This window comes from Streptococcus sp. 2022WUSS037, from assembly GCF_044427225.1.
Taxonomy (GTDB): domain Bacteria; phylum Bacillota; class Bacilli; order Lactobacillales; family Streptococcaceae; genus Streptococcus.
Map to the genome: position 1 here is coordinate 1 of NZ_JAOTGJ010000005.1, position 57,671 is coordinate 57,671.

At 41.4% G+C, this 57,671-nt stretch carries 46 protein-coding genes, 1 tRNA gene and 7 pseudogenes (1 of these 54 running past the window's edge); 38 read left to right on the top strand and 16 right to left on the bottom strand.

Translation table 11 applies throughout. The features are described 5' to 3' along the window. The 3 genes and pseudogenes from ODU55_RS03395 to glf form a co-directional block, all read left to right on the top strand. A pseudogene (locus ODU55_RS03395) lies at positions 1-449 on the top strand (hypothetical protein); the annotation flags it as partial. Between the two features lie 12 nt (positions 450-461). Next, entirely contained in the window at positions 462-719 is a 258-nt protein-coding gene (locus ODU55_RS03400) for a hypothetical protein (RefSeq protein ID WP_099832466.1), read from the top strand. Between the two features lie 18 nt (positions 720-737). Next, the gene (gene glf, locus ODU55_RS03405; RefSeq protein ID WP_398581878.1) at positions 738-1,850 is read left to right on the top strand and encodes a UDP-galactopyranose mutase; all 1,113 of its coding nucleotides are present in this window, start codon (positions 738-740) and stop codon (positions 1,848-1,850) included. 98 nt (positions 1,851-1,948) lie between these two features. On the opposite strand, the gene ODU55_RS03410 is transcribed toward glf, so the two are convergent. Further along, positions 1,949-2,494 carry an NADPH-dependent FMN reductase gene (locus ODU55_RS03410; RefSeq protein ID WP_398581879.1) on the bottom strand — a complete coding sequence of 182 codons (546 nt, stop codon included), beginning with the start codon at positions 2,492-2,494 and terminating at the stop codon, positions 1,949-1,951. Between the two features lie 62 nt (positions 2,495-2,556). Continuing rightward, the gene (locus ODU55_RS03415; protein WP_009909619.1) at positions 2,557-3,006 is read right to left on the bottom strand and encodes a MarR family winged helix-turn-helix transcriptional regulator; all 450 of its coding nucleotides are present in this window, start codon (positions 3,004-3,006) and stop codon (positions 2,557-2,559) included. 213 nt (positions 3,007-3,219) lie between these two features. Here ODU55_RS03415 and ODU55_RS03420 point away from each other — a divergent pair, with 213 nt between their 5' ends. From ODU55_RS03420 to ODU55_RS03500, 17 genes and pseudogenes are all read left to right on the top strand, one after another. Continuing rightward, positions 3,220-3,717 carry a DUF5590 domain-containing protein gene (locus tag ODU55_RS03420; protein WP_174854454.1) on the top strand — a complete coding sequence of 166 codons (498 nt, stop codon included), beginning with the start codon at positions 3,220-3,222 and terminating at the stop codon, positions 3,715-3,717. Further along, positions 3,714-4,895 carry a pyridoxal phosphate-dependent aminotransferase gene (locus ODU55_RS03425; protein ID WP_398581880.1) on the top strand — a complete coding sequence of 394 codons (1,182 nt, stop codon included), beginning with the start codon at positions 3,714-3,716 and terminating at the stop codon, positions 4,893-4,895. Before ODU55_RS03420 ends, ODU55_RS03425 begins: the two co-directional genes overlap by 4 nt. A gap of 14 nt (positions 4,896-4,909) precedes the next feature. Next, positions 4,910-6,256 (top strand): asparagine--tRNA ligase, encoded by a 1,347-nt coding sequence (gene asnS / locus ODU55_RS03430; protein ID WP_398581881.1) that lies wholly within the window; start codon positions 4,910-4,912, stop codon positions 6,254-6,256. 113 nt (positions 6,257-6,369) lie between these two features. Beyond that, the gene (gene relB, locus ODU55_RS03435) at positions 6,370-6,597 is read left to right on the top strand and encodes a type II toxin-antitoxin system RelB family antitoxin (protein ID WP_002938604.1); all 228 of its coding nucleotides are present in this window, start codon (positions 6,370-6,372) and stop codon (positions 6,595-6,597) included. After that, entirely contained in the window at positions 6,587-6,856 is a 270-nt protein-coding gene (locus ODU55_RS03440) for a type II toxin-antitoxin system RelE/ParE family toxin (RefSeq protein WP_105147927.1), read from the top strand. The genes relB and ODU55_RS03440 overlap by 11 nt, the downstream gene beginning before the upstream one ends. A gap of 405 nt (positions 6,857-7,261) precedes the next feature. Further along, positions 7,262-8,580 (top strand): annotated as a pseudogene (locus tag ODU55_RS03445) (MATE family efflux transporter). Positions 8,581-8,763: 183 nt separating this feature from the next. Further along, positions 8,764-9,141 carry a RidA family protein gene (locus tag ODU55_RS03450; protein ID WP_398581882.1) on the top strand — a complete coding sequence of 126 codons (378 nt, stop codon included), beginning with the start codon at positions 8,764-8,766 and terminating at the stop codon, positions 9,139-9,141. Between the two features lie 21 nt (positions 9,142-9,162). Beyond that, a complete protein-coding gene (gene rapZ / locus ODU55_RS03455; RefSeq protein ID WP_398581883.1) occupies positions 9,163-10,050 on the top strand; it encodes an RNase adapter RapZ in 888 nt (295 codons plus the stop codon). Then, positions 10,047-11,021 (top strand): YvcK family protein, encoded by a 975-nt coding sequence (locus ODU55_RS03460; RefSeq protein WP_398581884.1) that lies wholly within the window; start codon positions 10,047-10,049, stop codon positions 11,019-11,021. The genes rapZ and ODU55_RS03460 overlap by 4 nt, the downstream gene beginning before the upstream one ends. Next, the gene (gene whiA / locus ODU55_RS03465) at positions 11,018-11,929 is read left to right on the top strand and encodes a DNA-binding protein WhiA (RefSeq protein ID WP_398581885.1); all 912 of its coding nucleotides are present in this window, start codon (positions 11,018-11,020) and stop codon (positions 11,927-11,929) included. Before ODU55_RS03460 ends, whiA begins: the two co-directional genes overlap by 4 nt. Positions 11,930-12,058: 129 nt before the next feature. Then, entirely contained in the window at positions 12,059-12,754 is a 696-nt protein-coding gene (locus tag ODU55_RS03470; RefSeq protein ID WP_398581886.1) for a Crp/Fnr family transcriptional regulator, read from the top strand. A gap of 358 nt (positions 12,755-13,112) precedes the next feature. Beyond that, entirely contained in the window at positions 13,113-14,345 is a 1,233-nt protein-coding gene (arcA, locus tag ODU55_RS03475) for an arginine deiminase (RefSeq protein ID WP_398581946.1), read from the top strand. Continuing rightward, the gene (locus ODU55_RS03480) at positions 14,345-14,785 is read left to right on the top strand and encodes a GNAT family N-acetyltransferase (protein ID WP_398581887.1); all 441 of its coding nucleotides are present in this window, start codon (positions 14,345-14,347) and stop codon (positions 14,783-14,785) included. Before arcA ends, ODU55_RS03480 begins: the two co-directional genes overlap by 1 nt. An 18-nt stretch (positions 14,786-14,803) precedes the next feature. Beyond that, on the top strand, positions 14,804-15,817 hold the full coding sequence (gene argF, locus ODU55_RS03485) for an ornithine carbamoyltransferase (protein WP_002941720.1): 1,014 nt from the start codon (positions 14,804-14,806) through the stop codon (positions 15,815-15,817). 313 nt (positions 15,818-16,130) lie between these two features. Further along, the gene (gene arcC / locus ODU55_RS03490; RefSeq protein WP_002941719.1) at positions 16,131-17,078 is read left to right on the top strand and encodes a carbamate kinase; all 948 of its coding nucleotides are present in this window, start codon (positions 16,131-16,133) and stop codon (positions 17,076-17,078) included. Positions 17,079-17,524: 446 nt separating this feature from the next. Continuing rightward, on the top strand, positions 17,525-19,027 hold the full coding sequence (locus ODU55_RS03495; protein WP_398581888.1) for a YfcC family protein: 1,503 nt from the start codon (positions 17,525-17,527) through the stop codon (positions 19,025-19,027). A 118-nt stretch (positions 19,028-19,145) separates the two neighbouring features. Then, a pseudogene (locus ODU55_RS03500) lies at positions 19,146-20,472 on the top strand (dipeptidase). Positions 20,473-20,797: 325 nt separating this feature from the next. On the opposite strand, the gene ODU55_RS03505 reads toward ODU55_RS03500, so the two are convergent. Next, entirely contained in the window at positions 20,798-21,271 is a 474-nt protein-coding gene (locus ODU55_RS03505) for an arginine repressor (RefSeq protein WP_002941715.1), read from the bottom strand. Between the two features lie 63 nt (positions 21,272-21,334). Beyond that, positions 21,335-22,363, bottom strand: coding sequence for a tRNA preQ1(34) S-adenosylmethionine ribosyltransferase-isomerase QueA (gene queA / locus ODU55_RS03510; RefSeq protein WP_024377163.1), 1,029 nt, complete (start codon positions 22,361-22,363; stop codon positions 21,335-21,337). A 347-nt stretch (positions 22,364-22,710) separates the two neighbouring features. Here queA and ODU55_RS03515 point away from each other — a divergent pair, with 347 nt between their 5' ends. Continuing rightward, positions 22,711-23,418 (top strand): glucosamine-6-phosphate deaminase, encoded by a 708-nt coding sequence (locus tag ODU55_RS03515; protein ID WP_398581889.1) that lies wholly within the window; start codon positions 22,711-22,713, stop codon positions 23,416-23,418. A gap of 40 nt (positions 23,419-23,458) precedes the next feature. Here ODU55_RS03515 and ODU55_RS03520 read toward each other — a convergent pair whose 3' ends face one another. Then, positions 23,459-24,016, bottom strand: coding sequence for a low temperature requirement protein A (locus ODU55_RS03520; protein WP_398581890.1), 558 nt, complete (start codon positions 24,014-24,016; stop codon positions 23,459-23,461). 127 nt (positions 24,017-24,143) lie between these two features. On the opposite strand from ODU55_RS03520, the pseudogene ODU55_RS03525 reads away from it, so the two are divergent. The 6 genes and pseudogenes from ODU55_RS03525 to dltD all read left to right on the top strand — a co-directional run bounded on the left by ODU55_RS03525 (position 24,144) and on the right by dltD (position 29,663). Then, positions 24,144-24,962, top strand: a pseudogene (locus ODU55_RS03525) (IS982 family transposase). A gap of 245 nt (positions 24,963-25,207) precedes the next feature. After that, complete coding sequence (gene dltX / locus ODU55_RS03530; RefSeq protein WP_002937209.1) at positions 25,208-25,333, top strand: teichoic acid D-Ala incorporation-associated protein DltX; 126 nt, start codon at positions 25,208-25,210, stop codon at positions 25,331-25,333. Continuing rightward, complete coding sequence (dltA, locus tag ODU55_RS03535) at positions 25,323-26,885, top strand: D-alanine--poly(phosphoribitol) ligase subunit DltA (RefSeq protein ID WP_398581891.1); 1,563 nt, start codon at positions 25,323-25,325, stop codon at positions 26,883-26,885. Before dltX ends, dltA begins: the two co-directional genes overlap by 11 nt. Continuing rightward, complete coding sequence (gene dltB, locus ODU55_RS03540; protein ID WP_398581892.1) at positions 26,882-28,123, top strand: D-alanyl-lipoteichoic acid biosynthesis protein DltB; 1,242 nt, start codon at positions 26,882-26,884, stop codon at positions 28,121-28,123. Before dltA ends, dltB begins: the two co-directional genes overlap by 4 nt. A gap of 42 nt (positions 28,124-28,165) precedes the next feature. Beyond that, entirely contained in the window at positions 28,166-28,405 is a 240-nt protein-coding gene (dltC, locus tag ODU55_RS03545) for a D-alanine--poly(phosphoribitol) ligase subunit DltC (RefSeq protein ID WP_398581947.1), read from the top strand. Next, entirely contained in the window at positions 28,398-29,663 is a 1,266-nt protein-coding gene (gene dltD, locus ODU55_RS03550) for a D-alanyl-lipoteichoic acid biosynthesis protein DltD (RefSeq protein WP_398581893.1), read from the top strand. Before dltC ends, dltD begins: the two co-directional genes overlap by 8 nt. A gap of 88 nt (positions 29,664-29,751) precedes the next feature. Here dltD and ODU55_RS03555 read toward each other — a convergent pair. After that, a pseudogene (locus tag ODU55_RS03555) lies at positions 29,752-30,866 on the bottom strand (low temperature requirement protein A). Between the two features lie 674 nt (positions 30,867-31,540). After that, the gene (locus tag ODU55_RS03560) at positions 31,541-32,503 is read right to left on the bottom strand and encodes a glutathione S-transferase family protein (RefSeq protein ID WP_398581894.1); all 963 of its coding nucleotides are present in this window, start codon (positions 32,501-32,503) and stop codon (positions 31,541-31,543) included. A gap of 136 nt (positions 32,504-32,639) precedes the next feature. Between ODU55_RS03560 and ODU55_RS03565 the strand changes: the two genes are divergently transcribed. Genes ODU55_RS03565 through ODU55_RS03575 form a run of 3 tightly spaced genes read left to right on the top strand, consistent with a single transcriptional unit; the run spans position 32,640 to position 34,004 of the window. Continuing rightward, positions 32,640-33,356: a pseudouridine synthase gene (locus ODU55_RS03565; RefSeq protein ID WP_398581895.1), complete on the top strand. Its 717-nt coding sequence runs from the start codon at positions 32,640-32,642 to the stop codon at positions 33,354-33,356. Positions 33,357-33,369: 13 nt separating this feature from the next. Further along, entirely contained in the window at positions 33,370-33,567 is a 198-nt protein-coding gene (locus ODU55_RS03570) for a glutathione peroxidase (RefSeq protein WP_398581896.1), read from the top strand. Continuing rightward, positions 33,564-34,004, top strand: coding sequence for a glutathione peroxidase (locus tag ODU55_RS03575; protein WP_398581897.1), 441 nt, complete (start codon positions 33,564-33,566; stop codon positions 34,002-34,004). Before ODU55_RS03570 ends, ODU55_RS03575 begins: the two co-directional genes overlap by 4 nt. 18 nt (positions 34,005-34,022) lie before the next feature. Here the strand turns inward: ODU55_RS03575 and ODU55_RS03580 are convergent, their stop codons facing one another. The 5 genes from ODU55_RS03580 to ODU55_RS03600 all read right to left on the bottom strand — a co-directional run bounded on the left by ODU55_RS03580 (position 34,023) and on the right by ODU55_RS03600 (position 39,384). Then, positions 34,023-35,024, bottom strand: a complete 1,002-nt coding sequence (locus ODU55_RS03580) for a FecCD family ABC transporter permease (RefSeq protein ID WP_398581898.1) — start codon at positions 35,022-35,024, stop codon at positions 34,023-34,025. Then, positions 35,021-36,046, bottom strand: a complete 1,026-nt coding sequence (locus tag ODU55_RS03585; RefSeq protein WP_398581899.1) for a FecCD family ABC transporter permease — start codon at positions 36,044-36,046, stop codon at positions 35,021-35,023. The genes ODU55_RS03580 and ODU55_RS03585 overlap by 4 nt, the downstream gene beginning before the upstream one ends. Positions 36,047-36,059: 13 nt before the next feature. Next, positions 36,060-36,989, bottom strand: coding sequence for an ABC transporter substrate-binding protein (locus ODU55_RS03590; RefSeq protein ID WP_074391490.1), 930 nt, complete (start codon positions 36,987-36,989; stop codon positions 36,060-36,062). 12 nt (positions 36,990-37,001) lie between these two features. Then, positions 37,002-37,787 (bottom strand): ABC transporter ATP-binding protein, encoded by a 786-nt coding sequence (locus tag ODU55_RS03595; protein WP_398581900.1) that lies wholly within the window; start codon positions 37,785-37,787, stop codon positions 37,002-37,004. 151 nt (positions 37,788-37,938) lie between these two features. Next, positions 37,939-39,384, bottom strand: coding sequence for a UDP-N-acetylmuramoyl-L-alanyl-D-glutamate--L-lysine ligase (locus tag ODU55_RS03600; RefSeq protein WP_398581901.1), 1,446 nt, complete (start codon positions 39,382-39,384; stop codon positions 37,939-37,941). Between the two features lie 622 nt (positions 39,385-40,006). On the opposite strand from ODU55_RS03600, the gene ODU55_RS03605 reads away from it, so the two are divergent. From ODU55_RS03605 to ODU55_RS03615, 3 genes are all read left to right on the top strand, one after another. Beyond that, entirely contained in the window at positions 40,007-40,753 is a 747-nt protein-coding gene (locus ODU55_RS03605; RefSeq protein WP_398581902.1) for a lysophospholipid acyltransferase family protein, read from the top strand. 63 nt (positions 40,754-40,816) lie between these two features. Then, complete coding sequence (locus ODU55_RS03610) at positions 40,817-41,479, top strand: helix-hairpin-helix domain-containing protein (protein ID WP_398581903.1); 663 nt, start codon at positions 40,817-40,819, stop codon at positions 41,477-41,479. Further along, a complete protein-coding gene (locus ODU55_RS03615; protein WP_398581904.1) occupies positions 41,463-43,700 on the top strand; it encodes a DNA internalization-related competence protein ComEC/Rec2 in 2,238 nt (745 codons plus the stop codon). Before ODU55_RS03610 ends, ODU55_RS03615 begins: the two co-directional genes overlap by 17 nt. Positions 43,701-44,020: 320 nt before the next feature. On the opposite strand, the gene ODU55_RS03620 is transcribed toward ODU55_RS03615, so the two are convergent. Then, complete coding sequence (locus ODU55_RS03620) at positions 44,021-49,654, bottom strand: G5 domain-containing protein (protein ID WP_398581905.1); 5,634 nt, start codon at positions 49,652-49,654, stop codon at positions 44,021-44,023. Between the two features lie 333 nt (positions 49,655-49,987). On the opposite strand from ODU55_RS03620, the pseudogene ODU55_RS03625 reads away from it, so the two are divergent. The 5 genes and pseudogenes from ODU55_RS03625 to ODU55_RS03645 all read left to right on the top strand — a co-directional run. Continuing rightward, a pseudogene (locus ODU55_RS03625) lies at positions 49,988-50,539 on the top strand (MBL fold metallo-hydrolase); the annotation flags it as partial. 118 nt (positions 50,540-50,657) lie between these two features. Continuing rightward, on the top strand, positions 50,658-51,689 hold the full coding sequence (gene holA, locus ODU55_RS03630; protein ID WP_398581906.1) for a DNA polymerase III subunit delta: 1,032 nt from the start codon (positions 50,658-50,660) through the stop codon (positions 51,687-51,689). Between the two features lie 77 nt (positions 51,690-51,766). After that, positions 51,767-52,372: a superoxide dismutase SodA gene (gene sodA, locus ODU55_RS03635; protein WP_099870896.1), complete on the top strand. Its 606-nt coding sequence runs from the start codon at positions 51,767-51,769 to the stop codon at positions 52,370-52,372. Positions 52,373-52,634: 262 nt separating this feature from the next. Further along, the gene (locus ODU55_RS03640; RefSeq protein WP_398581907.1) at positions 52,635-54,659 is read left to right on the top strand and encodes a bifunctional metallophosphatase/5'-nucleotidase; all 2,025 of its coding nucleotides are present in this window, start codon (positions 52,635-52,637) and stop codon (positions 54,657-54,659) included. Positions 54,660-54,854: 195 nt separating this feature from the next. After that, positions 54,855-54,926, top strand: a tRNA-Arg gene (locus tag ODU55_RS03645). Between the two features lie 37 nt (positions 54,927-54,963). On the opposite strand, the gene ODU55_RS03650 is transcribed toward ODU55_RS03645, so the two are convergent. The 3 genes and pseudogenes from ODU55_RS03650 to ODU55_RS03660 all read right to left on the bottom strand — a co-directional run. Further along, complete coding sequence (locus ODU55_RS03650) at positions 54,964-56,058, bottom strand: tyrosine-type recombinase/integrase (RefSeq protein WP_398581908.1); 1,095 nt, start codon at positions 56,056-56,058, stop codon at positions 54,964-54,966. Positions 56,059-56,329: 271 nt separating this feature from the next. After that, positions 56,330-56,977, bottom strand: coding sequence for a type II toxin-antitoxin system PemK/MazF family toxin (locus ODU55_RS03655; protein WP_398581909.1), 648 nt, complete (start codon positions 56,975-56,977; stop codon positions 56,330-56,332). A 13-nt stretch (positions 56,978-56,990) separates the two neighbouring features. Next, positions 56,991-57,671: pseudogene (locus ODU55_RS03660) on the bottom strand (XRE family transcriptional regulator) (it continues 103 nt past the right edge of the window).

The following is a 57,671-nucleotide window of genomic DNA, read 5'->3' on the forward strand; positions in this document are numbered from 1 at the left end:
TGGAATTGCCATTTGGCGAACATGAAGAATTGAGAAAACCATTTGAAATGGTCATTATTGAACTGAAAAAATTCCGCAAGGGTCAGCTAGAGAAAAATCAGCGCCAATGGATAGAATTTTTCGCCAATCGAGCATTTAGTCAATCTACATCAGATGTTATTGAAAAAGCAGAACATCTGCTGGATAGAAACACATGGACAGAGGAGGAAATCGAAATGGTAGATCAATGGTTACGCAATGCTTCCAACCACTTTGGCGAATTGGAAAGCTCCTACATACGTGGCAGACGGCGAGGTAAGGAGGAAGGCAGAGCAGAAGGTTTGGAGAAAGGTCGTATAGAGGTCGCCTATCAGATGTTGCGTGAAGGTTTTTCGTATGAACTGATTGAAAAATTGACCGGTCTATCTTCAGATCAAATCAATCAACTGTCACAAAAACATCAGGTTTAAGAGGAAATCGAAATGGTAGATCAATGGTTACGTAATGCTTCCAACCACTTTGGAGAATTGGCAAGTTCCTACATACGTGGCAGACGGCGAGGTAAGGAAGAAGGAAGAGCCGAAGGTCTAGGGAAAGGTCTAGAAGAAGGAAGCCTACAAAAAAGTTTAGATGTTGCACAAAAATTATTAGCTAGAGGTCTTGACATAGAGGATGTGTTAGAAATAACAGGACTAACTTTGGAACAGTTGACTCGATCCTCGCAAGAACATCAGTTCTAGGAGGAAAATACAAAATATATGAAAAAATACGATTATCTAGTTGTCGGAGCGGGTCTGTTCGGAGCAGTCTTTGCTCATGAGGCAGCTAAAAAGGGTAAAAAAATAAAGGTTATCGAAAAACGAGACCACATTGCAGGTAACATCTATACAAAAGAAGTAGAAGGTATTCAAGTCCATGAATATGGCGCACATATTTTCCATACTTCTGAAAAAGAAATTTGGGATTATGTGAATCGGTTTGCGGAGTTCAACCGCTATACAAACACACCAGTCGCCAATTACAAAGGTGAAATCTACAATCTTCCATTCAACATGAATACTTTCAATAAACTGTGGGGCGTGGTGACTCCTGCTGAAGCAGAAGCGAAGATTGCAGAGCAACGAGCAGTTTTGGGAGGAAAAACGCCTGAGAACTTGGAAGAACAAGCCATCTCACTAGTTGGTACAGACATCTATGAAAAATTGATCAAGTCATACACCGAGAAACAATGGGAAAAACCATGTACGGAGTTACCTGCCTTTATCATCCGTCGTTTACCCGTGCGTTTGACTTATGATAATAACTATTTCAACGATAGCTACCAAGGTATTCCAATCGGCGGTTACACGCAGATTGTTGAAAAAATGTTGGAACATGAGAATATTGATGTTGAGACAAATGTTGATTTCTTTGCCAATAAGGAAGACTATTTAGCTACCTATCCAAAGATTGTCTTTACAGGAATGATTGATGAGTTCTTTGATTACCAACTTGGTGAATTGGAATATCGTAGCCTTCGATTTGAGACAGAAGTCTTGGATATGGAAAACTATCAAGGGAATGCAGTTGTGAACTACACAGATAGTGAAACGCCATTTACTCGTATTATCGAACACAAACATTTCGAATTTGGTACACAACCGAAAACCATTATTACACGTGAGTATTCGAAGACCTGGAAACGAGGCGATGAGCCGTATTATCCAGTGAACAATGATCGTAACAACAAACTCTATACTGCTTATAAGCGCCTCGCAGAACAACAAGAGAACGTTATATTCGGTGGGCGTCTTGGTCATTATCGTTACTACGATATGCACCAAGTCATCGGAGCAGCCTTGCAGTGTGTGAGAAGTGAAGTTTGGGAATGATTTTGAGAAGTCATCAAAGTAGTAATTGATTCTTGTCAGAAATCGGAATGCTCTTAAAATGTTAATCAAAAAAAACCAGAATTTCTGGTTTTTTTTGATTATTGAATTGCTGCCAACAGGTCAGCTGCTTGTTGCTCGAGTTTTGTTAGAGTTTCGTCAGATAACTCCAATACACCTGTTCCCCATGCTTCTGGATTGATGGTTGAACCTGTAAATTCACCAGCAATCTGAGTGCGGATAAATGGAAGAAGGTGTTGGAAGTCTTTGAATAGGTGGTCGTGACCACTGTTTGCGACTGCAGAGACAGTTGTGATTTTATCTTGTAGGATAGATGGTCCTTTTGGATTGGATAAATCGAGCGAACGACTGAGCCAATCGAGAGCATTTTTTACGATGCCTGGGATTGCATAGTTATATACTGGTGAGAAAATCCAGATAGCATCCGCAGCGTCTACTTGTGCACGTAGATCTGCAATTTCAGGAAGGATAGGTGTCTCGATGTCTTGGTTGAATAGGGGAATTTTTGCAAGATCAATGTAAGATACTTGAGCCTTATCAGCCAAGAACGCTTCGGCTTTTTTTGCCATTTGATGGTTAAAAGAACCGTCACGTAGTGAACCAACTAAAAACAATACGTTCGCCATGATGGCCTCCTTTTCATAAAAACATAAATTTAGTATATCGTATTTGTCTTTTGTTGGTAATCCTAGGTCTGCTGATTCTTGAATTTTTTAAGTATCTCGGCTAATTGGTCTTGTTCTTCTGAACTAAGGACAGAAAAAATCTCTCCAACGTGATCATAATGCTCTGGAAGGATTTTTTCAATGGTTTCGCGTCCAAGTGGAGTGAGAGCAATCAAGGAAGCACGACGGTCATTTGTATCGATCGTCTTGTAGATATAGCCATCTCGAATCATGTTTTTTATAACGACAGTCATGTTGCCAGATGTGCTTAATAATTTATCAATTAAGTCTTGAATCCGCAGATTTCCTTTGTTGTAGAGTGCCTCCATCACTCCAAACTGACAAACTGTCAGTCCGTATTTTTTGATTGTTTCTAATTCTGATTTTGCGATAGTATTAGCTGCTCTGCGAAAGACGACTAGACTGTGAAGTGCATGCTTGTTCTCATTTAAAGATTGTTCAACAGTTCTCATGAGAATATTTTAGCAATAAATAGTTCGGTTATCAAGCAAAAAAAGTTAGATCCTATATTCATAGGTAAAGTACTTTCTATAGCATGGAAGAGCTGAACTGTGGGTCCCAGTTCTTATATTCGTTCTCTGTCTGAAGGAGAATGAAAGTTTATTCACAATTCAATTACGGAAAAAATGGAAATATGCTTTAACTTGTAGTATAATAGGACTACTATGGAAAAAAAGATTTTTCAACTTTTGGAAGTATTGGCAACGAAGAAGGGACAGCTGATAGCTGGTTCCTTTATACTCCTAAGTGTTATGACTTTTTCGATATTCGTTATTTGGGACCTTGCAGCTAAGCCTTTTTCTGATGTACAGAATCACGCTATTTCTGTAGCTCAAGACTATGCGGATATAGAGGTTGTTGATGATGTCTCTATCTATAATGGGGCAGAAACATACTTTAGCGTACAAGGAAAGACGAGTCAGGGAGAAATGATTGCAGTTATCATTCCTGAAGAGACAAATACTGTGTACGTTTATCCAATGGCGAATGGTATTTCTAAGGAAGAAGCGCAGGCAGTCGCTACAGAGAATGGTGCTGGAGAGATAGAAAAATCGGTTCTTGGCTATAGAGATGCGAAGCCGATTTGGGAAGTCAAATCAGGTACTGCCTACTATTTAGTTGAATTTGAAACAGGGAACTTTATCAAACGGGAGGGCTTATGAGTAAGTTATCAAGACGAGTCTTAGAGATGGAAGAAAGTGTCACTCTGGCAGCAGGTGCGCGTGCAAAAGCCTTGAAGGCAGAAGGACGTGATATTTTAGAGCTGACCTTGGGTGAGCCAGACTTTGTCACACCGAAAAATATCCAAGAAGCTGCTATTAAGTCTATCGAAAATGGTAAGGCGAGTTTTTATACGGTAGCTTCAGGACTTCCAGAATTGAAGGACGCTGTCAATACCTACTTTGAAAATTTCTACGGCTACTCTATCGAACGCAATCAAGTCGTTCTTGCGACAGGTGCCAAGTTTGTTCTTTATGCCTTCTTTGCGGCGGTTATCAATCCTGGTGATGAAGTGATTATTCCAACACCTTACTGGGTATCCTATGCTGACCAGATTAAGATGAACGAAGGAGTGCCTGTTTTTGTCACTGCGACGGAAGAACACAATTTCAAGGTAACAGTTGATCAGCTGGAAGCAGCTCGAACAGACAAGACCAAGGTCCTTTTGCTCAATAGTCCTTCTAATCCGACGGGCATGATTTACAGTCGTGAGGAATTGGAAGCTATTGGAAACTGGGCTGTGGAGCACGATATTCTCATCTTGGCAGACGATATTTACGGTCGTTTGGTCTATAATGGAAATACCTTCACACCGATTTCAAGCATTTCAGAAAGCATTCGCCAGCAGACTATTGTTGTCAATGGGGTGGCTAAGGCCTATGCCATGACAGGTTGGCGGGTTGGATTTGCCGTTGGTAATCCTGAAATCATTGCGGCTATGAGCAAGATTGTCGGACAAACGACTTCAAACCTGACAGCAGTTGCTCAGTATGCGGCTATTGAAGCCTTTACAGGTCCGCAAGATACGGTAGAAACCATGCGTCAGGCCTTTGAAGAGCGGCTCAATACCATTTATCCCTTGCTGGCAGAAGTACCTGGTTTTGAAGTGATTAAGCCAGAAGGTGCCTTCTATCTCTTCCCAAATGTCAAAAAGGCTATGGAAATGAAGGGCTACACAGATGTGACTGAATTTACCACAGCCATTTTGGAAGAAGTGGGAGTTGCAATGGTGACAGGTGCTGGTTTTGGAGCTCCTGAAAATATCCGCCTCAGCTATGCGACAGATATGGACACGCTCAAAGAAGCAGTGGCCCGACTACACACATTTATGAAAAAATAAAAAGAGGAAAAATAATGTCTAGAAAATTGATTACCATTAACCAAGTAAAAGATTATGTCGGTCAAGAAGTGACCATTGGTGCCTGGGTTGCCAACAAATCAGGCAAGGGCAAGTTAGCCTTCCTGCAGTTGCGTGACGGAACAGCCTTCTTCCAAGCAGTTGCTTTCAAGCCAAACTTTATTGAAAAATTTGGCGAAGAAGTAGGTGCGGAGAAGTTCGATGTAGCAAAACGTCTCAGCCAAGAAACGTCTGTCTATGTGACAGGGATTGTCAAGGAAGATGAGCGTTCTAAATTTGGTTATGAGTTGGATGTGACAGACCTTGAAGTCATCGGTGAGTCACAAGATTATCCAATTACACCAAAGGAACACGGTACGGACTTCCTTATGGACAACCGTCACCTCTGGTTGCGTTCGCGTAAGCAGGTCGCTATCCAGCAAATCCGTAACGCGATTATCTATGCGACTTATGAATTCTTTGAAAAGAATGGTTTTATCAAGTTTGATAGCCCAATCTTGTCTGGAAATGCGGCAGAAGATTCAACAGAATTGTTCGAAACAGACTACTTTGGTCAACCAGCTTATCTCAGTCAATCAGGTCAGCTGTACCTGGAAGCTGGTGCCATGGCCCTTGGTCGTGTTTTCGACTTCGGTCCTGTTTTCCGTGCGGAAAAATCAAAAACTCGCCGTCACTTGACGGAGTTCTGGATGATGGATGCCGAGTATTCATTCCTCAGTCATGAAGAGTCACTTGACTTGCAAGAAGCTTATGTTAAAGCCTTGATTCAAGGTGTTATCGACCGTGCTCCACAAGCCTTGGAAACTCTTGAGCGTGATGTAGATGCTCTCAAACGCTACATTGCGGAACCATTTAAACGTGTGGCTTATGACGATGCAATTACCCTTCTGCAAGAACATGAAGCTGATGAAGATACAGACTACGAACACATCGAGCATGGGGATGACTTTGGCTCACCACATGAAACTTGGATTTCAAACTACTTTGGTGTACCGACTTTCGTTGTTAACTATCCAGCAAGCTTCAAGGCTTTCTACATGAAACCAGTTCCTGGCAATCCAGAGCGCGTGCTCTGTGCAGACCTTTTGGCGCCAGAAGGCTACGGTGAAATCATCGGTGGTTCTATGCGTGAGGACAATTACGATGCCTTGGTGGCCAAGATGGACGAGCTTGGCATGGACAAGTCAGAATACGAATTTTACCTTGACCTTCGTAAGTACGGTTCCGTGCCACACGGTGGCTTCGGTATCGGTATTGAACGTATGGTGACGTTTGTGGCTGGTACAAAACACATCCGTGAAGCCATTCCGTTCCCGAGAATGTTGCACCGCTTGCATCCGTAAGCAAATCAATAGATATACAAACAGACTACAAATGTGGTCTGTTTTTCTGGTGTCAATTGACATTTTGAACGAATTGTTTTACAATGTATTACAAGAAGAAAGTAGGTGGAATGATGGGAATTGTATCCTTGCGGTTAAACGATGCAGAAGAAGAAATCTTCAGAAGCTATGCCATTCATACAGGAAAAAGCCTGTCTGAGTTATTTAAAACTGCACTTGCTGAACAGATAGAAGACCAGTTGGACTATGAAATTGGTATCAAGGCTTTGAAGAAATTCCAAGAAAATCCTGTTACACACTCGATTGATGATGTTCTTGCGGAGTTAGAAGATGGCCTATAAACTTGTTCTCAGCGATGATGCTTTGAAGCAGTTGAAAAAAATGGACAGGCATGTGGGGATGATGCTTGCTAAGGATTTGAAAAAACGTTTGGACGGTTTGGAGAATCCAAGACAGTTTGGCAAGGCCTTGGTAGGAGACTATAAGGGGCTGTGGCGGTATAGAGTGGGGAATTACCGTGTGATTTGCGATATTATTGATAACAAAATGGTCGTCCTAGCTCTTGAAATCGGGCACCGGAAAGAAATCTATAAAAAGTGAAGCCTTAGGAAACTAGGCTCGGTATCGGTGCACTTCTCAGAGCTCGTGTCAACATCTCAGCGCAGTGGTTGATTGGCTTTAACAGTCCAGTGGAGTGAAACAGTTCTGGGAACTGTTTCAGCCCGAGCCTTGAAACAGAAAAGCGAGGTAAAAAAGTTGGAGACAAGATTTGCGAAGCAAATCTCAGCAATTCGTGTTTTCCACTCCAAATCTTCCTTATACGACTGAAGCGAACGGAGTTCGCCTTATCTCCAACCTCCAAAGGTTCCCCAAACCTTTGGAGCTGTGCGGGGGTGGGCAGACGAACTCCTTTTTGACTTATCGAGTTCTTCCCCACTCCCTGTTTTCTTGATTTTTTACTAGATTTTATTTATAATTATTCTAAATAAAACTGTGGAGAGGAAAATGAAGCAAGAAAGTTTAGGAAAAGAGATTATTCGTTTGGCCTTGCCTGCGACGGTGGAAAATATCTTTCAGACCTTAGTTGGTTTTGTGGATACCCTCTTGATTGCACAGCTGGGGCTGGTAGCGGTGACGGCAGTTGGTCTTGCCAATACGATTTTGAATGTCTATTTGGCGGTCTATATGGCTTTGGGAGTTGGGGCAACAGCTTTGATTGCTCGGTCTATTGGCGCGGGAGATAGGGAATCTCTTACCTTTCATGTCCGTCAAGCCTTAGTGCTTTCAGTAGGTGTAGGTCTGCTATTGGGTTTACTATCCCTTGTTTTCGGGCGGCAGATGCTGGTCTTAATGGGAGCAGATGCGGAGAGTTTAGCTGGCGCCCAGGCATTTTTTACTGGGTTGGTGGCTTGACGATTTTCCAAGCTCTGATGACCATTTTGGGAACAATCCTGCGGGCATCTGGCGACACAGTTTCCCCTATGAAAATGAGCTTACTGACCAATGGTTTTAATGTGGTCTTGGACTATTTCTTGATTTTTGGTATTTGCTCTTGGTCAGGTTTTGGTATTGTAGGGACGGCCTTGGGAACCGTCTTAGCTCGCTTGCTTGGTACTGTCTTGCTGTATCGTAAGGTACAGCAGACTGACTTGGCAGTTGATCTCAAACAATTGTTCCATTTCGGAAGTCCTAAGGAAATGGTGGATTTGACCCTACCTGCAGTAGCCGAACGCTTGGTTATGCGGTTGGGACAGGTGGTCTATTTCAGTTTGATTGTTGGGCTGGGGATGACTGTCTATGCTTCTCACATGATTGCAGGCAATATCGAGAGTTTTACCTATATGCCAGCCTATAGTCTTGCGACAGCGGCAGCGGTTTTGATTGGTCAAGCCTTGGGAAAGGGGGACATCCTCACAGTTAGACGAGTCGCATTTCTCAGCTCTGCCTATGGAGTAGCCATCATGTCCCTGCTCGGTACCATCTTATTTTTCGGAGCTCCAAGTTTTGCTCTGCTATTTACCAAAGACCTAGAAGCCGTCCGTCAAGTCGTCACAGCCTTACGGATCGATGCTTTCAACCAGCCAGGTCTTGCGGCTTCTTTGATCATGGCTGGCGCTCTGCAGGGCTTGGGGGATACCAAGTCGCCACTCTACTCCACAATGATAGGAATGTGGGGGCTACGCGTCGTAGGTGTTATCGTCTTAGGTCAGATGTTCGGTTTAGGAATTGCCGGCGTCTGGCTGTCGATTTTGATTGACCTGCTCTTGCGAGCAATCTTCCTAAGCTGGAGATTTACTATTACAACGCGAAAACTGGCTGATTAGGCTAGTTTTTTGGTATATGCAGGTAGTTTTAGAAGTAGACTATGGATTGCCTTATTTCATGTTGATGATACTATCTCAATTCCTTTTTTATAAAAGAAAATAGGTGCAGGATAGTAGTAGGTGAGCTGTTTTATACAGAACTTGTGCTATAATAGATATAAAAAATTAAAAGGAGATAGAGATATGAAAACCATTCACACAGATAAGGCACCTGCAGCAATTGGCCCATACGTTCAAGGGAAGGTTGTTGGAAATTTCCTCTTTGCCTCTGGTCAAGTTCCTTTGTCACCTGAAACTGGTGAAGTGGTTGGTGAAACCATTCAGGAGCAGACTGAGCAAGTCTTGAAAAATATCGCAGCGATTTTAGAAGCTGCTGGTACAGACTTTGACCATGTGGTTAAAACAACTTGCTTCCTCAAGGATATGAATGACTTTGTGGCTTTCAACGAAGTCTATCAAACAGCCTTTTCAGCAGATTTTCCCGCTCGCTCAGCGGTGGAAGTGGCGCGTTTGCCTCGTGATGTCAAGGTTGAAATTGAAGTGATTGCAGTAATTGATTAGGAGAGAAAAGGAGGGAATGTCATGTCAGACAAACTCCATTTAGTGATTGTAACAGGGATGTCGGGAGCAGGTAAAACGGTAGCTATCCAGTCTTTTGAAGACTTGGGGTATTTTACCATTGACAATATGCCACCGACACTACTTCCAAAATTTTTAGAATTGATTCGCCATAGCAAAGACAATAATAAGATTGCCTTGGTGGTGGATATGCGGAGTCGGTCTTTCTTTGCGGAAATCCGAGAAGTTTTGGATGAGATTGAATCGGCAGAAGATTTGGATTTTAAGGTCTTGTTTTTGGATGCAACGGATGGCGAACTGGTTGCACGGTATAAAGAGACACGACGCTCTCATCCTTTGGCTGCGGATGGTCGGGTCTTGGACGGGATTCAGCTGGAACGTGAGCTCTTAGCACCTTTGAAAAACATGAGCCAGAATGTCATCGATACGACAGAATTGACACCGCGTAATCTTCGGATGGCTATTTCAGAGCAGTTTGCTAGTCAAGACAATCAACCATCCTTCCGTGTGGAAGTTATGTCCTTTGGTTTCAAATACGGTTTGCCCTTGGATGCGGACTTGGTTTTTGATGTTCGTTTCTTGCCTAACCCATATTATCAAAAGGAATTGAGGAATTTGACTGGTTTGGATGCTCCTGTTTTTGACTATGTCATGGACCATCAGGAATCAGAAGAATTTTACAGCCATCTTATCGGCTTGATTGAGCCAATTCTGCCTGGTTACCAGAAGGAAGGAAAATCTGTCCTGACTATAGCTGTTGGTTGTACGGGTGGTCAACATAGAAGCGTAGCTTTTGCCAAACGCTTGGCTGACGATCTTGAGAAGAACTGGCTAGTTAACCGCAGCCATCGTGATAAGGACAGACGGAAGGAAACGGTTAACCGCTCATGAGAAAGCCAAAGATTACAGTGATTGGTGGGGGAACGGGAATTCCGGTTATCCTAAAGAGCCTGCGGGACAAGGATGTGGACATTACGGCCATCGTGACCGTAGCAGATGACGGTGGCTCCTCGGGGGAGATTCGTCAGGCCTTGCAGGTTACACCTCCGGGGGATTTGCGGAATGTCCTCTTGGCTATGTCCGATATGCCTAAGTTGTATGAGCAGATTTTCCAGTACCGCTTCGCGGATTCGGATGGTCCGCTAGCAGGGCATCCCTTGGGCAATCTCATCATCGCTGGGATTTCCGAGATGCAGGGTTCGACCTATAATGCCATGCGGCTCTTGACCCGCTTTTTCCATACCACGGGTCGGATTTATCCTTCCAGTGAACAGGCCCTGACCCTTCATGCGGTCTTTACAGATGGGACCAAGGTTTCTGGCGAGAGTAAGATTGCCAAACACGAGGGTATGATTGGCCATGTTTATGTGACAAATACCTATAATGATGATGAGCCTAAGGCCAGTCGTCAGGTGGTAGAAGCTATCATGGAGAGCGATATGGTGGTCTTGGGACCGGGATCGCTCTTTACATCCATCCTTCCCAATCTCATGATTTCCGACATTGGCAAGGCGTTGAAAGAAACCAAGGCAGAAGTGACCTATGTCTGCAATATCATGACCCAGCGTGGCGAGACGGAGTTCTTCACGGATGCTGACCACGTGACCGTCTTGAATGGCCATCTGGGTGAGAAGTTCATTGACACTGTGTTAGTTAATAGCGAGCCTGTACCACACGAATACATGAATACCCACAAGTTTGATGAATACTTGGTGCAGGTCAAGCATGACTTTGCTGGCCTACAGGAGCAGACCAGTCGTGTGATTTCTTCTAATTTTCTTCGCTTGGAAAATGGCGGAGCTTTTCATGATGGTGATTTGGTGGTAGAAGAGTTGCTCAAGATCTTGCAGGTGCGGTCATGAGTTTTACTATAAAAGTCAAAGAAGAGCTGTTGATCCAGTCCAGTCAAAATAAGAGTGAGCTAGCAGCCATTATCAAACTGTCTGGCAGTCTAGGGCTGGCTTCAACAGGCTTGACCCTGTCCATCTCGACTGAGAATGCCAAAATTGCCAGACATATCTACGAATTACTGCTGCATTTCTACCAAGTAAAAGCAGAAATTCGTCACCACCAAAAGCCCAATCTCAAGAAGAATCGTGTCTATGCGGTTGTCATTGAAGATGGAGTCAATGACATCTTACATGATTTGCATCTGGCAGATAGTTTTTTTGGACTGGAAACGGGCATTTCGCCTCTTGTCCTTGAAAATGATTCTTGGAGCCAGGCCTATTTGCGAGGGGCATTCTTGGCAGCTGGCTCTGTCAAGGATCCTGAAAAAGGACGGTATCAGCTGGAAATCGCATCCGTTTACAGCGACCATGCCCAGGACCTGGCCAATTTGTTGCAGAAGTTTCTCTTGGATGCCAAGGTTATTGAGCGAAGTAAGGGAACTATTACCTATCTGCAACGGGCAGAAGATATTATGGACTTTCTGTTGGTGATTGGAGCAGAAGAGGCCAAGACAGAGTTTGAAAATATCAAGCTCTTGCGTGAGGCTCGAAATGACCTCAACCGAGCCAATAATGCTGAAACGGCTAATATTGCAAAGACGGTCAATGCTAGTATGAAAACAATTAATAATATTATCAAAATTATGGATACTATCGGTCTAGATCAGTTGTCAGGTGACTTGCAGGAGATTGCCCAGTTGCGAATTCAGCATCCAGACTATTCCATTCAGCAATTGGCGGATAGTCTAACGGTACCGATTACTAAAAGTGGTGTCAACCATCGTTTGCGGAAAATCAATAAGATTGCGGATGAATTATAATACTTAGAACCAGTTCCTTGTGGGCTGGTTTTTTAGATTATTATAGGAAATTACGGAATATTATTAGAATTATATCTTAATATATGTTAGAATGTGTAGAGAAATACTTTGATTAGAATGGAGAGAGTGATGATTACGAACGAACAATACAACTTTCTTCGAAACCATCCTGCGTTTGAAAACTTCTCAAGGGAAAGTTTCGATCAATTAGCTAAGCATATTCGTTTTCGAAAGATTCCAAAGGGTCAAATCTTTTTTTACGCAGAGGATCCTAGAGATTATCTATTTGTATTGTATAAGGGCTATGCTCGGATTGAGCAATATGATGAGACGGATAGTTTTACGTATTTGGACTATATTCGGCAGGGTGGTGCCTTTCCATTTGGAGATATGTTTCAGGACAAACCTTATCATTATACTGCCATTGCCATAACGGACCTAGAGTATTTTATTGTGCCGATGGTCTTGTTTGAAACCTTGTCGAAGATAAATCCTAGTCAAATGGTCTATATCTGTCAAAAATTATCCAAAGTGCTTCGTTTTCAAGAGTTGCGCTTGCGAAATGCGATGCGTTCTAAGGCATCAGATCGAGTCGTTCAAGCCCTGGCTCTTCTTTATTGGGATATGTGCCAGCGCGATCAGTTTGTTACCTTACCGTTTGAAATTCATATTCAGGAGATTTCGCGTTTAGCAGCTACGACACGAGAAACCGTTAGCCATGTTTTAAAACAATTGAAGCAGGATCAAAAGATTGCCTATAGCCACAAACAACTGACCTATCTCGATATTGATTTCTTTCTCGAAAATCTAACAGAAACACATTAGTTTCTGTTTTTTTATAAAAATAAATATTCATATAATGGTGTAAAGGATAAACAATATTCATAATTCTGTTGTTTTTATCGATAATTACCCAAGAATACGCGTAAAAATGTGAAGAATTTCTCAAAAGAATGTGAACGTTTTCAAGTTTTTGATGTTGTTCTCTGTTACACTATGGTTGTAAAGGAAATGAGAGTGGGGGAAGCGTACGGTCCACTATCATTTCCAATCAAGTAATACTCAATGAAAATCAAAATCAGACTAGGCGACGAAGATGAAGATAGAACTGAAGTTCATCAAATCGAGGCAACAACGTATGAGTTTGATTTTCGAAGAGTATAAAAAAATATTAGGAGGACAGATCATGTCAAACCATCCAATTCATGTTTTTTCAGAAATTGGTAAACTGAAAAAAGTTATGTTGCACAGACCTGGTAAGGAAATTGAAAACCTGATGCCTGACTACCTAGAACGTCTCTTGTTCGATGATATTCCATTCTTGGAAGATGCTCAAAAAGAACACGATGCATTCGCACAAGCATTACGAGATGAAGGAGTCGAAGTTCTCTACCTTGAACAATTGGCTGCTGAATCCTTAGTAACACCTGAAATTCGTGAGCAATTTATTGATGAATACCTAGAAGAAGCAAATATTCGTGGTCGTGCTACTAAAAAAGCTATTCGCAAACTCTTGCTAGCTATTGAAGACAACAAAGAGTTGGTAGAGAAAACGATGGCGGGTGTTCAGAAAGCTGAGTTACCGGAAGTCCCTGCTGAAGAAAAAGGTTTGACAGACCTGGTCGAATCATCCTACCCATTTGCAATTGACCCAATGCCAAACCTTTACTTCACTCGGGATCCATTTGCTACGATTGGTAATGCAGTTTCGCTCAACCACATGTATGCAGAAACTCGTAACCGTGAAACCTTGTATGGTAAATATATCTTTACCTACCACCCAGAATACGGTGGAAAAGTTCCATTGGTTTACAACCGTGAGGAAACAACACGGATTGAAGGTGGTGACGAATTAGTGCTTTCAAGAGATGTGTTGGCAGTAGGTATCTCACAACGGACCGATGCAGCGTCCATTGAAAAACTCTTGGTAAACATCTTTGAACGACATGTTGGTTTCAAGAAAGTATTGGCCTTTGAATTTGCGAACAACCGTAAATTCATGCACTTAGATACTGTCTTTACCATGGTTGACTATGACAAGTTCACTATTCACCCAGAAATTGAAGGCGACCTTCGTGTCTTCTCTGTAACCTATGAAAATGACACGCTTCACATTGAAGAAGAACATGGCGATTTGGCTGAATTATTGGCGGCCAACCTTGGTCTTGAAAAAGTTGAGTTGATTCGTTGCGGTGGTGGCGATTTGGTTGCTGCTGGTCGTGAGCAATGGAATGATGGTTCAAATACATTGACCATTGCACCAGGTGTGGTAGTTGTTTACAAACGCAATACGATTACCAATGCTATCCTCGAGTCCAAAGGGCTTCGTTTGATTAAGATTGGCGGAAGTGAATTGGTTCGCGGTCGTGGTGGACCTCGTTGTATGTCAATGCCGTTTGAACGGGAAGACATCTAATGCCAAGTATAGAACGAACAACTATCGGTTCGGAAGAATGGCAACGCGCAGCCTCTATCTATGTCCGCTATAAGGTATTTGTCCTTGAGCGTGGTATTGCAAAGGAAGATGAATTTGACCAGAATGATACGGAAGGAAGAGTTTACGCCAATCTCTTTATTGGTGAGGAGCCTGTTTCAACGGGACGTTTTCTTCCTGTCGATCCTGGTCAAGCTCGTCTAACCCGAATAGCCACTCTACCGAATTTTCGTGGAAAAGGCTATGGAAAAATGATTATCAGCTCTTTGGAAGCTTATGCACGTGAAACAGGCTTTCGTCAGTTGGATATACATTCGGAGTTAACTGCAAAGACTTTTTATGAGTCAGTCGGCTACCAAGCAACTTCTGAAGTTTATCAAGAAGATGGAGAATGGTGCCAGACATTGACAAAATTTATTTAAACATTAGGAGAAGAGACAATGACAAACGTATTTAAAGGCAGACATTTCCTTGCAGAAAAAGATTTTACTCGTGCAGAGTTGGAATGGTTGATTGATTTCTCAGCTCATTTGAAAGATTTGAAAAAACGCAATATTCCACACCGTTATTTGGAAGGTAAAAATATTGCCCTATTGTTTGAAAAAACATCAACTCGTACTCGTGCCGCCTTCACAGTAGCATCCATTGACCTTGGTGCCCATCCAGAATATCTTGGCGCAAATGACATCCAACTTGGCAAGAAAGAATCTACAGAAGATACTGCTAAGGTTTTGGGACGTATGTTCGACGGTATTGAATTCCGTGGTTTCAGCCAAAAAATGGTGGAAGAATTAGCAGAATTCTCTGGTGTGCCAGTATGGAATGGTTTGACAGATGCATGGCACCCAACTCAAATGTTGGCGGACTACTTGACAGTCAAAGAAAACTTTGGCAAGTTGGAAGGTTTGACTTTGGTTTACTGTGGTGATGGCCGTAACAACGTTGCTAACTCACTTTTGGTAACAGGTGCCATTCTTGGTGTCAATGTTCATATCTTCTCACCAAAAGAACTCTTCCCTGATGAAACAGTTGTAGCATTGGCAGAAGGATTTGCTAAAGAATCTGGAGCGCGTGTGCTTATTACTGACAATGCTGACGAAGCAGTCAAAGGCGCAGATGTTCTCTATACAGACGTTTGGGTATCAATGGGTGAGGAAGATAAATTTGCAGAACGCGTTGCCCTCTTGAAACCATACCAAGTGAATATGGAATTGGTGAAAAAAGCAGAAAATGAAAATCTCATCTTCTTGCACTGCTTACCTGCCTTCCATGATACAAACACTGTTTATGGTAAAGATGTCGCTGAAAAATTTGGCGTAGAAGAAATGGAAGTAACAGACGAAGTATTCCGTAGCAAGTATGCTCGTCACTTCGACCAAGCTGAAAACCGTATGCACACAATTAAAGCAGTGATGGCAGCGACTTTGGGGGATCCATTTGTTCCACGTGTGTAATACTCTTCGAAAATCAAACTCATACGTTGTTGCCTCGATTTTATGTCTGAAAAGCTCCAGTGGAGGTTTTCAGCCTGTTCCCTTGAAGTATAAAAGGAACAGAGTTCTATCTTCATAGTCGAAACGAACTTCGCTCGTTTTATTTCCAACCTCCAAAGGTTCCTCAAACCTTTGGAGCTAGTCTGATTTTGATTTTCATTGAGTATATTCTCTAGTCATCGCAACCTCCGGGGGCTGGCACCCAGCCCCCTTATTTTGAGGATGGATGTGTAAGCGATTACTATTTCGCGAAAGTGAGGAAAAAGCAAGAGATATGGCAAATCGTAAAATTGTAGTAGCCTTGGGTGGCAATGCCATTTTATCGTCCGACCCATCGGCTAAAGCACAAAAAGAGGCCTTGGTACAAACAGCCAAGCACCTTGTAAAATTGATAAAAAATGGGGATGACCTTATTATCACGCATGGTAATGGTCCTCAGGTTGGAAACTTACTTCTTCAAAACCTTGCTGCTGATTCGGAAAAGAACCCAGCTTTTCCACTGGATAGCTTGGTAGCTATGACAGAAGGTTCGATTGGTTTCTGGTTGCAAAATGCCTTGGAAAATGAATTGCTCAAGGAAGGCATTGAAAAAGATGTAGCATCTGTTGTGACCCAAGTTATCGTGGATAAGAATGATCCAGCCTTCGAAAATTTGACCAAGCCGATTGGACCATTCTATACAGAAGAAGAAGCGAAAGCAGAAGCAGAAAAGACTGGTGCAACCTTCAAAGAAGATGCCGGTCGTGGCTGGCGCAAAGTCGTTGCTTCGCCAAAACCTGTAGGAATCAAAGAAATTGGTACCATTCGTACCCTTCTCAATGCAGGTGAAGTGGTCGTAGCTGCTGGTGGCGGTGGCATTCCAGTTGTCCAAGAAGCAGACGGTACTCTTACCGGTGTGGAAGCAGTTATCGATAAGGATTTTGCTTCCCAATGTTTGGCAGAATTGGTTGATGCAGACCTATTTATCGTCTTGACAGGCGTAGACTATGTCTTTGTTAACTACAACAAACCGGACCAAGAAAAATTAGAAACTGTTACCGTAGCTGAATTGGAAGAATATATCAAACAAAATCAATTCGCACCAGGTTCTATGCTACCGAAAGTTGAAGCAGCTATTGCTTTTGTAAACAATAAGCCGCAATCAAAAGCAGTCATTACCTCATTAGAAAACTTAGGTGCTTTGATTGAATCCGATAGTGGCACTATCATTGTCAAAGGCTAAGCAGCTGTATGTATTGTTGAGGCTTCTATTTATTGATGTACTCTACATGCAAATATAGTTTTTAAACTAGACGGGTTATTTATTGATGGAGTTAGGGGAGTGGAAGTGTTGATAGTCCTACAAGGGTTCCCTTTAATCAAAAAATGAAGGTCTGGGCTTCTAAGCTCCCTCCCCTCTCATCCATTTCCTATCAAGTATCTATCTATAAGCAATGATTTCAGATATAGTCTTTTAGTTTACTTTTAGTACTAGGCAACGAGCCGCAGGCATAACTAGAGTTAGGCAAGGCGAGTTAACGAAGTAATAAAAGAAAAACTAAATGACGATAATAGACTGAAGGAGATAGACATCTCTTGAAGATAGGTGGATATTTGATACGGTTATTACGGATACAATTTCCCTTAAATAGGGGATAAACTTTCAAAATATTATAGGAGGTTTTTGCGATGAGCGAAAAAGTGAAAAAAGGCTTTAAATTGCCTTCGTCTTATACAATATTGATGCTCATTATTGCCTTTATGGCAGTGATGACATGGATTATTCCAGCTGGTCAATATCAGGTTGATGAAGCCGGACGTTTGGTGGCTGGTACCTATGAGAAGGTTGCTCAAAATCCACAAGGGATTTACGATGTTTTTATGGCTCCAGTTCGTGCCATGCTTGGTCACGGTGCGACTGAAGCAGCGATTAACGTAGCATTCTTCATCATCATGGTTGGTGCCTTTCTTGGTGTAGTTAACGAAACAGGTGCACTTGATGTAGGGATTGCTTCTATTGTAAAACGCTTCAAAGGTCGTGAAAAAATGTTGATTTACATCCTCATGCCTTTGTTTGCCTTGGGAGGCTCAACCTATGGTATGGGTGAAGAAACAATGGCTTTCTTCCCACTCCTTGTTCCTGTTATGATGGCGGTTGGTTTTGACAGTATTACTGGTGTAGCCATCATCTTGCTAGGTTCTCAAATCGGCTGTTTGGCTTCTACTGTAAACCCATTTGCAACGGTTGTAGCCTCTGATGCAGCAGGTGTAAGTGTTGCGGACGGTATGATTTGGCGCTTGGTCTTCTTCGTTGTTATTCTCTTGATGGGGGTTCTCTTTGTAGCCAACTATGCTGAGAAAGTGAAAAACGATCCGACTAAGTCCTTGGTTTACAAACAGCGTGAAGCAGATATGCAACACTTTAATGTCGCAGCAACTCAAGAAGTGAATGCAGAATTATCACCAGCTCAAAAACGTGTTCTCTGGGTATTTGTACTAACATTTGTTCTCATGATTTGTAGCTTTATTCCATGGGAAGATTTGGGTGTGACTATCTTTACACAATTTAATGATTGGTTGATTGGTCTTCCATTCATCGGTCAAATGATTGGTTCTTCAACAGCTGCTCTTGGTACTTGGTACTTCCCAGAAGGAGCAATGCTCTTTGGTATCGCAGGGATTGTAGTTGGTTTAGTTTATGGTATGAGTGAAGAACGTTTGGTAAAATCCTTTATGTTCGGTGCTGCTGATATTTTCAGCGTAGCTTTGATTTGTGCTATCGCGCGTGGTATTCAAGTCATCATGAACGATGGTATGATTACTGCCACTATTCTCCATATGGGTGAAGAAGGATTGCAAGGTTTGTCTTCACAAGTATTCATCATTTTGACCTATCTCTTCTACCTACCAATGTCCTTCTTGATTCCATCTTCATCAGGTCTTGCAGGGGCTTCTATGGGTATCATGGCACCTCTTGGTGAGTTTGTAAATGTACCAGCAAGCCTGGTTATCACAGCTTTCCAAGCTGCATCAGGTCTCTTGAACTTGGTGGCTCCAACATCAGGTATTGTAATGGGAGCCTTGGCTCTTGGTCGTGTTGAAATTGGTACTTGGTATAAATTTGTAGGTAAGTTAATCGTAGGCATCATGATTGCCTCCATAGCTATTTTGGTCATTGCGACATTCTTCTAATCGAAATTCTGGGTCAGATTTTATCATGAATACAGATAAAATTTGGCTCAGTTTTTCCTTTTATGATAGAATAGTGCTAGAAAATATATCATATCTTATTATGTTGAAAGGAGTAACAATGAATACAAGTTTTATTCAATCCACTCATCAGGAAGAGTGTGTCCAGGCTATTAAAGAATTGGTGGCTTTTCCGTCTGTCCTGCACGACACCCTTTGGTCAAGCTATTCAGGATGTACTGGAACATACCCTAGCCATGACGGAGAAAATGGGTTTTAAAACTTATTTAGACCCTGCTGGCTATTATGGCTATGCTGAAATTGGGCAAGGCGAGGAATTATTAGCAATCCTTTGCCACTTAGATGTGGTACCTGCTGGTGATCTTAGTCAATGGCAGACGCCGCCTTTTGAGGCTGTGGTAGAGGGAGATTATATTATTGGACGCGGGGTTCAGGATGATAAAGGTCCTTCGATGGCGGCCTTATTTGCAGTAAAAGCACTTCTTGATGCGGGAGTCCAATTTAACAAGCGGATTCGTTTCATTTTTGGAACAGATGAAGAGACCTTATGGCGGTGTATGAACCGCTACAATCAAATAGAAGAAGTGGCAACTATGGGCTTTGCACCAGATTCTTCCTTCCCTTTGACTTATGCTGAAAAAGGATTGCTACAGGCCAAATTGCATGGTCCAGGTCACCCTTGTCTGAGTATCGAAGCGGGAACTGCCTATAACGTAGTACCTGCCAAGGCAAGCTATTCTGGTCATTTATTAGCAGGAGTTATTGCGGAATTAGATCAATTAGGCTTTGATTATGAAACCAAAGATGATCAAGTAACGGTTCTCGGTATTTCTCGGCACGCCAAGGATGCTGCCGAGGGGGTCAATGCCATCGTTCGTTTGGCAAAGGCCTTAGAACATTTCGAAAGTCATCCAGCCTTGGACTTTATCGTCAATGCAGTTGGTGAAGATGCCACAGGATTTAAGCTTTTTGGTGATGTGACTGATGAACCATCAGGGACACTCAGTTTCAATATTGCAGGCCTAACTATTAGCGCAAAAAAATCAGAAATTCGCTTGGACATTCGTATTCCTGTCACTGCGGATAAAGAAGCCCTAGTTTCTACTTTACAAGCCAAAGCGCAATCATGTGGCTTGACCTATGAAGAGTACGACTACCTTGCTTCCTTGTATGTGCCATTAGACAGCCAGCTGGTATCTACGCTCATGTCTGTTTATCAAGATAAGACAGGAGATTTGACAAGTAAGCCAATCTCGTCAGGTGGGGCTACCTTTGCTCGTACTATGCCAAACTGTGTGGCCTTTGGTGCATGTTTCCCAGATACAGAACAAACAGAGCATCAGGAAAATGAACGCATGCCATTAGAAGACTTATATAAAACAATGGATATTTATGCTGAGGCAGTCTATCGCCTAGCTGCGGAATAGCCACTATCAGTATTGAATAGTAAATTACAGTTTAAAAGCTCTTAGTGAAATATCTAAGAGCTTTTCTTATGAAGAATAACATTAAAAGATGAGATAGAAATGTGTCACTGTTCACAAGAAGTGGACAAAAATATATGAAGGTGTGACTTATTATATGCTGTTTTAGAAATAGACCCCATCTGCATATAGAATAAGTCAAATTAGACTATTCTACAATAAAACGCTTATATGTTAGATTTTCGTTTATGAGTATAAAGGGAAGTTATTGATATTTATTTGAAAAATTATCTTTAAAATTAAGTATGTTGTTTGTGAACACAAATTTTTATAATTTACTAAAGAAAAATGGTGGAGTAAACTGTTTCAAGTGCTCGAAGCAAGCTTGTGCCCCCTCGACATCTTCACAAATGATGAGACAGACATCGTCACCGCAGACGGTTGCTACAATTTGAGGAATCTCCATGGCATCCAAAATAGAACCGAATGAGTTAGCCAATCCAGGTAGGGTCTTGAGAACCACTTGATGTTGGATAGGTTTTAGCATGACCAAAGCATCTTCCATATAGAGTCGCAGTCGTTTTTCCCAGCGAGTAGGAGCAATGGGGTTGATGACATAGTGAGAAGAATCATCTTCGTTGACTTTGACAAGATTGAGCATCTTGATGTCACGGGAGAGGGTAGATTGGGTGACGGAGACTCCATTGACCTCTAGTAATTCTTGCAATTCCTGCTGGGTGTGTATTTTCTTCTCCATGATTAGAGACAGGATCAGCTGATGGCGACTTTCAATCTTATTCATAGGGCCCTCCTTGAGATGTAAGGAAAATAAAATCTGAACTCAGAATAAATTGGTGATAACAGCCTATTGAATAAACATTGCATCCCCAAAACTAAAGAAGCGGTAACGTTCTTCAACAGCATGTTTATAGGCATCTAAGGTAAATTCTCTACCTGCAAAGGCAGAAACTAGCATAACCAAAGTAGATTTTGGCAGGTGGAAATTGGTTGAGAAGGCATCAACGATTCGGAAGGTGTAGCCAGGTTTGATGAAGATATTTGTCCAACCAGAATCAGCTTCCAAACGGCCATCAAATTTATTACCGATGGTTTCGAGGGTGCGGATGGATGTCGTGCCGACTGCGACGATACGACCACCGCTATCTTTGACCTGATTGAGGGTGTGAGCAGCTTCTGCTGATAGGTTATAGAATTCCGAGTGCATTTCATGTTCATCAACGTTATCAACAGAGACTGGTCGGAAGGTCCCAAGTCCAACGTGAAGAGTCAAATAGACTAGCTTCACTCCTTTAGCTTCGATTTTTTCGAGTAACTCTTGGGTGAAATGTAGTCCAGCAGTTGGGGCTGCGGCAGAACCGTTTTCCTTGGCATAAACTGTTTGATAGCGTTCACGGTCTTCTAATTTCTCATGAATGTAAGGTGGAAGTGGCATTTCGCCTAGACTTTCCAAGACTTCAAGGAAGATACCTTCATAGGAGAATTCAACTATTCTTCCACCGTGTTCTAATTCTTCTACGATAGTAGCAGTTAATCGTCCGTCACCAAAAGCAACTGTGGTACCGACTTTCAGACGTTTTGCTGGTTTGGCAAGAACTTCCCACTGATCACCTTGGGTATTTTTCAAAAGCAAAAGCTCAACATGTCCCATAGTTTCAGGCTTGTAGCCATAGAGACGGGCAGGCAGAACACGTGTATTGTTCATGACCAGAGCATCACCGGGATTCAGCTGGTCGATGATATGGTCAAAGTGACTGTCAACCATGCTCCGTTTTTCGCGGTCGAGGATCAATAGTTTAGAGCTGTCGCGCTTTTCAAGGGGAACTTGAGCGATAAGCTCTTCGGGTAAATCAAAATCAAAATCTGCAGTATTCATATTCACTCCTTAGACTAAAATAAAATATAGGTAAAATAAATCAATAGGGAAAATGGCAAAGCCACCAATAGACTACCAATCAGGTAGAAAATAAACTTTAGGACCTTTGATTTAGAAATAAAATAGCCAGTAAGGCAGAACAGAATACCAATAAAAAATAAGTAAAAAAGCACATCTGTCATAAATGTATTATATCATAGTTAGACACTTAAGTCTTGATGGATGGGAAGAGAATTAAAATTATTCGTGCTGATGTAATACTCTATAAGTATAAATTCTTGACAAAAATTGGTCTATACCATATAATAAAGAAAAACAATAAATGGTATAGACCAAAGAGGTGTGTTATGAAAATTCATGTAGTAAACAATCAAGTTGAAGGAGCAACTGTAGCATTAGACATTTTGAGAGAAAAATTGAACGGAGGTGCCAAGGTATTAGGTTTGGCAACAGGCTCCAGTCCGTTAGAATTTTACAGATTGATTCGTGAGTCGGATTTAGACTTTTCAGATGTGACATCTATAAACTTGGATGAGTATGTTGGTTTAGGTGAGGAGAGCGACCAATCCTATATCCATTTTATGAAGGAAAATCTTTTCAATGCCAAACCGTTTAAACAATCTTTTTTACCGAATGGTTTGGCGACAGATGTAGTTGCTGAAACAGAACGTTACAATAAAATTCTGGCTGAATATCCAGTTGATTTCCAAATTTTGGGTATCGGTCGCAACGGCCATATCGGTTTCAACGAACCAGGTGCTCCATTTGATGGTCAGACTCATCTGGTTGAATTGGCGCCATCAACCATCGAAGCCAATGCACGCTTCTTTGCGGATCCAGAGGAAGTGCCCAAGCAGGCTATTTCCATGGGCATCGCCAACATTATGGTAGCCAAGACCATTGTCCTCATGGCTTATGGTCAGGAAAAAGCTGACGCCATTAAGGCGACTGTGGAAGGTCCTGTGACAGAAGATGTCCCAGCAAGCGTCCTCCAAAACCATGACAATGTCGTTCTTATCCTCGACCAAGCCGCAGCGAGTAAATTGAAAAAATAAGTGTTAAAAACCGACCACCTTTTTAGGCAGTCGGTTATTCTTATTCTTTTAAACTCTCTCTAACTGAGGTACGATGGCGGTGGGTAATTCTCACAATCATGTAAGAACTTACAGCCAATATTGTGGCTATAAGAAGCAAGTGATTTTGACTCACGACTAAAAGAATAATTGTTATGAACAAAGTGAGAGCATACTGGAACCTTACTGACTTATCCAGTCGATAAAGGTCCTGGTTGTAGCGACTGGTCATTAGGATTCCCATAAAGTAGAGGAAGTAACCAATGAGAAGGAAAGGCAAGCCCAAACTAGCATGCTCACCAAGTAAGACCTCCAGAGAAACTGTGAAGAAGTTGATACCCAAAACCAATACCATATGAGCGTAGAGTAAGGTAGCTACATTTGTCTTTTGATGGTGATTGATATTGAGATAGGTTTGCGAAATGTAAAACATAAAGGAGAACGCCATTGCCAAGAAGAAGAGAACACCAGTGAGGAAATGCGCCTGAATCGGATAATTCTTCAAAATCGCAATGACCGTCTCACCAAAGGTAATAATGGTAATCAACTGGCACCGTTCAACGATGTGAGGAAAATTCATGACATCGTGACTGAGTTTGTCCTTGAAGAAATAGGAAATACCCGTGGTGCTAGTTCATTTCAAAATACAATAAAAAGCCCAAAAAGACTATACTGTAAGTGACGAAACATACAGGAGGTTAGTCCAAATGAGCCACTTACAGTATACTGCTAAATCTCATCATTTGCAATGGAATGTACACCAATTATCACAAATTTGTCATCACTTCTACCAAAACTATTGTCCTGATTCCTTCAAACATCGGCGTAATGTTAGTTTTGCCAAAGTTTCAGATGAATCACTCCTTGTCTTGCTTTTGTTACAAGCTGAACTAGGCATAACCTCACAACGCCATTTCTACAGCATCTGCCACCTCTTTCCTTGCGGTCGGTTATTAGAAAGAAGTCGTTTCAATCGTCGGTCTAAACAATTGATTTGGCTCGTCCAATTAATTCGAAAAGCTATGAGTGAAATGCTTCCATCTGATAAACTAGCCATTATAGATAGTTTTCCTTTGCCACTTTGCCAACCGGTTCGCAATCACAGAGCTACCATTTTTAAAGGATTCGCCGATATTGGCTGTAACGCCTCTAAACATCTTTGGTTCTACGGCTTCAAGGTTCATATGTTGGTGACCTTATCAGGTTATATTCTGAACTATGTTGTCACACCAGCCTCTGTTCATGACATCAAGGTGGTTTATGAATTATTAGAAGGGTGTAAGCAATCGGTTATCCTAGGTGATTTAGGCTACCTGAGCAGTGAACTCAAGAAGGACTTAGAACAAGAAGGTTACCATCTATGAACGCCATTTCGCAAAAACATGGCAGGAGCTGAAGAACATAACAATTGGAAAGTAATGGCCATGAGACGAACTATTGAAACACGTTTTTCTGAACTGTGTCGTCTCTTTGATATCGAACATACATTAGCTAGAAGCCTAGCCGGACTACAGTTACGAATCTAACAAATTATTCTAGCTCATAACTTACGCTATTTTGAAATGAACTAGCACACGGGTAGTCTTTGTGTAACAGGTATATTCTTGTATTTTTTAGTGAAAAAAGAAATAAATTGACAAAATTATGGTAAAATGTAGGTTGATTTAAAATTAATCATTTAATGAATGGAATGAGTTCGAAGTAAGTCAAGATTGACTAGACATTGTATTTAAAGTAATTCGCAGGAATAAGAGATGGAAGGAGATAGAACATGCAACATCCAGTTGTACGATTTATCTGTAGAACCCTGTTCTATTTTTTTATATTGTTACTACTTTTGTATCTGTATAGTTATTTAGACATTGGACAGGGAGGATTTATCTATAATGAGTTTTAAAGAGGAGAGTATAAAAAAGATTAGCAGTATGTTAGAGCGGGTAGAGCATTTTGCGACAGAAAATCCTGACTACCCTGTTTACCATTATCTAGGACAGTTGTACAGTTATGGGGATTTAAAGGCAGATTCAGATTCTTTAGCAGCCCATATTGATAGTTTGGATTTACCAGCAAACTCTCCTGTTCTTGTTTTTGGCGGACAGGAGTACCAGATGTTGGCAATCTTTGTTGCCTTAACCAAGGCTGGCCATCCATATATCCCTGTAGATAGTCATTCTGCTTTGGATCGGATTGAAGCTATTCTGGAAATAGCAGAGCCGAGTTTGGTATTTGCGGTAGCAGACTTTCCGCTAGAGACAAGTTTGCCAGTGCTTGGTTTGTCTGAAGTGGAGGCCATTTTTGAGAGGCAATCGACTTATCAGTTGATGCATCCTGTAAGCGGAGAAGATACCTACTATATTATCTTCACTTCTGGGACGACGGGTAAACCAAAAGGGGTGCAAATTTCGCATGACAATTTGCTCAGCTTTACTAACTGGATGATAAGGGATAAGGAGTTTGCGCTACCAGAGCGACCACAAATGTTGGCTCAACCTTCCTATTCGTTTGACTTATCGGTTATGTATTGGGCTCCGACGCTTGCCCTTGGTGGGACCTTATTTGCTCTACCGAAAGAGTTGACTTTGGATTTTAAGACCTTATTTGCAGCTATTCAAACTTTACCATTTAAAATTTGGACTTCGACACCATCATTTGTAGATATGGCTTTGCTATCTCGTGAGTTCGATGGGGAACATTTACCAGATTTGACGCATTTCTATTTTGACGGAGAGGAGTTAACTGTAAAAACAGCTCAGAAGCTCCGCGAACGTTTTCCAAAAGCTGTGATTGTTAACGCTTATGGACCGACCGAAGCTACAGTCGCCTTATCAGCAGTTGCCATCACTGATGAGATGCTGGTGAATTATAAACGTTTGCCGATTGGTTATACCAAACCAGACTCGCCAACTTTTATTTTGGATGAGGATGGTCAAGTAGTACCGAATGGTCAACAGGGAGAAATTGTTGTATCAGGTCCTGCTGTCTCTAAAGGGTATTTGAATAATCCTGAGAGAACCGAGGCGGCATTTTTCCAGTTTGACGGCTTACCGGCCTATCATACTGGGGATTTGGGTGTAATGACAGATGAAGGTCTGTTACTCTATGGCGGACGTATGGATTTCCAAATTAAATATAATGGTTATCGTATCGAGTTGGAAGAAGTTGCCCAACACTTAAATAAATCAACCTACATTGAGGCTGCGATGGCTGTTCCACGTTATAATGCTGACCATAAAGTGCAAAATCTGTTAGCTTATGTTGTTCCTAAAGCAGGGATTATGGAGCAGTTCGATCGAGAGTTGGAGTTAACCAAGGTTATCAAGCAGGAGTTAAAAGAACGGATGATGGATTATATGATGCCTTCGAAGTTTATTTATCGAGACAGTCTTCCTTTGACTGCAAATGGGAAGATTGATATTAAGGGGTTGATCGCTGAGGTGAATGCTCAATGATGGAGTTTTTCAAACAGCTACCTCAGTTAGAGCCTTATGGAAATCCATTGTACTTTTTCTATCTAGTCTTGGCGCTAGTACCAATTTTTATAGGACTCTTTTTTAAAAAACGTTTCCCCTTGTATGAAACAGGTGTTAGTTTAGCCTTCATTGTCTTGATGTTTACAGGTACAAAGACAATGCAGTTGCTGTCTTTATTGGCCTATATTATTTGGCAGACAATATTGATTTTTTTCTACAAGCATTATCGTCAACGGGCAAATCAAAGCTGGGTTTTCTATATAATTGTGTGTTTAGCTGTTTTTCCGTTGACTTGGGTAAAGTTGGCACCGACGTTTAGTCAGCATGGAGCAATTTTCGGTTTTTTAGGTATTTCTTATTTAACGTTTCGGTCGGTCGGAATGGTGATTGAAATGCGGGACGGTTTACTAATGGAATTTAGTTTAGGGAGTTTTTTGCAATTTTTGCTATTTATGCCAACTATTTCGAGCGGTCCTATTGATCGTTATAGACGGTTTACGGAAGATTACAAACAAATTCCAGAGCGAACTGAGTTATTAAATATGCTCAATCAGACTGTGCATTATATTATGATGGGTTTCTTATATAAGTTTATTCTAGCCTATTTTATCGGGCATACTTTACTGGAGCCTTTAAAGGCAGTAGCCTTGGATCAAGGCGGATGGTTTAACTTACCTACTATTGGAGTTATGTATCTTTATGGTTTTGAATTATTCTTTGACTTTGCAGGCTATTCCATGTTTGCCATAGGTATTTCCAATCTTATGGGTATTCGCTGCCCAATTAACTTTGAACAACCGTTCAAATCGCGTGATCTTAAGGAATTTTGGAATCGATGGCATATCAGCTTATCTTTTTGGTTCCGTGATTTCGTCTTTATGCGTCTGGTTAAGACTTTGTTGAAACATAAGGTTTTCAAAAATCGAAATACGGTATCTAATGTTGCCTATCTGTTAAATATGCTCTTGATGGGCTTGTGGCATGGTGTAACATGGTATTATATTGCATATGGTCTCTTTCATGCTTTGGGGTTGATCATCAATGATGCTTGGATTCGTAAGAAGAAATCAATTAATTTAGCTCGAAAAAAAGCTGGACAAGAACCACTGCCAGATAATCGTTGGACGAGTTTCGCTGGTATGTTTGTGACCTTCCATACGGTCATGTTCTCTTTCTTGATATTTTCAGGATTTTTAGATAAATTGTGGTTCAAGTAGACAATAGGTAACGATTGTATGAATCGTAGAAAGGAATATAAAATGGATGTAAAAGAAACAATATTGAATATTATCGAAGAATTATTTATGGAAGATGTATCTGAAATGATGAATGAAGACCTATTTGATGCGGGTGTTTTAGATAGTATGGGGACTGTAGAACTTATTGTGGAGTTAGAAAGTCGTTTTAATATTACAGTTCCAGTTTCAGAGTTTGGTCGTGAAGATTGGAATACAGCTAACAAAATCATTTCTGGTGTTGTGGAGTTGATGCATGCGTAAGCAATTGTGGCAGATTTTTGGGCCTGTGATTTGTGCAACGTTTTTAGTTATTCTCACCTTGTTGTTTTTCCCGAGTTCTTCTCGGCCAAATTTCAAAGAAGAAAAACAAGATGCAGTAGCATTGTCTTATATTAGTTTTAAGAGCAAATATAAGAAAAATAGGGCTCTGGGAGACAAAAATCATCGTTTTGTTCCTTTCTTTGGGTCAAGTGAGTGGTCACGTTTTGATAGTATGCATCCATCAGTGTTGGCAGATGCTTATCAGAGAGAGTATATTCCCTATTTGTTAGGACAACGTGGTGCAGCTTCGCTGACACAATATTTTGGCATGCAACAGATTGGGGCACATTTAAAAAATAGTCAGGCTATCTATGTTGTTTCTCCTCAATGGTTTTCACCAAAAGGGGCATCATCTAAGGCATTTGAACAATATTTTAGTAGTGATCAAGCCACTCATTTTCTGCAAACAAGTGCTGAGGATGACTATGATAGATATGCAGCAAAGCGTTTCTTAGAGCTTAAATCAGACTGTAGTTTGACAGGAATGTTTCAAAAAGTAGCTAGTGGTAAGGAATTGTCGAAATGGGATAGAGAGCAGTTGACCTGGCAAGCCTATTTATTAGAAAAGCAAGATGCCTTATTTAGTCGCTTTGCTGATTCTGGTAGTAATTTAGGATTGGTAGAAACGGAAGCGATGAAACTTCCAGAGACTTTTTCCTATGACCGCTTGAGTAAAGTGGCTAATGAGGACGGGAGTCGTTCTACTCAATCAAATGATTTCCAAATTGATGATAGGTTTTATAGAAATCGTCTTCAGTCAAAAATCAAAAAACTCAAACAATCCCAGACAAAAATATCTTATCTGCAATCACCGGAGTACAATGATTTTCAGCTGGTTTTGAATGAATTTGCTAAACATCAGACTGATGTGCTATTTGTAATTCCCCCGGTTAATGAACGTTGGATGAACTATACTGGTCTCAATAAAGATATGTATCGGGCAACAGTAGCAAAGATTAAGTACCAGTTGACCAGTCAAGGTTTCAATCATATTGCTGATTTGTCGGAGCAGGGGGGGATAGATTATTTTATGCAAGATACGATCCACATCGGTTGGCAAGGCTGGCTGGAGCTTGATAAGTACATCCAACCATTCTTGACAGAACAACAGGCACCTGTTCATTATCAGCTAAAAAAAGAATTTTTAACTTCCGAATGGGCTACGTACAAGGGAGATTTTAACCTATTTTTGAAATAGTTAGATACAGTTATAATAAAAAGCAAGAAGGTTTTGAATTAGGAAGTCTCCTTGCTTTTTTGTTCTTTTACTGTAGTAAATTGAATGATTATATATCTTCTCCCAACAAACTGTGGTTGGCTTTGCGGAAACGAATGACATGGTAGGCTACCATACCATGTGAGAGTAGATTGAGAATGCTAAAGATGAGTAGGTTTGCATGTCCAGCTAGCAGTAAGGCAACATTTCCAATCACTAAAATCAGACCGTAGATGAACAGTCCTTTTCTACCAACTTGGTGAATTTGTTGATTATAGAAGGAAGTCGAAAGGATGCCTCCGTAGAAAAGTAAGTTTCCTACAACCAGCATTGGCAAGGCCAGTTCATTGTGGTGGCTAGGGAACAGCTCCATTGCCACTGTGAAGAAATTTAAACCAAGGACAATCACCAAGTGGGCATAGAGCAAAACGGTCACATCTGCCTTACGGTGATGATCAATGGATAGATAGGTTTGGGAAATATAGAAGATGAAGAGGGCGCCATCGCAATGAAGAGAAGGATTCCTTCCAAGGGAAGTTCTAAAAGTGGATAATTTTTGATAATGGCAATGACTGTTTCACCGAAGGTGATAATGGTAATCAGCTGACAGCGTTCCACCATGTGTGGAAAGTTGATGGGGTCATGACTTATTCTCTTTTGAAAGAAAAAGGAAATCAAGAAGGGAGTGATATAGACAATCAACATTCGCTCATCGTTGGTCCAGAGCTTGAAAACGACCAAGAAGGTTGCACCGGCAAAGGTCGCAATGTATGTCGCCAACATCTGCAAGGTTGCCTTGATGTCCTGATTGAAACCGATCCGTCTTCCTCTCAGATAGTATTGTAGGAAGATTAGGACATAGGACAGTGTCAAGAAGGCGTTAAAGGGAAGAGCTGTTTTTTCAAAATCATTGCTGAAGTTGAGGGACATATTTCCAATCAGGTACATGGATGGAATAATCGTAAAAATATCTAGAAAGTCTCGTTCGCCATATTTATTTAGATAAATGGTTTCATTGATCCACAAGGCCATGATAATCAAATTAGCAGTGATAAAGGTCACAATTTCCTTGAAGCCGATATGCTCTCCATGTAACAAGCCCGTCAGTGAAGAAGTAGCAAGGACAAAGACCAAATCATAAAACAATTCATAGTTGGATACACGTTTTGCCTTAATGTCAGACATGTTAATCTCCTCTTTCTGAAAATCTGAAATATTATACCACAGAAATTGTGAGGGAGCAAACCAGTTATTTTTGGAACTGATGTTCTGAAAATCGTGGAAAATATCTGTGTTCATTTTTCAATTCTTCATTCTTTAGTGGATAACAACTCACGCCAAACGCATGAAGAAAATTTTGTTTTCGGAAAACGTACTTTCATATTTTATACAGTTTTTTAGCAAAAATTTATGCTATAATTAGTCTGAATTTGAGGAATTATTCATGACTAAATGTAAAAACTATGGAAATAAATTGGAAAAATGCATGTGACAAGAAAATGGTTACATGCATTTTCTTCATGCGTACGACGTGGATAACAACTTTTTTATAATGGTAAAGATTATCGTTTTATGGTATACTATCTAAGTCGCAATCACTAAACAGCGCAGGTTGGGAGGTGAAAACTTTATGCTACAATACTTTACCGAATTTGTTTTGTTACCGTTGCTAGTCAGCGTAGTTGCAGAACTTATTACGGAGTGGCTAATCCGTAAGTGGCAAAACAAAAGCGACAGTTAACTTAGCCTGCGTGCCTTGAGCAAGCACAAAAAAACACCCATGGCGGCAACCATGGGTGTTTTACTTTATGCTTAACTTTACCGAACTTTTAAGCACAATGATTATAACATATGTGTCTTTAGTTTTCAAGTGTCCAGTCCAAGTCAGGGCCGACTGGGACAATACCTGTTGGGTTGATGGTCTTATGGCTACCGTAGTAGTGCTGCTTGATATGGTCGAAGTCAACTGTTTCCGCAATACCAGCATGATTGTAAAGTCGCTTGGTGTAATGCCACAGATTTGGATAGTCAACCAAGGCCTTGATATTGCATTTGAAATGTCCAAAGTAAACTGGATCGAATCGCACCAAAGTGGTGAAGAGGCGGATATCTGCTTCTGTCAACTGATTGCCCACCAGATAGTCCTTGTCAGCCAAATGTTCTTCTAATTTATCCAAGGCAGCAAAAAGGTTCTTGACTTCTTTCTCATAAACTTTCTGGTTGGTTGAAAAACCTGCCTTGTAGACACCGTTGTTGATATTTGGATAAACAAAGTCATTCATAGCATCAATCTCAGCTTGTAGGTGTTCTGGATAGTAGTCATCGTAGTTGCCTGTAATGTCATTGAAGGCACTATTAAACATGCGCATGATTTCAGCAGATTCATTGCTGACGATGGTATTTGTTTCCTTATCCCAAAGGACAGGAACGGTCACACAGCCAGTGTAATTTGGGTCTGCTTTCAAGTATACCTGATAGAGATAGTCGCTGTTAAAGAGCGGATCCTTGATCACACCAGGACCGTCTGCGAAGGTCCAACCATTTTCCAACATGAGCGGATGGACGATTGACAGGGAAATGTGGTCTTCTAGACCCTTCAATTTTCGCATGATTAAGGTTCGACTAGCCCAAGGACAGGCCAAAGAAATGTAGAGATGGTAACGTCCTGATTCAGCCTTAAAACCACCCTCACCTGTCGGTCCTGCTTGTCCATCGGGTGTAATCCAGTTGCGAAATTGCGTGACAGTACGGACAAACTTGCCGCCTGTTGACTTGGTGTCATACCATTGATCCACCCATTTGCCATCTTGTAAAAGTCCCATAACGTTCTCCTTTATTATTTCAAGTAGGAAATTCAAGCAAATCTAGATTTCCTGTGCAAAAGATATATCACTAATTAGTATTGTAATCATTTCTCAAACAAAGTCAAGTCACATGTTTTTATGCTAGAATAGAGATATGAGATTGGACAAATGTTTAGAGAAAGCCAAGGTTGGCTCGCGTAAGCAAGTTAAAAAACTTTTCAAAGCCCAGCAAATCAAGATTGACGGACAAGTAGCCCAAAGTCTCGGTCAGATTGTGGACCCAGAATTACAAGTGATACAGGTAGCAGGGCGAAAAATCGAGCTAACAGGCTCAGTCTACTTTTTACTCAACAAACCTGCTGGTGTGGTTTCTGCTGTGACGGATAAGGAGCATCAGACAGTCATCGACTTGATCGCACCGCCTGACAAAAAAGAAGGTCTTTACCCCGTCGGTCGCTTGGACAGGGACACTGAAGGCCTGGTTCTTATCACCAACAACGGTCCACTTGGTTACCGAATGCTTCATCCCAGTCACCATGTGGACAAGGTTTACTATGTGGAGGTCAACGGCCCCTTGGGTCCGGATGCTCCGACATTCTTTGCCTCAGGCGTTACCTTTTTGGACGGCACTCGTTGCCAGCCCGCAGATTTGACTGTCTTGGAGGCTTCTTTAGACCATAGCAGAGCGACCATCAAGCTGGCAGAAGGCAAGTTTCATCAGGTCAAAAAGATGTTTTTAGCCTATGGTGCCAAGGTCACTTATCTCAAGCGAATTTCCTTTGGAGGTTTTGAACTGGGGGATTTGGAACGAGGTGCATACAGACAACTCACTCCAAATGAATTGGAACATTTATTCACTTATTTTGACTAGAGGAGGATATATAATGAGCATTTATGAAATTATAGTACAAAAACAAGATGGCACAGACCAGTCCATGGCTGATTATAAAGGACAGGTGCTTTTGATTGTCAATACGGCACCAGGTTGTGGGTTGGCACCTCAATACAAGGAACTACAGGGGGAGTGGGAAAGAACTCGACTAAGTCAAAAAGAGTTCGTCTTCCCACCCCCGCACAGTTGATTAGGTTAGATTTGGAGTGTAAAACACGAACAAATCTACCAATCAACCACTGCGCTGAGATGTTGACACGAACACTGAGAAGTGGGCCAGGGCTTTTTGCCCAGCCTCATCGAGACAAAGGTTTTGTCGTGCTAGATTTTCCTTGCAATCAATTTTTAAATCAGGCTCCCGGTTCTGCTGAAGAAATCAATCAGACCTGTAGTTTGACTTATGGAACAACCTTTCCTCGCTTTGCAAAAATTGAAGTGAACGGTGTAGGAGCTAGTCCGCTATATCGCTATCTTAAGAAAGAAAAATCGACCTTATTAGGAGGTCGAATCGAGTGGAATTTTACCAAGTTTTTGGTGGATAGACAAGGGCGTGTGGTCAAACGCTATTTACCAACGACTAGTCCATTAAAACTTAAAGAGGATATTGAACTTTACCTAGAAAAATAACAAGAAGGCTGGAGTCATCTAGCCTTCTTGTTTTAGTAACCACAGAAAATAGGGAGCGCCGATAAGGGAGACGATGATGCCGGTTGGGATGCCTGTTCCGACAAGTAGTACTCGTCCTATGGTATCCGCTAGAAGTAGAATGAAGCTTCCTATTATCATAGTCGCTGGAATGATGACACGATGGTCATTTCCTAACCATTTGCGCACAATGTGACCAGCAATGAGACCAACGAAGGTGATATTACCAACTAAAATGACACTAAGAGAGGCTAGGGCGGTAGCCAATACCAAGGTAATCCGCCTTTCACGCTGTAAGTGGAGTCCCAAAGCCATGGCTGTCTGGTCGTTTAGATTCATAATATTGAGTGAGCGACTTCGACTAAACGTTGCCAGCCATATCAAGAGAAGAAGAGGAGTATAGATTGCGATAGTTTTCCAATCTCCACCATTTACTCGACCACTGAGCCACTGGACAATGTATTCCATCTTAAAGTCATCTAATTGGCTGATGATGCTAACCATGATACCAGATAACATGCTCGAAATTCCAACTCCCGTGATAATTAAGCGTGCAGGATGGATGCCGTACAGCTTCTTACGTGCAATCCAGTAAACTAGAAAAATGGTTAATCCACCGCCCATCATAGCAAATAGAGGCATGAGACTCAATAAGACAGGGCTGATTTTTGAAGAGAGACCGACAAATAGTGCCACAACAAGACCAGCTCCTGCGTTGATTCCTAAAATTCCAGAATCTGCCAGAGGATTGCGGGTCAAAGTTTGTAGCAACAAACCAGCCAAAGCCAGAGAAGCCCCTCCGATAATGGAGGCGATTATTCTAGGTAAGCGAATTCGCCCAATGATCAGTAGAGTCGATGAACTGGCACGACCACTCATGATGTCAATGAGATCCGAAAAGGATGAATGGCTATAGCCGATAGATAAGGAAAGTAGGAAAATGACAAATAAAAGGATTAGTAGGAATGTGAATATTTTTAGAGAGTTGTGATGTCTTATCAAAAGTGTTTCTCCTTTCTAATCAACCATAGGAAGCAAGGGAGACCAATGATACTGATGACTGCGCTAATGGGAGTTTCAACAGGTGGATTGATAGAACGGCAAACCAAATCTACCCAGATGAGGAAACTAGCCCCTGCAAAGGCAGTTAATGGCAAGAGTAGCTTATAATTTTTCCCTGTAAACATGCGGATAAAGTGAGGAATAATGAGCCCGACAAAAGAAAGTGAGCCCACAAGAGCTACCGCAGAAGCTGAGAGTAGAAGGACAATTCCCAACAAGATCAAGGTCATCAGTAAGGTTCGTTGCCCTAGATTTTTAGCAACAGTTTCGTTGAAACTCAGGATGGTCAGTTGATGTGAAAAGAGTTGAGCAAGGATGAGGCCAATGATGATAAGAGGAGCGATGATGGCCAGCATCTTCCAGTTTACCTGTACCAATCCCCCTGCTTGCCAGCCAATCACTGCAGTTGATAAATCAAAGTAGATAGTAATAGCCTGACCAATAGCAGAAAATAGACTTGCTACCATGGCGCCAGATAAAATTAAACGTAGTTGATTGTAGCCTTTTTGCACCTGATAAGCTAGACCAAAGACTAGACCGGCTGCCAGACAGGAGCCCAGTAAACATATTAATAAAATTTGACTGTAGTGCAAACCGCCGAATAGAGCATAGGCAACAATGAGAGCAAGTCCTGCTCCAGCATTGATTCCTAATAAGCCAGGATCGGCAATCGGATTGCGTGTAATTCCTTGCATCATTGCCCCAGCTTGGGCCATGGCAGCTCCCACCAAGATGGCGGCTACCATTCTAGGCAAGCGCAAATCGATGATAACATCCTGAGCGGAAGAATCTGTCAGTGGATGCTTTAGGGTTTCTATCAGTTGTTGGTGGCTATAAGAAATAGCTCCAAAGCGTAAACTAAGATAACCTCCAGCTATGAAAGAAAGACAGATGATGAAAAAAACAAGCCAAATATTCTTTGGCTTTGTTTTGGGATAATGAGAACTCGCTAGTTTGTTCATATATCCAGTCCTTTTACTGAAGTTTTTGAATTGCTGAGACAAAGGCGTCAATTTGTAAATCTAAAGACATCGGGTCGGAGAAGTAGAAGAGGTTGTAGTCTACCTCGATGACGTGACCATTCTTTACAGCAGGTAGATTTTTCCAAATATCACTTTCTTTGAGAGATGCAGCTGCTTCTTTTGTTTTATCATTGACGTTAACAAGCACATAGTCGCCAACGTATTCTGGAAGAGCTTCCTGAGATACCCCAAACCAGCCTTCTTTACTGATAATGTCTTCTTGAACCTTTGCAGGAGCAGCAAAACCGAGAGCGCGATAGACTAATTCTCCGCCACGACCAAAGTTGTTACCGTAAAGGAAGATGTTTTTATCGAAGAAGTCCATGACAGTAAATGTTGAACTTGTATCAATCAATCCTTTCAATTCCTCTTTCGCAGTTGCAACTTTCTTATCCCATTGATCTAACCAAGCTTGTGCTTCCTTTTCTTTTCCAAAAATCTGACCAACATCTGTCAGCATTTTCAGGTAGTCACTCTTTCCATAAGTGATTTCAATAACTGGAGCAATTTCTTTCAGTGTTTCTAAGTTATCATCACCAGCAAATACTAGAATGACATCTGGTTTTTGTGCGGCAATTGCTTCTGTATCTGCCGTTGTCAATTGTGGAACATCCTTTAGTTTGTCTCCAAATGCCGGACTATTTTTTTCTAAATCTAGACTATAGCTAGATACATCAATTCCTAATTGTAAGAGATAGCCTGTGTAAGAGTAAGCAAAGTTGACAACTTTTTTAGGATTTTTTGGAATGTCACCGTGGTAAGTAATTCCTTCAATCTTTGGCATGCTAGACAATTCTACATCTGTTGAAGAGGAAGAGGTAGAACAAGCTGTTAAGAAAACCAGCCCAACAAATAAACTAAAAATAGCTAAAAACTTTTTCATTTTTTCTCCTTATTATTTTTTTAAATCGTAAGTTAGCAAAATAGGGTAATCTTGACCAGCAACCTGCATCAATTGAGGTTCAATGCTAAAAATGTCCCTCAGTATCTTAGTTGTCATCATATTGGACACAGACCCATGGTAGCGAATATCTCCCTCTTTCATGGCAATCATATAATCTGAAAATCGAGCTGATAAATTGACATCGTGAAGGACCATCACAATAGTTTTCTGTCGGCTTTGATTCAGTTCTTTTAAAAGTTCTAAGACTTCCAATTGATGATTGAGATCAAGATAGGTTGTTGGTTCATCTAAGAAAATGGTATCCGTATCTTGAGCAAGTGCCATCGCAATCCACACACGTTGCCTCTGACCACCTGATAAATCATCAACTGGTAACCTAGCGTAGGGAGCGGTCTGAGTGACCTCCAAGGCCCAGTTGATTTTCTCTCTATCCTGATCAGTGAGATGCCCCAGTCCATTTTGATGCGGAAAGCGACCATAGGAGACCAGTTCATAAACGGAAATCCCTTCTGTCGCTTCTAAGACCTGAGGGAGCAGGGCTAATTTTTTTGCGACTTCTTTGGTTGGTAGTTGTGAAATGGCTTGTCCATCTAAATAGATAGCCCCTTCTTGAACAGGGATAATCCTTGTCAACGCTTTAAGCAAGGTCGATTTTCCACAGCCATTGGCACCAATGATTGTCGTTATACTTCCTTTTGGAATACTTGTTGATAATTCATCAATAATAATCCGATTGTCGTAAGAGACTTGGATATTTTCCGCTTGAATTGAAGACACAAACTCCTCCTTACCAGAATATGATTCATTAATAATTTGTTCCGACCAGTATTATATCAAAAAAATTTATCAAAACAAAGAGTTTTCTGAAAATTTTAATTTAATGAGAATCGTTATAAAAAAGTCCTTGTCTGTGAACAAGGACCCTATGTTACAAATATTGTTTTGCTACTTCGATGTCACCGTCATAGGCGGCTTTTTCGCCATTGACAATCTGGTAGGCGTCAGCCCCCTTGCCTGCGATGATGACGGCATCTTTCGGAGAGCTTGTCTGACTCATGGCTGTGCGAATGGCTTCTTCCCGGTCCAAGATGAAGTTGCTTGGACGGGTCATGTGGGCACGGATTTGTTCAGCGATAGCAGCGGGATCTTCACGGTTGGGATCATCAGCTGTCAGAATGACCTCAATCTGCGGATAGTCATTGAGCAGGAGTCCGAAGTCCTTGCGGCGACTTTCTCCCTTGTTGCCAGGAGCGCCTAAAATCAAGATGACCTTACCTGTCTGGTGTTCCAAGACGACATCGATTAACTTTTTCACACTGTCGCCGTTGTGGGCGTAATCGACAAAAACCTTGGCTCCGTTTTGCTGGGTCAGAACTTCCATACGACCAGGGACATTGGTTTGGGCAATCCCTGTGTGAATATCTTCCAGACTTGCTCCCAAGCGGAGACAGGCCAGTCCTGCTGCGATAGCATTTTCTTGGTTGAAGCCACCGATCAGCTGGATGTCGTAGTGGCCAGCTAATTTTCCAGTCGCTATGAAATCAAAACCTGCTGACTGACGAATCTGGTTTTCAGAAGTCGGCCCATAAAAGTCATGGTCTTTGGAGCTAACTTGGTCTTTCACCACCTCAAAATGGTCCATTCCAGCATTGACAATAACCGCTCTGCTATTGTCCATCAAAAGCCGCTTGTGGTAGAAATAGTCCTCAAAAGTCGGGTGCTCAATGGGTCCGATGTGGTCGGGGCTGATGTTGAGGAAGACGCCGACGTCAAAGGTCAGCCCGTAAACCCGCTTTACCAAGTAAGCCTGGCTGGACACCTCCATAATCAAGTGGGTCATGCCGTTCTTGACCGCCTCCGCCATCATGGCAAAGAGATCCAGACTTTCAGGCGTGGTCAAGGTGGACTTGAAGAAGGTTTTGCCGTCCAGCGTGGTGTTCATGGTCGAAAGCATGGCAGGTTTCTTGCTCTGTTTAAGGATGTTAAAAGCAAAATAAGCCGCCGTTGTCTTACCCTTGGTGCCGGTGAAAGCCAGGAGTTTGAGCTGTTTCTGGGGATGACCATGAAATTCCATGGCAATCAGGCACATGGCCTGCTTGATGTCATGGACGATGATAGCAGGAATGCTGACCTCATAGTCGATTTCAGACACGTAAAAGGCCAGCCCAGCCTCGATAGCCTTTTCCAGAAATTCCTTCTTAAAGGCCAAACCCTTGGCAAAAAAGAGAGTCGTTGGGCTAACAGTTCGGCTGTCATAGCTGAGGGCATCAAACTGGACATCCGTCCAAGTGCTGTCAGTCTGGTTATTCTGTTTGATATGGCGGAAGTTGTCATCCGCTTTTAAGATGTCTACTACACGTTCAATTTTAATCATGCTTCTATTGTAAACCTATCTAGTGGTTTTTACAAGTCGGGATAAGAAAACCCTCTCGGAAAATCAGGAGAGAGCAAAACTTTATGCAAAAATTCTAACCAATATTCAATCAAGATACGCCTGAACATAGATTTAATTCCAATAGAATATAATGAGTAAGACTACAAAAAATAGGACAGACAAGACCAAGGAAAGTAATGTCTGCTTTTGTCCAATCTTGGTGAAGAAGCCAAGATAGAGTGAAATTAGTAAGAGTATGACCAAAAGGCTTCGTATCCATGTTTCTGGATAGAAAGCCCAAATTCCTTGAGGACGGAATAAAAAGAAGGTAAAAATAAAAGTAGTATATGTGTTTTCGTTTTTGTACCATTCACGATTGAAACGGGGACGTAAGTTCGTTAATAGAGTTTTCATTTTTGTAACCTCCTCCTATTTATCAATAGTATAGCATATCTAGCTAAGATTATCTCCATAAAATAAAGAGAGCAAAAATAAACGTGATGGCGATTACCAAAGCCAGCTTCCAGTTTTCCTCAAGATTATACTTAGGTCGAAAGAAAGTGACATTTCTTCCTGAAGCAATTTTGTGCTATAATAGGAGGGATTGAAAAAGGAGAAGTTTATGTTTTATTCTTATCTACGAACACTATTAACATTCCTATTGTGGGCCATCAATGGCAATATTCACTATCATGATAGAGAGAAGATTTTGCCACAGGAGGAAAATTATATTCTTATCGCTCCGCACAAAACCTTCTGGGATCCAGTCTTTCTTGGCTACGCAGCTGCTCCTAAGCAGTTCATCTTTATGGCTAAAAAAGAACTCTTCAAGGACCGTGGTTTTGGCTGGTGGATTTCAAAATGTGGAGCCTTTCCGATTGACCGTGAAAATCCTGGTATGGCAGCCATCAAGTATCCAGTTAACATGTTGAAAAAAAGCGACCGTTCGCTGGTCATGTTTCCTTCAGGAAGTCGTCATTCATCTGAGCTCAAAGGTGGTGTGGCGGTCATTGCCAAGTCAGCCAAGGTCAAACTCATGCCAGCTACCTATGTGGGTCCCATGACCATCAAGGGGCTCTTAGCTGGTGAGCGAATCGATGTGGCTTTTGGAAATCCTATCGATGTTTCAGATATCAAGCGTATGGACGATGCAGGTACAGCAGAAGTGACTAGTCGCATCGAAGCAGAATTCAAGCGATTAGATGACCATGCTGCCTCCTTCCAAACCAAGAAAAAGCCAAATATCTTGACTTATATCTATCGTATCCCAGTTCTTTTGCTGGTTGCCCTTATCTTAGGTCTGACCTATGTCTTTAGCTATATTGCTAGCTTCTTCTGGCAACCAAGCACTCAGTTGGCTAAAAAATAGGATTAAACTCGCAGCTTGCGGGTTTTTTGTATTTTTTACGAACTATATAGGTGGAGGTAATTTATGGATACAATCAAAACTTATATAGAAATGCTTAAAGAATACAAGTGGCAGATTGCTCTGCCAGCAGCTGCAGGTTTGTTTCTGACGACATTCTTAATTTTCAGCCAACCAGCTAAGTCTGACCAGACAGGACTGACAGACTTTTCACAGCTAGAGCAAACTTCTAGCAGCTCTGAGTTGGTCGAGGAAACCAGTACAGAAGCAAGCAAAGAGATGATCCAGCTGGTCGTTGATGTCAAAGGAGCGGTAGAAAAGCCGGGGCTTTATACTTTAGAAGAGGGTAGCAGGGTCAATGATGCGGTGGAGGCAGCTGGCGGCTTGACTAGTCAGGCAGACCCCAAGTCTATCAATCTAGCTCAGAAGCTCAGCGACGAGGCGGTGGTCTATGTGGCTAGTAAGGACGAAAACATCTCGGTGGTGGCCAGCACGACTACCAGCTCTGCTATGTCCCAAGAAGAAAAAAACACCAGTCAGATCAATTTGAATACGGCGACCGAGGCGGACCTGCAGACCATTTCGGGCATCGGTGCCAAGCGGGCGGCGGACATTATCGCCTATCGTGAGGCTAACGGCGGCTTCAAGTCGGTGGACGACCTCAACAATGTTTCGGGCATCGGCGACAAGACCATGGAAAGCATCCGACCTTATGTCACGGTTGAGTAAGCTTCCCTGCCAGCCCATCCACCTGGCAGTTTTGGCGGTGGCGGTCTACTTTTCAGTCCATTCGTTTTCTCTTTTGACAATGGGCCTGCTCAGTCTGTTGCTAGCTGTCTTTTGGTCTCGGCAAGGTAAGGCAGTTTTCCTCAGAACGCTGCCGCTTCTAGCCCTGTGCGGTCTGTTTTTCGGCTGTCAGAAGGTCCAATGGGAGCGGGTAGCCCAGTCAGCCCCGGAGCAAGTGACAACTGTGCAGGTCATTCCCGATACCATTGACATTAACGGCGACAGCCTGTCTTTTCGTGGTCGGGCTGACGGACAAACCTATCAGGTTTTCTACAAATTAGCCAGTCAGGAGGAGCAGGTCTATTTTCAAAAGTTGACAGGCCTGGTCCAGCTAGAAGTGGAAGCAGAGGTCAGCCTGCCAGCTGGTCAGCGGAATTTCAATGGCTTTGACTATCAGGATTACCTGAAAACACAGGGCATTTATCGGACAGTCAAGTTAACGGCGATTAAGAAGATTGTCCCTGTCCAGTCTTGGAATGTTTTTGACTGGCTGTCAAGCTGGCGGAGGCAGGCCTTGGTCTATATCAAAACCAATTTTCCAGCACCCATGAGCCACTACATGACAGGACTCTTGTTTGGGGAGCTGGATAGCGAGTTTGACCAGATGAGCGACCTTTATTCCAGTCTGGGTATCATTCATCTTTTTGCCCTGTCTGGTATGCAGGTGGGCTTTTTCATCGACAAGTTTCGTTGGATTTTGTTGCGTTTGGGCTTGACCAAGGAAACGGTAGATAAGTTGCAGATTCCCTTTTCTCTTGTCTATGCTGGTTTGACAGGCTTTTCGGTGTCAGTAGTGCGGTCCTTGGTCCAAAAAATTCTGGGCAATATGGGCTTGCGGAAGCTGGATAATGTTGCGGTGACGGTCTTTGTCTGCCTGCTGGTGCTGCCCCGATTTCCACTGACGGCAGGAGGAGTGCTGACCTTTACCTATGCATTCTTGCTGACGGTCTTTGATTTTGAGGACTTGGGGCAGGTCAAAAAGGCTGCGGTGGAGAGTTTCAGTATTTCGCTGGGGATACTACCTGTGCTTATGACTTATTTTTATGCCTTTCAACCCTTGTCTATTCTCCTGACATTTGCCTTTTCCTTTATCTTTGATGTCCTGCTTTTGCCAGGTTTATCAGTTATTTTTCTCCTGTCACCTCTGGTCAAGATAACTTGGGTCAACGGATTTTTTGTCTTTATGGAAAACATCATTGTCTGGGTGGCAGATTTGGGATTTCGGCCTTGGATACTGGGTCAGCCGTCTGGGGTGGTCCTTTTGCTTTTGCTGGTCAGCCTTTTCTTGCTCTACGATTTCCACAGGAAGAAAAAATGGCTTCTAGGACTGGGCCTGGTCCTCGCTCTGCTATTTTTCATGACCAAACACCCGCTGGAAAATGAGGTGACGGTGGTGGACATCGGGCAGGGGGACAGCATCTTTTTGCGGGATATGAGAGGGCGGACGGTCCTGATTGATGTGGGCGGTCGGGTAGATTTTGCGGCCAAGGAAGAGTGGCAGGAGCGGTCTTCGCAGGCAAATGCAGAGCGTACCTTGATTCCTTATCTGCATAGTCGGGGCGTGGACAGGATTGATAGTTTGGTCCTGACCCATACCGACGCTGACCATGTGGGCGATGTACTGGAAGTGGCGAAGCAGGTCCAGATTGGACGGATTTACGTGTCGCCTGGAAGCCTGACGGTGCCTGACTTTGTAGCAACTCTGAAAAAAATCAATGTTCCTGTCTATGTGGTGAAAGTGGGCGACCGATTGCCGATTTTTGACGCCTATCTGGAAGTCCTCTATCCAGATGGGACAGGAGACGGTGGCAATAATGACTCTATTGTCCTTTACGGTCGCTTGTTGGAAACTAATTTTCTTTTTACTGGGGACTTGGAGCAAGGGGAGTTAGACTTGATAGAAACCTATCCCAACCTGCCTGTCGATGTCCTCAAAGCTGGTCACCACGGCTCCAAAGGTTCTTCCTATCCTGAATTTCTAGACCATATCGGAGCCAAGATTGCTCTGGTATCAGCAGGAGAAAATAACCGCTACAAGCACCCTCACCAAGAAACCTTGGAACGATTTGACAATCGGAATATCCAAGTCTATCGCACAGACCAGCAAGGAGCCATTCGCTTTCGAGGTTGGAGGGAGTGGCAAATTGAGACGGTGAGGGAATGATGATATGAAAAAAAGGATCTATAATTTCTACAGTGGATTTGCTCACTATAGAAATTATAGAGTCCTTTAAGGGAGTTGGGTGGCATAGGCCTATTAGTAAGTTTATGCTATTCTATTCAATACTGTTTTCTTATTTCCAAAGAGTTTTTTTATCTCTTGGGAGAGGAGGTAGACGATTAGTATAGATCTGGTCGACTTTCAAAAGTTCCCATCAGAAGGAGGGAGTCGTCAATGTCATAAGAATTAGAAGTAACCCTATGTTGAACTGTCTCAAAAAGTTAGACGGAAAAGTCTAACTTTTTTTGGGATGGAAATACATATTATTTACTCTTCCTTTTATTTTTGAGAAGAGTTGAGATAGCCCAACCAAGTCCTAAAGATACTAGGAAAATGTATCCCAATCTAGATAGGAAGTTTTCTTTTTGCTCACCAGTTTTTGGTAATAGTGCGCCATTGGTTTGTTGAAGCTGGCTCGGAGAAACGATAGCATCATGTTGTCTATTCGACAGATATTCTATCGATTTTGGTGTCTCTGCGAGCTTCATTGGAGTAGGGATTGCTTCATTAGTTGGCAATGTTGGTGGCAAAATCGGTACAAGATTTGGAGTATCTGGTTTTTCTTCCTTGTTTGGGAGGTTATCGGTACTGCGACTTCCGATTTTGATAACTTGTTCAATCGGCTCAAGGAGGATGGTATCAGAAATAATTTCTTCATTGTTTCTTCCAACGACCGCTCCATTTATGAGAGCAATAATTTGTCGTTGACCGTCTTTTCCTTGTACAAGGATAATTTCTTCTCCCTGTTTCAACTGATTATCCACGATGTATTTCGTTTGGAAAGGAATTGGTATGATTGTTGTACTCCATTTGAGTTCAGGTTTTATGTGTTGTTCAGGAGCAGTTTCGGGAACTTTTATTTCTAAAGTTCCGATTTTCACGACATGCTCAACTGGTTCGATTGTTTCCGTTACGGTGTTCGCAGTAATGTTTCCAGTTTTGGTATCCAGTGTGTAGGTCGTAGTGATGGTTTCCTTGCCTTCTTTCCCTTGAGTGACGGTCTCTATGTGTCCTTTTGGCAATTCAGGGTCTTCTACGGTAGTTGTCTTGTATTTCAAGACGTTGGTTACAACAACTGGTTTTGTACCGACAACGACAATTTCGTTTTGCGGTTTTTCGATACTTTCTCTTACCGGCTCAGAACCTTCTGTTTCAGTAATTTTATCTTTTCCAAGTTTTCCGCTAGAGATGGTTTCTTTTTCCCCAGCCGTTCTGTTTTCATCGGCTTGATAGATAGTTGTAAATGGAACATCTTCAAAACGAACGGTTGTTTGAGGGGAAGATTTGGTTCCGATTTTCACAACTTTTTCGACTGGTTCGATTGTTTCCGTTACGGTGTTCGCAGTAATGTTTCCAGTTTTGGTATCCAGTGTGTAGGTCGTAGTGATGATTTCCTTGCCTTCTTTCCCTTGAGTGACGGTTTCTGTGTGTCCTTTTGGCAATTTAGGGTCTTCTACGGTAGTTGTCTTGTATTTCAAGACGTTTGTTACAACAACTTGTTTTGTACCGACAGCGATAATTTCGTTTTGCGGTTTTTCGATGCTTTCTCTTACCGGCTCAGAACCTTCTGTTTCAGTAATTTTATCTTTTCCAAGTTTTCCGCTAGAGATGGTTTCTTTTTCCCCGGCTGTTCTGTTTTCATCGGCTTGATAGATAGTTGTAAATGGAACATCTTCAAAACGAACGGTTGTTTGAGGGGAAGTCGTATAGCGCCAGTAACCTGTATAGAAATGCTGTTTAGCAGTACTTTCAGAATCAAGTTCCCATCTGTCAAAGACCCATCTTCCATCCCCCTCTACAACTATTTCAGTAATCGCTTCTGGCTGTGGAATCACTTGATTAGGACTTTCCTTATCTTCTGGCAATAAATCTTCGACTTCACTTGGCAACATCTTATCAAGTTCTACGGACTCAAAATAATATCTTGCTGAGTAAGGCTGATGATAGATATAATTTCCGTCCTTGTCCATTTCAAGTATTTCATCCAGCGGTATTAGCTTGACGGAAAGCCCACTTTGTTTAGAAGCAACAGTGACGAATGTTTTACCGTCTGATTCAGAGAAATTCATATCTTTGCGTTTAAACAGGATAGTCGCTTGTCCGTCTAAATCTTGTAAGGCTAATTGTCCCTTATCTGTGAATTCTAATATTCCATCTCCTTTAAGTGATTGGAAATGCACAGCTAAATTACCCAAGTTAAGTCGGCTACCATTTTCGATAGTTAAGGTTTGTTGGATTGGTGTGATTGATTGACTGCTTAGCGAGATAGAGGAAGCATGTTTTAAAATAAGATTTGAGATATGGTTTAATTCTACATTACTTGCCTTGCTATTATTGAAAATAAGGGTTACTTGATTGGTTTCAGGTGCTTGGAATTTATTGACCTGATTGCTTTCAGAAGTGATTACAACAGGAGAAGGTGTAGTCACTTCGACACCGTTTTTAATTTGTGTACCATTTGCAATCGCAATATCTGCGGCATTTTGGACGGTCATCTTATCGAAGACAGTTTCATTTGTATTTAAAATCTTCAAACTGGATTCCCGCTTATCAGTTGCATCTGCTGATGAACCTACAATTAGACTAGGGCGTTTATCAGTTTGACGATTGGATATAAGAGTGGATACATGATCCATTGTCACCTGACCATTGATGTAGATATTTCCTGGGACATTACTTTCTGTTAAAGCATGAATGCTTAAATTTCGAAGGGTGACGTTATTCGAGATTTTAATACTCTCATTAAAAATAATTGCATTTTCACTGCTATCACTCTCAATGGTAACTGCTTTATTGATGACGAGTGGAGTTCGCTCGGTGGCATTGCCGACCAGTTTGATGATAGTACCATCTGTAGCTTTCTGCAAGGCTTCAGCCAAACTTCCCATAGGGGTATCTTCTGTCAGTCCTTGTCCGTTTCCGCCATTTTTGACATAGATAATGTCAGATTGTTTTGGTGCTTCAAAGATACTAGTTTCTAGATTGTTAAACTGTAGAGCTTTGTTTAGAATATCTAATTTAACTTTACGGACATTAGTTGCTAACCGAGCAACTGAAGCTTTTTGAGCTGCTTGGTCTAACTGCGTTTGAGTAACAGTGGAACGACTGTTAAGTAGACTGTTAATTGAATTTCGATAGGTGGTTAATACTGCTAAATCAGCTTTTATAGCTGTTTCTAACTCTTTCTCCAATTGGCTAGTTTGCCACAATTGATTAACCGGTTCCTTATCTTCTAACCGTTTGTATTGTGCTTTTTTGAAACTAGCCCAATCTGAATATTCGTTTCCTAAGATTGCTTTAAAAGCTTCTGAGTCGCTATTGTATCTGTTACTAATGTAACTTATAAAGGCATCCCAGCCTTTCCATGCCAATATTTCATATGCATGTCGCTTGAAAGAGATATCTCCAACGGTATTATTTCCACTTGGAGCTTCTGAAGCACCGTAGAAGCTTTCTAGAAGTGGGACATGATCATATTGGTTATGACTTAATTCCGTTAGGATAGGGGAAATTCCACGAGGGATAAACTGACCACTGACTGCATCTTGGTCAACCAAATCATTGATGCTAGTTGGTTTAGTAAGTGAAGCAGCCGTCAACTGCCCATAGGGGAGAAATGCATCGTTGGTAGAAGGGAGACTGGTGGTTGTCGTGCTAGTGTTAGAAGTGGTATTGCGAGGTACTTGGACGACCTTATTGAAATAAATAGCTAATTCATTTTCTGCTAGGGATTTTAAAGCAACCCTCGCTTCAACAGCTTCTAAATAAGCGACTAAATCAACAAGATTTTTTGTGTAATTTGCTAACTTTTCTGTAGAAGTTTGAGGTGTCAATGCTTGAGTACGATTTGGACTGTCAGCAATAGTGAGAGCGGTATTCAAATTAAAGACAGGTTTGTACTCACCAGGGATACCGTTTTGTGTGTTATCAATTACTTCAAATAAACCTCGTGCATACACTTCAGGTCCTTGACCAGCTCGTCGACCTTCTTTTCGATAAGTTCCACCGAACAACCTAGCCTCATCGTTTGTATGAGTCATTTCGTGAGTGAACAGTGCGACACCTGAAAGGTTGCTGTGCATAAAGCGTGTCTCGTAGGCTTTAATCATATTTTCACCGTTTGCAACACCTCCTAGTCCAACTCCTGAACGAACATAATTTTCCCAAAGATTCATTGGAGAGAAGAAATTGAGTACCGCAGAATGTGCAGAAGCACCTTCGTTAGGTGACCAAGTGTGTGCTTTGGTGGTCTCGTTATAGACATTCATCGTATCTACTGCTAGTGTAAACGGAATAGTTGTACTATCTTTTTTAGCAGAGTTAAGGAAAGTCAACCAATTTTCTTGGTAGGTAAGGATTGTATCAAAGAAAGTAGATGTAGGTTGCTGTTTCCCACGTTCTTTAGTAAAGTTTTTCAACTCAGGGTACAGGTCTGTATACGAATCTAAAAGCCCAAGAGTCAAACTGTTGCTAGTACCCGCAACGTAAATTCCTTTTCCTTGTGAGAGGATAGGGAGAATGTAATCTGGCTTATTTGTTTTTAATAATTCAAAGATGGAGAGGTTCGGGCTAGTTCCAATCAGTGCCTGAGATTGTTCTGTAAAGTAGCTATTTACATCTTTTCCTTTAGATTGAGCTATTTTTTCAACTAATTCAGCAGTAGATTTGGTACCAGTGTATTGAGAAATTTGGCGTTCTTTAAACTGATTTTGATTAAGATTTAAGGCAAGTGACCGTTTATCAGTAATACGACCACCATAAGCCATCAATCGGTCATAGGCACTTGTCTGGTCAGTTTGGATATTACCGATTGTGTGGGGAGTAAAGACAAGAGTTTGTGGTAAATCTTTTTCAAAGGAGTATTGTTGCTGGAGGTATAGGACACCACGATACAGTTGACTAAGATTATTTTTTAGAGTTTCAACTGTAAGCCCTGATTTTTCCGTAAGTAGCTGACCATTGTTAAATGCAAGTAGTTGTTGGAAAGTGTTTTTCGCCTCAGGCGCAAGAGCTTCAATACTCGCATCTTCGTAGAGGTTTTTGTTTGCTTCAATCAGCGCTAATTTTGTTGCTTCAGCGGACCTTTCTTGGTCAGTCAAGTGCTTGTAATTAGGATCCGACTTTAGTTGTTTTATAAGCGGAACAAAATATTTTGTTAAATCAGAAATACTTAAACTCTCTTTAGGTTTTACAACATCTAGTAAAGCTACTTTATCAGCGCTAGTTTCAAAGTTTGTGAGAATAAGGTTGTTAAGAGTTTGTTTCTCTTCAGCGTTTAGAGATGCTATCGTTTTAGACGGAGTGATGCTTCCATTTTCAATTGCTTGGATAGCAGTATCATTTCCAGTCACAGTAGTTGTGGGGCTTGTATTTGTTGCGGCACGAAGGGCTGTTGTTCCTTCGCTTGTGTTAGGTTGCTCTGCTTTAAGACTGGCGTCGATAGTTTCTATTTTAGAGGATGATTCAGGGGAGTAAAGAGCAGTAGTTTCCGTTGGTAACTCTACTTCATTTACTGAGCTCTCTGTTGAAGATGAAGTTGTAGTGGTGTCTCCGGTATTTGCAAGGTGGTCAGTATGACTGGCGGTAGATTCGGGTACCGCTTGTTCCGGACTGGTGCTTTTTTCTGTATCAGTTTGTCCCTCAACCGTATTATCTATGGTGATTTCTTCTTGAGTAGTAGTTTCCGTATTTTGAATGCTCTTTTTATTGTTAGGTGTTTCCGTAGGTTGAGTAGGGATGTTTTCCTCTTCTCCTGTTGCGTTGCTAACAATAACTTCAACACTCTTTTCAGCGGCTGCTACAGTACTGTTTCCTTGAGTAAGAAATGCAAATCCGATACAAATGGACACAACACCGATTGATAATTTTTTTATAGAAAATCTTTGTTTCCGTTCCATATTTTCCCCTTTTCTAGTTCATGTTGTTAGCTAGAATATAACATAAATTAAGCGTTTTCGCAAACATACTGTATTTTGAACGGTTGTTGCTTACTTTAACTAACTAAGAACCTATATTATTTGTCTATACTTCTTTCTAAGGCTAGATTTTAAGCTCTTCACCATTCGTTTCTCTAAAATACAGTCAGTATTCACCAAACTACCGAAAATCATCTTTTATCTAAAAGTACTTCATTTGTGAATATTGGTTCTTTGACAGTGAAAAAATCTTAATTAGAACTATTTCATTTTTCTTTTCAAATTAAGTGAATATTTAAGTATATAACCTGTATGGAAGATGGTGAAATCGTCTCAACCTTCCCTAATGCACAGATTTACATCAATGAAATTGAGTGGAATGAGGTAAGAAATCCAAATCCTAGAACCCGAGGGACCTATCTCAAGGAGAATTGGGAAGCCATCCAATCGCAAGTAATCACTTTCGGTGAATCGATAGAAATTATTCCAGGAATTGAGATGCATCGAACCGGAGGTCATAGCAATGGCCACTGCTTGATTCTCTTAAAACAAGAACACCAAACCATCATTCATATGGCCGATACCGTTCTGACTCACGTTCACCGCAATCCACTTTGGGTGGCTGCTGTGGATGATTATCCTATGGATAGCATCGCCGCTAAGACAAGGTGGACAAAAGAAGCTTATGAAAATGGCTACATTTTCTTGTTTTACCATGATCCATTTTACTCTCTGCTCCAATTTGACCCGTCTGGTCAAGAAGTCGTAGCCTATATGGAAAGACCGCGACCTCCAATTGTTCCTTTTACGGAGAAACAAGATAGGCGACTGGTCATTCCCGCAACTGCGAAAAATTTAGCGAACTAAAATGATGAAAAGCATGAAATCAAGGTATCTCAGCAATTGATTTTGTGTTTTTTCTTTTTTGACATTTTGCCAGCCTCATCGTTTTTGTGGTAAAATGAAAACAGAATATGAGGTATACATGTTAGTTATTGGACAGATTGAGACATTAAAAAAAGAGAAATTAGGCCCCTTGACTGTTTTATGCGGTGAAGATGTCGGCCAATATCAGATTGCAAAAGATTTATTGTTGCGACAAATCGATTTCGATCCTGCAGACCTTGGTTTTGCCTATTTTGATATGTCAGAGGCGGATTATAGTCAGGTGGATTTGGATTTGGTTTCTCTTCCATTTTTTTCAGATGAAAAAGTTGTCATTCTTGATTATTTTGCTGACTTGACGACGGATAAGAAGCGGCATTTGACGGATGACGAGCTCAAGCAATTTGAGGCTTATTTGGAAAATCCAGTTGACACGACACGATTGATTATCCTAGCCCCAGGGAAGTTAGATAGCAAACGACGCTTGGTCAAACTCCTCAAGCGAGATGGTCTGATTTTGGAAACTAGTCCTCTGAAAGAAGCCGATTTGCGCCAGTTTTTCCAGAAGGAAATTGGTCGCCTAGGTCTAAATATGGGGGGAGATGTTTTTCAATACCTCCTTGGAAAATCTAATTTTGACTTTGCCGAAATCAGTAAAAACCTAGCTTTTTTACAGTCCTATAAGGGACAAAAATTGATTACGATGGCAGACATTGACGCTGCCATTCCTAAGACCTTGCAAGACAATATTTTTGACCTGACACAGATGGTTCTCCAGTCCAAAATGGATGAGGCCCGTCAGCTGGTTCGTGACTTACGATTACAGGGAGAAGACGAAATCAAACTAATCGCCATTATGCTGACCCAATTTCGGACTTATTTGCAGGTTCAAATTCTTCAAGAACAGGGCAAAAGTGAGCAACAGATGGTGGCAGAATTGTCAGAAATCATGGGACGGAAGGTCAATCCATTCCAAATTAAATTTGCCCTTCGAGATTCCCGCTACCTATCCATTGGATTTTTGAAAAAGGTAGTTCGCTTGTTGATTGAAACGGATTACCACATCAAGACCGGTCAGTTTGATAAGGATTACTTATTTGATCTTGCCTTGTTAAAAATTGCAACATCGTGATTATCAGACAAAAAAATTGAAAAGGCTCTCACATTGGAGTACAATAGGTATATCAATTAGTATAGGAGAACAAATAAATGGCAATTATTTTACCAGACCTTCCATACGCTTACGATGCTTTGGAACCACATATTGATGCAGAAACAATGACCTTGCACCATGACAAGCACCATGCGACTTATGTTGCAAATGCAAATGCTGCCCTTGAAAAACACCCTGAAATCGGTGAAGACTTGGTAGCTCTTTTGTCAGATGTAGAGAGCATTCCAGCTGATATCCGCCAAGCCCTTATCAACAATGGTGGTGGTCACCTCAACCACGCTCTTTTCTGGGAGTTGCTTTCACCAGAAAAAACAGAAATTTCAGCAGAATTAGCAGCTGATATCGATGCAACTTTTGGTTCATTTGATGCCTTCAAAGAAGCCTTCACTACAGCTGCAACAACTCGTTTTGGTTCAGGCTGGGCTTTCTTGGTTGTCAATAAAGAAGGCAAGTTGGAAGTTATCTCCACTGCTAACCAAGACACACCAATCATGCAAGGTTTGAAACCAATCTTGGCATTGGACGTTTGGGAGCATGCTTATTACCTCAACTACCGTAACGTCCGTCCAAACTACATCAAAGCCTTCTTTGAAGTGATTAACTGGAATAAGGTTGATGAACTTTATCAAGCAGCTAAATAACAACAGTTCTCTTCCGTTTGGAAGAGATTTTTTAGTTGCGAAGAGTACTTTGGAGAGAATTGTGTAAGGGAAGAGGGCTGATTTTTCGTATTATGGATAAAAATAACAAGATATTTTCAGAAAAATGATGCAAAAGTAAGAATAAACGAATATTTTTATAATTTTTTGTTATAAATGACTGATTTAATATTGAAAAGCTGTAAAAAAAGGATTATTATAGATATGTCAATATGAAAAAAATAGAAGGAGCATTGTTTTGCTTATGAAAAAGAATATTCGGTTGAAAAGCAGTGTACTAGCTCTTGTAGCTGGTTTTAGTGTCATTACAACACAGGCTGTTTTAGCAGATGAATTAGCTGTCCAAATTATGGGAGTTAATGATTTCCATGGTGCGCTTGATACGACAGGGACAGCGCGATTGGAGGGGGAAACAGTTCGGAATGCAGGAACTGCAGCCTTGCTTGATGCTTACATGGATGATTCGCAAGCAGAATTTGAAGAAACAGCAGCAGAAACAGAAACACCTGCAGAGTCTATCCGTGTTCAAGCCGGAGATATGGTTGGTGCAAGTCCATCGAATTCTGGACTTTTACAAGATGAACCAACTGTAAAAGTCTTTAACAAAATGGATGTTGAATATGGTACTTTGGGGAACCATGAGTTTGATGAGGGACTTGATGAGTATAACCGTATCATGACTGGTGAAGCTCCAAAAGAAGGCCAGTTTAATGAGATTGTAGATAATTATACTCATGAAGCTGCTAAACAGGAGATTGTTATCGCCAACGTTATTGACAAAGAGACGGGTGAAATTCCGTATGGCTGGAAGCCCTACGCTATTAAGACTATTCCTGTAAATGATAAAGAAGCAAATATTGGCTTTATTGGTGTAGTTACGACAGAAATTCCTAATCTTGTTTTGAAGAAAAACTATGAGCAGTACACTTTTTTGAATGAGGCAGAAACGATTGCTAAATATGCGCGTGAGTTAGCTGAAAAAGGTGTAAATGCGATAGTTGTACTGGCTCACGTCCCAGCTACAAGCAAGGATGGTGTGGCTGCTGGCGAAGCTGCAGATATGATTGCTAAGCTAAATGAAATCTATCCTGAACACTCAGTCGACCTTGTGTTTGCTGGTCACAACCATGTCTATACAAACGGTACAACAGGCAAAACCTTGATTGTACAAGCTACCTCACAAGGTAAGGCTTATGCAGATGTTAGGGCTGTTTATGATACAGATATTGCCGACTTTAAAGAAGTTCCGACTGCGAAAATTATTGCAGTGGCACCAGGGCAGAAAACACCAAGTCCAGAAATTCAGGCGATTGTAGACGAAGCAAATACCATCGTTAAAAAAGTAACAGAGCAAAAAATTGGTACGGCTAGTCAAGCGACAGATATTTCTCGCGAGGTAAATGAATTTAAAGAAAGTGCTGTGGGTAATTTAGTAACATCGGCTCAATTAGCTATTGCTAAGAAATCAGGTTATGATGTTGACTTTGCAATGACCAACAATGGCGGGATTCGGGCAGATTTGAAGGTCCAAGAGGATGGAACAGTTACTTGGGGAGCAGCACAAGCTGTTCAACCATTTGGGAATATCCTACAAGTCGTTCAAATGACAGGTGAACAGATTTATACAGCCTTAAATCAACAATACGATGAAGGCGAAAAATATTTCCTTCAAATGTCTGGAGTTAAATATATCTACACGAAAGCAGATAATCCAACGGAAGAAAATCCTTACAAGGTTGTTAAAGCCTTCAAAGAAGATGGAACGGAGATTGTTCCGACAGAAACCTATACACTTGTCATCAATGACTTCCTATTTGGTGGTGGGGATGGTTTCTCGATTTTCAAAGAAGCTAAACTGATTGGCGCCATCAATCCAGATACAGAAGTATTTGTTGAGTATTTGACTGATTTAGAAAAAGCAGGTCAAACGATTAGTGCAACTATTACAGGTAGAAAAGCATTTGTAGAGGAGTACGTAGAAGAACCAAAAGCAGAAGAAAAAGGAGATACTGCTGGGACAACTACCGATACGAAAACACCTGAAAAAGCAAACGACGGTGGCGGTAGTGTAGCAAATCAGAAAGCAAACGAGCAACCGGCATCATCTGGAAGTGTGGCTCCTGTTTCAAATAAGAAAACTGAAAAAGCATCAGGGAATCAAACACTTCCAAATACCGGTCAAGAAGCCCTAGGCTCACTTCTTATTAGCTTGGGTGGCTTAGTTTCACTCGGAATGGCTGTCTCAATGAGACGTAAGGAAGGGGAATAGGAATCAAGCATAAAAACGACAAACTTTCGAAGTATGTTCTAGGAGCGCTTCTTTTAGAGACTATCATGAGAGGAATACATAAAAACAATTGTCTTTCATCTTAGAATAGGTTCTGCTTTTTGTAAAAATTTGAAAAAACTTATATAACCTTGCTCTTGCAATCTGCTCTCTTCTGGGTTACAATAGAGAGGCAGACTTCCCTTAGTTAAATGGATATAACAAATTCCTCCTAAGAATTAGTTGCAGGTTCGATTCCTGCAGGGGAGATAAAAACACGACAAAAACCCTTGATAAACAAGGGTTTTTAACTTTCTTGACCCAAATTCGCCCCAAATTTTTCCATTAAATTTCTGACTTTGTCGAACGATTGTTCTTGTTTAGCTTTGAATAAGTGCGAATATGTTTTCAATGTCTCCGTTGCATCTTTGTGCCCTACTAACTTGGCAATGGTCACAACGTCCACATCATGATAGATTAGCCAACTAACGTAGGTATGACGCAAGCCGTGGACATTAAATGTTTGACGTGTCTTTTTCTTTAAAATTTTATTTTCTCCAGTCCCCGTCAATTTGATAAATAATCTTTTATCTGGATTATCTATATATCCAACTTTCATGTACTCGTCGTATGCTTTCAGCCACTCGCTGTCAAATGGCACATCTCGTTCTGATTGAGGATTCTTAGTAGGTCCCCAACCTTTCTTCTTTCCGTAAACTTTGTAAGTCCTGTATATTCGTAAACACATATTTTCGCGGTCAACGATAGGCTCTGTAATGCCTGCTGCTTCCGAGAAACGAAGTCCGGTTTTTCCGATAGTGTACAGGAAGAAGTGGGACTGGTACTTAATTGTCTTTCGATAATCTGTGATTAATTGTTCATATTCATCTAGTTCCAGGTACTTATCCTCCTCTTTCTTGGATTCGACATCGGAGAAAATCTTGACAATTTCGGTAAAATCTTTTTTTAAAATTCCCTGGTGGATAGCAACTTTAATTGCTGCCCTTATATGCGAATTGAACCTTTTGACACTATCTTTCACATAACATTTTGCCAGTTCGTTTATAATGTTTTGATAGGAAGTAGCGTTTATTTTCGAGAGTTTCGTTTCGTGAAAGTATATAGTAATCAGTTTAAGGGTATATTCATATTTACCAAATGTTTCTGGTCCGACATGAGGCTTCTTGTGGACAAGCATCCATTTTTCAAAGTATTCAGCAAGGGTAATGTTCTTATCTTCCACAATGCCGTTGGACAGCTCAATTTCAGCTTGGGATGCTGCTTGAACAGCCTCTGCCTTGGTTCTATATCCTGACTTAGATTTCTGCTTATATGAGCCGTCTGGGGCTTTATATGAGATACGGTATTCCCATCCGTTATCCCTTTTTCTAAAATATGCCATTGATTTACCCTTTCTAATTTGATAAAATGGGTATAGTAAAGAGACCTACTGCAAAGCAGGTTTTTACTATACGGAATTCCCCTACACTCAAGCTTTGGTCGGCGGAGAGTGTGGGGATTTTTTTGTTTTTTTGTAAAATAGCAAAAAAGCAGCCATGAAAACATGACTGCCGTACGGTATGGGACTAAATCCCGAATGTAAACTTTATGAGGCTTTACCTCTAATACAGTCATATTTTATACTTTTTTTTGATTTTTGTAAAGTATTTTGGTTAGAAATACAATTCTTTAACTTTTGCGTTGATGGCGTCAAGAGTTTCTGGTGATACTTTTATCTTTCCTACAGGGTCTAAGGGGTTCTTTTTGAGTATCCTATCTTTGCTAATGGTTTGTAGGCTGTCGCATTTTGCGAATGATTGCTTGAGGTATTTACCATAGTAGTCGATGACTTCTTTTAGATTTGAAATAGTGATTTGGAACTCTTCACTTGAAGTGTTTTCCTCAGTTATCTTCTGTTCTAGTTTAGCAAATTCTTTGTCTATGTACTTAAATGATTGTTGACCAATTATTTCTTGTAACGGAACAGTGTTGTCATTTTCTTTGGAAGTGATTGGGATGACTGTCAATGTCTTTTTGTACGGTGAATCTGTTTTATCAAGTACTATAGCCCAATGATTATTTGACAACTCTCCACCAACGTTTACTCCAAATTCAACAAAGACTAGTGAACCACGATTAAACTTCCAATATTTCCTTTTGGGATTTTCTGCCTCGTAAAGATACTGCTCTGATTGTCTTTTGACAGCAGGGGCTAGGAAGCGGTATTTGGTGGAGGTGTGTTTTGCCTTGCCAAGTTTGTATAATTTTTCTACTTTGATGTAATTCTGTTTGGCATTCTCAAAGTATGGATTTTCTTTCATAAAAATCTCCTCTCTACCTCTCCCTATACACCTCCACAACCTCGCCGATTGTTCGCATGTTTTCTGTGAATTGGATGTCGTCGTAGTCTGGGTTGAGGGACTCTAGGCAGTCGCTTTTTAGTTTCTTGACATAGTTCTCTCCGTCTACTTGGAAGATGCCGATTTTGTTTAGGTCGACTTGGTCCTTTAATTTGATAAAGAGGAAGTCGCCGTTTTTGATTTTGGGTTCCATGGAGTGTCCGACGACTACTGCGACGGTGTCATACTTGCTTTTGTCTGGGATTTCGTCTGCGTAGAAGTCTACCATAGTGTCATAGTCATCCTCTTGCCAGTAGCCTGTACCTGCGGATACTTTACCAGGTACGGATAAGCTGATACGCTTTCTAGCGTCGTATTCTGCACGTTTTTCGGAGATGTCAATGATTTTTCCCTTGCTCTTCGGCTAGAAGCGTCTCAGAGGTCGCTAGGAGCTTATTCTTGCGTGTGTCGTTGAGCTTGGAGTAGTTGGACAAGAGAATGGCTTGCCGTGGGTCGAAGTTGGGGAAGGGGATGGAAGTAGTGATTGTGGATTTTTCTTCTTTAAATGTTGTATCAATATCTGATTTTTTAATACCAAAAAAATCTGCTAATTTCTGTATCACTCCGAATGACGGAGCACTTCTTAATTTCATGTAATCCGTCATTGTGCTAGGAG

Bases quoted from the DNA above. Each gene is read 5' to 3' on its own strand.
- ODU55_RS03400 (WP_099832466.1), top strand. From the start codon at position 462: ATGGTAGATCAATGGTTACGTAATGCTTCCAACCACTTTGGAGAATTG.
- glf (WP_398581878.1), top strand. From the start codon at position 738: ATGAAAAAATACGATTATCTAGTTGTCGGAGCGGGTCTGTTCGGAGCA.
- ODU55_RS03410 (WP_398581879.1), bottom strand. From the start codon at position 2,494: ATGGCGAACGTATTGTTTTTAGTTGGTTCACTACGTGACGGTTCTTTT.
- ODU55_RS03415 (WP_009909619.1), bottom strand. From the start codon at position 3,006: ATGAGAACTGTTGAACAATCTTTAAATGAGAACAAGCATGCACTTCAC.
- ODU55_RS03420 (WP_174854454.1), top strand. From the start codon at position 3,220: ATGGAAAAAAAGATTTTTCAACTTTTGGAAGTATTGGCAACGAAGAAG.
- ODU55_RS03425 (WP_398581880.1), top strand. From the start codon at position 3,714: ATGAGTAAGTTATCAAGACGAGTCTTAGAGATGGAAGAAAGTGTCACT.
- asnS (WP_398581881.1), top strand. From the start codon at position 4,910: ATGTCTAGAAAATTGATTACCATTAACCAAGTAAAAGATTATGTCGGT.
- relB (WP_002938604.1), top strand. From the start codon at position 6,370: ATGGGAATTGTATCCTTGCGGTTAAACGATGCAGAAGAAGAAATCTTC.
- ODU55_RS03440 (WP_105147927.1), top strand. From the start codon at position 6,587: ATGGCCTATAAACTTGTTCTCAGCGATGATGCTTTGAAGCAGTTGAAA.
- ODU55_RS03450 (WP_398581882.1), top strand. From the start codon at position 8,764: ATGAAAACCATTCACACAGATAAGGCACCTGCAGCAATTGGCCCATAC.
- rapZ (WP_398581883.1), top strand. From the start codon at position 9,163: ATGTCAGACAAACTCCATTTAGTGATTGTAACAGGGATGTCGGGAGCA.
- ODU55_RS03460 (WP_398581884.1), top strand. From the start codon at position 10,047: ATGAGAAAGCCAAAGATTACAGTGATTGGTGGGGGAACGGGAATTCCG.
- whiA (WP_398581885.1), top strand. From the start codon at position 11,018: ATGAGTTTTACTATAAAAGTCAAAGAAGAGCTGTTGATCCAGTCCAGT.
- ODU55_RS03470 (WP_398581886.1), top strand. From the start codon at position 12,059: ATGATTACGAACGAACAATACAACTTTCTTCGAAACCATCCTGCGTTT.
- ODU55_RS03480 (WP_398581887.1), top strand. From the start codon at position 14,345: ATGCCAAGTATAGAACGAACAACTATCGGTTCGGAAGAATGGCAACGC.
- argF (WP_002941720.1), top strand. From the start codon at position 14,804: ATGACAAACGTATTTAAAGGCAGACATTTCCTTGCAGAAAAAGATTTT.
- arcC (WP_002941719.1), top strand. From the start codon at position 16,131: ATGGCAAATCGTAAAATTGTAGTAGCCTTGGGTGGCAATGCCATTTTA.
- ODU55_RS03495 (WP_398581888.1), top strand. From the start codon at position 17,525: ATGAGCGAAAAAGTGAAAAAAGGCTTTAAATTGCCTTCGTCTTATACA.
- ODU55_RS03505 (WP_002941715.1), bottom strand. From the start codon at position 21,271: ATGAATAAGATTGAAAGTCGCCATCAGCTGATCCTGTCTCTAATCATG.
- queA (WP_024377163.1), bottom strand. From the start codon at position 22,363: ATGAATACTGCAGATTTTGATTTTGATTTACCCGAAGAGCTTATCGCT.
- ODU55_RS03515 (WP_398581889.1), top strand. From the start codon at position 22,711: ATGAAAATTCATGTAGTAAACAATCAAGTTGAAGGAGCAACTGTAGCA.
- ODU55_RS03520 (WP_398581890.1), bottom strand. From the start codon at position 24,016: ATGAATTTTCCTCACATCGTTGAACGGTGCCAGTTGATTACCATTATT.
- dltX (WP_002937209.1), top strand. From the start codon at position 25,208: ATGCAACATCCAGTTGTACGATTTATCTGTAGAACCCTGTTCTATTTT.
- dltA (WP_398581891.1), top strand. From the start codon at position 25,323: ATGAGTTTTAAAGAGGAGAGTATAAAAAAGATTAGCAGTATGTTAGAG.
- dltB (WP_398581892.1), top strand. From the start codon at position 26,882: ATGATGGAGTTTTTCAAACAGCTACCTCAGTTAGAGCCTTATGGAAAT.
- dltC (WP_398581947.1), top strand. From the start codon at position 28,166: ATGGATGTAAAAGAAACAATATTGAATATTATCGAAGAATTATTTATG.
- dltD (WP_398581893.1), top strand. From the start codon at position 28,398: ATGCGTAAGCAATTGTGGCAGATTTTTGGGCCTGTGATTTGTGCAACG.
- ODU55_RS03560 (WP_398581894.1), bottom strand. From the start codon at position 32,503: ATGGGACTTTTACAAGATGGCAAATGGGTGGATCAATGGTATGACACC.
- ODU55_RS03565 (WP_398581895.1), top strand. From the start codon at position 32,640: ATGAGATTGGACAAATGTTTAGAGAAAGCCAAGGTTGGCTCGCGTAAG.
- ODU55_RS03570 (WP_398581896.1), top strand. From the start codon at position 33,370: ATGAGCATTTATGAAATTATAGTACAAAAACAAGATGGCACAGACCAG.
- ODU55_RS03585 (WP_398581899.1), bottom strand. From the start codon at position 36,046: ATGAACAAACTAGCGAGTTCTCATTATCCCAAAACAAAGCCAAAGAAT.
- ODU55_RS03590 (WP_074391490.1), bottom strand. From the start codon at position 36,989: ATGAAAAAGTTTTTAGCTATTTTTAGTTTATTTGTTGGGCTGGTTTTC.
- ODU55_RS03600 (WP_398581901.1), bottom strand. From the start codon at position 39,384: ATGATTAAAATTGAACGTGTAGTAGACATCTTAAAAGCGGATGACAAC.
- ODU55_RS03605 (WP_398581902.1), top strand. From the start codon at position 40,007: ATGTTTTATTCTTATCTACGAACACTATTAACATTCCTATTGTGGGCC.
- ODU55_RS03610 (WP_398581903.1), top strand. From the start codon at position 40,817: ATGGATACAATCAAAACTTATATAGAAATGCTTAAAGAATACAAGTGG.
- ODU55_RS03615 (WP_398581904.1), top strand. From the start codon at position 41,463: ATGTCACGGTTGAGTAAGCTTCCCTGCCAGCCCATCCACCTGGCAGTT.
- ODU55_RS03620 (WP_398581905.1), bottom strand. From the start codon at position 49,654: ATGGAACGGAAACAAAGATTTTCTATAAAAAAATTATCAATCGGTGTT.
- holA (WP_398581906.1), top strand. From the start codon at position 50,658: ATGTTAGTTATTGGACAGATTGAGACATTAAAAAAAGAGAAATTAGGC.
- sodA (WP_099870896.1), top strand. From the start codon at position 51,767: ATGGCAATTATTTTACCAGACCTTCCATACGCTTACGATGCTTTGGAA.
- ODU55_RS03640 (WP_398581907.1), top strand. From the start codon at position 52,635: ATGAAAAAGAATATTCGGTTGAAAAGCAGTGTACTAGCTCTTGTAGCT.
- ODU55_RS03650 (WP_398581908.1), bottom strand. From the start codon at position 56,058: ATGGCATATTTTAGAAAAAGGGATAACGGATGGGAATACCGTATCTCA.
- ODU55_RS03655 (WP_398581909.1), bottom strand. From the start codon at position 56,977: ATGAAAGAAAATCCATACTTTGAGAATGCCAAACAGAATTACATCAAA.